Consider the following 55449-nt stretch of genomic DNA (forward strand, 5'->3'; position numbering starts at 1 on the left):
TGATGCCGGGGAGGCGCGGTGCGCCTGCCATGCCAGAGAAGATCAAAGCGGCTGCTGATTAATTCCGCAGTTCCGCGCAGGCCGTGCGAACGCACGCGACCGGCTGCCAATTCGATCGCCAGGGCAATACCATCCATCTTTCGGCAGATCTCGACGGCGAGCAGGGCCGTCTCATCCGTCAGCGTTTCTTGGGCGCCGCTTGCTGCCACTCGATTCATGAAAAGCTGGATTGCGGGAAACGTCATCGCATAGGCCGCTGTCATGCCATCGCTGACTGGCGGAACATCGAGCGGTGGAAGGATGTGGACGTGCTCGCCCTCGACACGCAATAACTCGCGGCTGGTCGCAAGCAGGTGAGCCTGAGGCGCCGATTTATAAAGCCACTCCGCAAGCGCCGCCGTCTCGTCAATGAGGTGCTCGCAATTGTCCAATACGAGCAACGTTCTTCGGACCCCCAAAGAAGTCAGGATGCTTAGTTTAGGATCTTGCAACTGCACCTTCAGGCCGAGCACGGAGGCGATCGTGGCCGGAACGAGTGAGGCGTCGGTGACCGAGGATAGGTCAACGTAGTACACGGCGCCGCTAAAGGCATCGAGCATCGTGTGCGCAACGGAGATCGCGACAGTCGTCTTGCCCATTCCACCCGGGCCGATGATGCTAACAAATCGATGCTCGGTGAGCATCTCGACCAATATACGGACCGAAGCATCGCGCCCAATGAGCCGTCCAAGTCGCTGGGGCAACGAGTGTTCCGAGGCCGATACGAGCGGCGGGCTGCTGGAGCGAGGATCGGGAGATCGGCTGGCCTCGAGGTTTCGGGACGTAGACTCGGAACGCACTCGAGTTACGGGCGCCACAAAGCTGTATCCGCGGCCCGGGAGGTTGACGATGTAGCGCGCGGCGTCCTTGCCTTCACCCAGGCACTTGCGAAGGTTCGAGATGTTGACGCGCAGGTTGGCCTCGTCGACCACCAGCCCTGCCCAGGCACGCGCGATCAATTCCCGCCGGGAAAGTACTTCCCCGGCCCGCTCAACCAACGCAATCAGTAGATCGAGCGAGCGGCTGCCCAGTTTGACAGTCATCCCATTTCGCTGCAGCAATCGCCCCGCCGCGTGAAGACGAAACGGGCCAAACTCGACGACCTCGTCACCCTCTGGTACGTAAGGTCTCGGGTGCAAATGATTATTTTCCACGCTATAGGCTCCGCCACAGATTATTCGAGGTCTTCTTTAATCTTGTACCACCTTATTAACCGCATGAATCTTCCATAACAGCAAGCCTGTTCAATCAGCGGATAGCGATGTGCGAGATAGTGATACCGCCGTTATGGCAATAGCGTGACTGAGGCCATTAACGGCCGAGAAGCGCTCGGGCGTCTGCCCTTAAGCACCGCCATGGTCGACCGGACGTCGATACATTGTCGGCGGTCACTATCTAGATAGCATGTTTTTAAAGGAAATTTACCATGATCAACCCAAAGCTCGAACTGCTGACGCCAGACAACTGTCAAGTCATCTTCATCGATCAGCAACCGCAGATGGCATTTGGAGTTCAAAGCATTGACCGACAGACGTTGAAGAACAACACCGTCGGGCTAGCTAAAGCCGCAAAGATTTTTTCGATTCCGACCATTATCACCACAGTCGAAACCGAAAGCTTCTCTGGCTATAGCTATCCTGAACTGCTGTCGGTTTTTCCAGAGGCGCCCATTCTCGAGCGCACATCGATGAACTCTTGGGATGACCAGAAAGTGCGCGATGCGCTCAAAAAGAACGGTCGTAAGAAAGTCGTCGTGTCCGGTCTTTGGACCGAGGTTTGCAACAACACCTTTGCGCTGTCGGCGATGCTCGAAGGCGGCTACGAGATTTACATGGTCGCCGATGCGTCGGGCGGCACAAGCCAGGCCGCCCACGACTACTCCATGCAGCGCATGATCCAGGCCGGTGTCGTGCCCGTTACCTGGCAACAAGTTCTGCTTGAGTGGCAACGTGACTGGAAGAACCGGGGGACTTACGACGGCGTCATGGAACTGGTTAAAGAGCACTCCGGCGCCTATGGCATGGGGGTTGACTATGCGTACACCATGGTGCACATGGCGCCGCAGCGGACGGTGCATGGGCCGATCCTTGCCCCGGTGGCTGCGTTGGTTTAACGAGCAGGGGCGCACATTTGGCCTTCGAGCTGGATCGAATCACGCCATATCTGAACTGATTCAATCGGTGCGCCCCGCACAAACGAGCACGTATGTGGGCAGGAGCAAATCATGAAACTCTATATCTTTTCTTTAACCGCCGGCGTGTTAGTGGGCGTTATCTATAGCTTGCTCACTGTGCGCTCGCCGGCTCCGCCTTTGGTTGCGCTGATCGGCTTACTCGGCATGCTGGTCGGTGAGCAGGTTATCCCCGTGGGTAAGCAGCTTTTGCAAGGCACCGCCTTCAATATAGCTTGCGTCAAAACGCAGGCGACTGAGCATCTCCTCGGGCAGCTTCCCGGAAGGAATCAATTAGTGCAAGTTCAAAAGAGCGATCACAAGGCATAGGCATGCCAGCGACAAGTTGCCTGTTGCGCACTTCAGGACTTTGCAAAGGTCATCTACAAAGGAGATTCGACCATGACTCATTCTACGCCTGACATTGTTTTCCATAATGGCAGGGTTACAACTCTTGACCCTAGCAACCCCGTGGCTACTGCAGTTGCCATCGCAGAGGGTAAGTTTTTAGCAGTCGGCTTGGATAATGAAATCCTGGCTTTGGCGGGCTCGGCTACACGGATCATTGATCTGAAGCGTAGAAGTGTCTTGCCTGGGCTATTTGATAACCATACTCACATGGTGCGAGGTGGGCTCAATTACAACCTGGAACTGCGCTGGGATGGCGTGCGTTCGCTGGCTGACGCGTTAGACATGCTGCGCCGGCAAGTCGCTATCACGCCTACGCCGCAGTGGGTGCGGGTAATAGGAGGGTTCACTGAACACCAGTTCGTCGAGAAACGCTTGCCGACAATCGACGAAATCAATGCCATTGCGCCTGACACGCCCGTTTTTCTTCTCCACCTTTACGACCAGGCTTTGCTGAACGCTGCAGCATTACGGGCAGTAGGCTACACCAAAGAGACGCCGGAGCCTCCGGGCGGGGAAATTACTCGCGATGCGAGTGGCAATCCAACAGGCTTGCTACTAGCCAAGCCCAACGCGATGGTCCTTTACTCCACTTTGGCTAAAGGCCCCAAGCTGCCTTTTGACTATCAGGTCAATTCGACGCGTCACTTCATGCGCGAGCTTAATCGCTTGGGTATAACAGGCGTTATTGATGCCGGGGGCGGTTTCCAGAACTACCCGGAAGATTACGCCGTTATTCAGAAACTGGCAGATGAAGGCCAGATGACGGTCCGCCTCGCCTATAACCTTTTCACGCAAAAGCCCACGGAAGAGAAGGAAGACTTCCTGAAATGGACCAAGAGCGTGAAATACAAACAAGGCACGGACTACTTTCGCCACAATGGTGCCGGCGAGATGCTGGTGTTCTCTGCTGCTGATTTCGAGGATTTCCGCCAGCCGCGTCCGGACTTGGCCCCGGAGATGGAAGGCGAGCTGGAAGAGGTCGTGCGTATTCTGGCGCAGAACAAATGGCCCTGGCGCCTGCACGCCACCTATGATGAAACCATATCGCGTGCTTTGGATGTGTTTGAGAAGGTTAATCGCGATATTCCTTTGCAAGGTATCAACTGGTTCTTCGACCATGCTGAAACCATTTCTGAGGAATCGATCGACCGCGTTGCGGCTCTGGGCGGTGGCATAGCAGTGCAGCACCGAATGGCTTACCAAGGCGAGCACTTTGTCGAGCGTTATGGAGCAAAAGCGGCGGAGGCAACACCACCTGTAGCACGCATGCTGGAAAAAGGTGTCAAGGTTTCTGCGGGAACGGACGCCACCCGTGTAGCGTCGTATAACCCTTGGGTGTCGCTTGCGTGGATGATCACGGGCAAAACGGTTGGTGGGCTACGTTTATATCCACAACGTAATCTGTTGGACCGTGAAACGGCCTTACGTATGTGGACAGAGAATGTTGCCTGGTTCACCAACGAAGAAAATAAGCGTGGTCGCATTCAGGCAGGGCAATTCGCCGACTTTATTGTTCCCAGCAAAGACTATTTTGGGGTGCCGGAAGCTGAAATCTCGTTTCTGACCTCGCACTTGACTGTGGTGGGTGGGCGCATTGTTTATGGTGACGAGCAATTCGTTTCGCTGGACGATAATCCACTGCCACCCGCCATGCCTGATTGGTCGCCAACGCGTCTGTTCAAAGGCTACGGCGCTTGGGGCGAACCGGAGGGAGCCGGCAAGAATTCGTTGCAACCGCTCCGATCTCAGGCTATTGCCTCGTGCGGCTGCGCGAGCGCATGCGGATTGCATGGGCACGATCATGCAACGGCCTGGGGGTCAAAGGCTCCTGCCTCCGACTTAAAGGGCTTCTTTGGCGCGTTGGGCTGCTCCTGCTGGGCGGTTTAGGGGCCGGCTATGTCTATGAACAGCACTAAGGGTAATAGGCTGGTCGCTGCTTCGCGGCCAGCATTGGGAAGCAGAGCCGTTCGCTTTATTGCTTATCTGGCACTATGCGCAGCGTATTTGCAAGGAGGCATTGTCAAACTCGCCGATTTTCCGGGGGCCATCGCTGAGATGAATCACTTTGGGCTGACACCGGCACCGCTGTTTGCTGTGCTGGTGATCGCACTGGAGCTGGGTGCGTCGTTGATGATATTGACCGGCTGTCTGCGTTGGCTGGGCGCCCTGGGGTTGGCAGGTTTCACGTCGCTTGCCACGGGTATTGCCTTGCGTTATTGGGAGCTACCGATAGGACAGGAGCGCTTCATGGCTGCGAACTCATTCTTTGAGCACCTTGGTTTGGTCGGTGGCTTCCTCCTCGTGGCGTGGTTGGACTTCCATGAGAAGCGAGTATGACGAGTGGCCGCTTCAGCTCGTGGGCGGAGGCGCGGGGTTTTATGGCATTTAGGTTGGAGCAGTCGGCTTGGGTGCGCTACCAAGGAAGGCATGTTGCACAAATTGCTGCAAGCTGACGGATGCCGACGATGCATAGCTTTACTGCGTTGTCCAACCAACCGACATCTCAAGTAGCTTCGCGACGTCATTCATTCACTAGCGGGGGTCTGGAGCTTTACAGCAGGACTTAAGCCTGGTCGCTGTCGAAGAAGGCGCGGATCAACGTAGCGATCTCTTCTGCATGCGTCTCTAGTGCGAAATGTCCCGTGTCCAGCAGATGAATCTGTGCATCGGGAAGATCCCGTTGATAAGCATAAGCTCCGGCAGGCACAAACGCAGGATCATGACGTCCCCACACAGCAAGAAACCGTGGTCGATGTTCGCGAAAATATGACTGGAACGAAGGGTAGAGTTCGACATTGCTGCGATAGTCCAGGATCAGATCGAGCTGGATGTCCGCCGCACCCGGGCGCGCCATGTAAGAGATGTCTAGTTCGTAACCATCGGGCGACAAGTGCTGCGGATCCGATCCGGTGCCATACTGCCAGTTGCGGATCGTGTCCGGCGCGAGCGACGGTCGGCAGGCTTCCCGGTTCGCTGCGCTTGGGTCGCGCCAATAGGCTTCCCATGGCCCCCATTCGTCACTGAAACCCTCGACGTAGGCGTTGCCGTTTTGCGAAATGACGGCCGACACCCGCTCGGGATGACGCATCGCCAGCCGCAGTCCCACCGGCGCACCATAGTCGAAGATGTAGAGTGCATATCGATCGAGCGACATAGCATCGGTGAAACCTTCGATCACATCGGACAAGCCGTCGAACGTGTAGTCAAACGTTCCGCGCGGCGGCGCCTTGGTTTGTCCGAAGCCAGGCAAGTCAGGTGCGATGAGCCGAAAACGGCCAGCCAGCAGAGGAAACAAGTCGCGGAACATATGGCTGGCACTCGGGAAGCCGTGCAACAGCAGGATCACCGGCGCATCGCTTGGCCCTGCGTCACGGTAGAAAACTTCGACGTCACCAACCTGTCGAAACCCGTAGCGTGTTTTCATCAATTTTGTATCAAGTTCTTGGTTCATCTGTTTATCCTCTGGTTCATGTGCCGACACCGCCGGCTACGTTGTCTGTCCGGGCCCTCGCAGGCCGGGCGCGATTACATGGTTTTTACTGTTGTCTGGCGTCAGCAATTCGGGTTGTGGATCGGTCATCTTATGCCTTCCATAGAGCAGGTTTATGTCGATAGTCACCGCCCCCATTGCATCGATATCTGATCGACCATGGTGGTATCACTATTTCGTAAACGGCCATCCGTTTATTGGACGGGCTTGCTTTTATGGAAGGTTCGTGCTGTTACCAGCGGCAGAGGTATACGCTATGTGCCACATCAGATGACACTTCGCGGTCGATACGAGACGCAGTCGGCATGGTCGCGGAATTATGGTTAATTAACGGCACCGAGAAGCGGGGCAGCATCTGGCCTCAGCATACCGCTAAGCGCGAGGATACATTGACCGTATGAATCTTCCAGAAAAGCAAGCACGTCCAAGAAACGGATGGCCGTTTACGAGATAGTGATACCGCCGTTAAGGCAGTAGCGTGCTTGAGGCCTTCAACGGCTGAGAAACGCTCGGGCGTCCGCTCTCAAGCAGCGCCATGACGCCGAAAAAACAGCCGAGGAAGTAGCCACGGTCTGAGGCCTGACGATGGCGGCAGCAATTTCTGTCGCCGCCATTTCCCGCAAGGAGAAGAAGTGAACGAATCGAAGATATCTCGAGCCACCGCAGACTACAAACACTTAGAAACCTGAATAGCAAAGATCAAATACATGACAATACTCAAATTTTTCAAGACAGTGCTCTTATCTGCACTTGTGATTAGCACGTCTGTCTTGCCGTCAGCGACTGCCGCAGCGCAGGCAACAAGTTCGCAGGATCAGTCCGCAGCGCCGCTGGCCGTTGTCATGGAATTCCTGTCCGACACAGCCCCGGAAAAGGTCGAAGCTGCGGCCACCCGCCTCGTAGCGCCCGACGCAGTTTATGTATCGCTGAGCTTCGACAACCCGGAACTGAAGGAGATCGAGCCGTGGGCGGGGACTGCCAAAGGCCCCGGCGCGTATAGCAGTACATTCCTTCGGGTCGCAAAATATTGGAAGATTGAGGACTTCACAATCACCGACAAGCTGGCTGCGGGCGAGGATGTCGCCATTTTCGGCAAGTTCACCTATCGTTCGGTTGAAGTGGGCCATGTCTTCACCTCGCCATTCTCGATTCACGCCAAGGTACGCGACGGCAAGATGGTCTACCTCCAGTTTCTGGAAGATACCTACGCATCGGCGAGCTCATTCCGTCAGAGCGGATCGTGGACCGTAAAGACGACCAAGGCGACCCCAGCATTCGAGGTCGGCGTAAAGTAACTTCATTTCATACCTCGTGACCCCTTGAGGCATATCTTGTTCCCCAAACATCAAGAGAGATTCCCTATGTCCAGCAAACTCGAATTGCTTACCCATTCACGTTTACGGAGGCTGAAATGACCGAGAAACCTGCGATTCAGATTTCATACGAGGATAAAGGCCATAAGGGCCGGTTTGTCGCTCGCATCAATGGTGTCGCCGACGAGGGCGAGCTGACTATCTCTAGGGTGTCCGATGTGCTGATCATCGCCGATGGCACGTTCGTTCCCGATACGTTTCGCGGAACCGGCACCGCATCGGCTCTCGTCCAAGCCCTGATTGCGGATGCTCGCGCCAAGGCGTACCGCATCGTGCCACTCTGTCCTTTCGTGCGGGCGCAGTCGCTCAAGCATCCAGAGTGGTCAGATGTCATTCAGAATTGATTCAGATGGGGCGCTCTGGATCGTGATGTTCTTCATCGCGCATTTGGGTCCCTGCCGCTATACAAGATTCCGACCGAATCCGTTTACCGTCCGACTGGGGCCGAAATGACCACCATTGATATACCCGCCCAGGCGAAGGGCCCGCTGAGCTTCCCGGTCTTTCGGGCGCTGTGGATTGCGACGATCATTTCCAACATCGGCACCTGGATGCATGATGTCGGTGCGGGATGGCTGATGACTGCGCTGTCGCCCAACCCACTGCTGGTGGCTCTGGTGCAGGCCGCCACGACCCTGCCGATGTTCTTGCTGGCTCTGCCGGCGGGCGCGCTGGCCGACATCGTCGATCGCCGAAAGATGCTGCTGGGCGCGCAGATCCTCGGCCTTGTCGCTGCAGCGGCTCTGGCCTTCCTGACCCTTCAAGGGCTGACCACCCCGTGGGTGTTGCTTGGCGCCACCTTTGTTCTCGGCGTGGCGGCCGCACTCAGCGCGCCAGTGTTTCAGGCCATCGTCCCCGAACTCATCGACAAGGCAGGCTTACCCGATGCGGTGGCGCTCAATAGTCTGGGCGTCAACATCTCGCGCGCCATCGGCCCGGCCCTTGGTGGGGTGATCGTGGCGATGGCTGGCATTCCGGCGGTCTTCGCGCTGAACGCAGTGTCGGTGTTGGCGGTACTGATCGTGCTTGTCAGATGGAAACGCGCCACGACCGTACACAGCTTGCCGCCCGAACATTTCTTCGGCGCGCTTCGGGCCGGTTATCGCTATGCGCGGCATTCTCCGGCGATGCGACTGGTGTTGATCCGTACCCTGGGCTTCTTCCTGTTCAGCAGCGCGCTTTGGGCGATGCTGCCGTTGGTGGGGCGCCGTGAACTGGGCCTGGATGCGGCGGGCTACGGCGCGCTTCTCGGCTGCATGGGCGCCGGTGCCATTGTCGGTGCATTGCTGTTGAAACAAATGCGTAAAAAGATAGCGTCCAACACGATCTCGATCTGGGCGACGTTGCTGTTCGCTGCCGCGACTCTCGCACTGGCGCTGGCGCCCAATGCTTGGCTGGCCGGGGCAGTGATGTTCGGTGCCGGCCTCGCCTGGATCGGCATGCTGACCTCGCTCAACGTCGCAGCGCAGATGGCCTCGCCTGGCTGGGTCAAGGCGCGGGCGCTCGCCGTCTATCTGCTTGTACTTCAAGGAGCCATGACCGGCGGCAGTATCCTGTGGGGAACTCTGGCCAGCAGCGCGGGGGTCTCCGGCGCCCTGATCATCGCGGCCATCGGCCTGACGCTGGCGATCCTGCTGGCGCTGCGCTGGCGGCTGCCGAACGATTCCACCACCGATCTGGCGCCCTCGAACCATTGGGCCGAGCCTGTCGTCGCCATCCCGCCTGCCAATGACCGCGGCCCCGTCCTGATCGAGATCGAATACCGGGTCGCCCCGGGACAACAGGCTGCGTTCACCACCGCGCTGCGCAAGTTTCGCGCGACGCGCTATCGCGACGGCGCGATCCGCTGGGATGTCTGGGAGGACGTCGCAGAGCCCGGTCGGGTGGTCGAGGAATTCATCGTCGAAAGCTGGGTCGAGCATCAGCGCCAGCATGCGAGGGTGACCCATAGCGACGCACTGGATCAGGAACTGTTGAATGCGTTTCACATCGGCGATCAACCGCCCGTCGTCCGCCACCTGCTGCGACCACTTTAATACTGTCTGAACGAAAGAGAGCAATATGAACTGGAACCCTACGCAAAACCCCGATTGCCCGGCAGCGGGCAGGCTTGAAGGCATCGAGACGCTGATTCTGGACACTGAGGTCGCGCCGATCGTCCGGTCGGCAAGCAAGGAGGAGACACGACATGATTGAAATGGTCATTGAGCAGCGGCGTCGCGACCTCGGCGGTAGCTTTGAAGTTGGTCGCGTGCTGCCGTTCGCAAAGCAGCGCATGGTCGGGCCCTTTATCTTCTTCGACCATATAGGACCGCTCGATCTTGCGCCAGGCCTTGATCGGAACGTTGACATCCGGCCCCATCCGCACATCGGTCTTGCAACGGTGACCTACTTGTTTGCTGGCGAGGTGATGCATCGCGACAGCCTCGGCTACGAGCAGGCGATCCGGCCACAGGAAGTGAACTGGATGACCGCGGGCCGCGGCATCACGCATAGCGAGCGGTTTGAGCGCGCACGGGTGCAGGGCGATCACCTGCACGGCATCCAGGCATGGATCGCGCTCCCGACCGAGTTGGAAGAAATTTCTCCATCCTTCTCCCATCATTCCGGGAGCGATCTGCCGAAATGGAGCGACGCCGGCTTGAACGGACAGCTCATCGCCGGTAGCGCCTATGGCCTGACCGCGGGCACCGAAACGCATTCGCCGCTGTTCTATGCCCATCTCGACATGGAGCCAGGCGCCATCGCCGAGATTCCCGGCGGACACAAGGAGCGCGCGATCTACATTGCGACCGGTGCGGTGGAATTGGATGGTACGCGCTACGAGAGCGGCAGGATGCTGGTGCTTGGCTCGGCCGCCTCACGCGTGCGGGCCTTGGAACACTCTGCCGTGATGGCTCTTGGCGGCGAGCCCGTCGGTGAGCGGTTTATTTACTGGAACTTCGTGTCCTCCTCAAAGGACCGGCTCGCGCAGGCGGCATCCGACTGGAGGGCGGGACGGATGAAGCTGCCGGATGCCGACAATGCAGAGTTCATACCGCTGCCGGACGAACTGCCGCCGACGGCATTCTCTGCGCGAACCACGTAGGTATCTGACTCTAACTAAAACACTGTAGAAAGGAAGAATATATGATCGATTTAAATGGGAAGCGCGCATTGGTAACCGGGGGATCGCGGGGCATTGGAGCCGCGATCGCGCTGGCACTGGCAGAGCACGGGGCCGACGTCGCATTCACTTATCAGCACTCAGCCGAGAAAGCTGAAGCGGTCCTGCGGTCAATCGAGAAAACAGGGCGTCGCGTGGTTGCCATCCAAGCTGACAGCGCCGATCCGGAGGCTATCTCGCGCTCCGTGAGCGAAGCCGTGTCGACGTTCGGCGGACTGGATATTCTCGTCAACAGCGCAGCGATTGGCCACACCGGAATGATCGCGGACATTGACGTGCACGACTATCAGGCCGTGATGGACGTCAATGTGCGAGCCCCAGTGCTGTTTGCGAAAGCAGTTATTCCCCATCTTGCGAGAGGGGGATGCATCATCACGATCGGTTCGGCCCTGGGGGAGCGGGTCCCGTTCCCGGGTATAACAACTTATGCGATGTCTAAGGCGGCACTTACCTCCTTCACCCGCGGCCTTTCGCGCGAACTCGGCCCGGTCGGCATCACCGTAAACCTTGTGCAACCCGGTGCGACCAATACCGATGCAAATCCAGCGGATGGCGAGGCTGCCGATTTCCAGCGAAGCCTGACGTCGTTGGGACGCTACGCCGAGCCACACGAAATCGCGAACGCCGTGGTCTTTCTTGCTAGTCCCGCCGCGAGCGTGATCACGGGCGCCACTCTGACCGTCGACGGGGGCGCACTCGCCTGAGCGAACGCGATGTTCGCCCGAAGGCCAATCGCCTTCTCCAGCCTGCATTGAGCACGGCTTGGTTTATATCTTGGAGAAACATAATGGAAAAACCCGAGTTCATCGTCACACCCGGGTTTGGTGAGACGTTCCGCCAAACCCTGCATTTCTCGACCGCTGTCAAGATCGGGAATCGGGTGGAGACATCCGGTCAGGGCGGTTGGAACGATGACCTGCACATCCCCGAGGCGATCGAGGAAGAGATTGCCGCCGCCTTCCGTAATATCGAACTCATTCTGGCGAAGGCCGGGGCGACCTGGGATCACGTTATTCACGTCAACACATACCATGTCGGCGGCTTTCCGCCAATCGTCAACGACACGATCGTCAAGCTGTACCGCCAGTACATGCCCAACCACGCACCGATCTGGACGCAGTTGGGGGTTGATGCATTGGGCCTGCCGACGATGCGCTTCGAGATTCGCGTCACCGCAATCATTCATTGAACACCTACACGACAGCGGCTGAATTGGATGCAGTCGTTCAGTCAGGCTTTTACAGGAAACTTGATATATGACTCAACTGATTTCAGATCCTATTCTACTGATGGGCGGCACGGGCGCTATCGGACGCTTAACCGCCCGCGCGCTGCGCACCGTTTACCCCGATGTGCCTTTGCTGATCGGCGGGCGCGAGCTGGTCAAAAGCCGCCAAGTGGCTAGCGAAATCGGGCAGGCAGAAGGTGTAGTCATCGACCCGCGTGACGATGATCTTGGTCTCGGTGATCGTCGGGTAGGGGCTGTGGCAGTCTTTTACGCTGACGAACGGTTGGCCGGCCTGCGTTTTGCGCAAGGTCGTCGGGTGCCGCATCTCAGCATTTCTTCGGGGGTTTATGAAATCGCCCCCGAAGTCGCGACCTATATGCATTCGCCCAGCGCTGCGGCAATCGTGCTGGGCTATGAGTGGCTGGTCGGTGCTACAACCGTCGCCTCGCTCGCGTGCGCCAAAGCTTTTGCACAGCTCCACGAAATAACGATCGGTGCTCTTGTTGATGAGCAGGATGGCGGCGGACCCGCTGTCGCCGAGGATTTTGAACGGCTGAGCCAGATGATGCCGGCGGCTCTTACTCGTCGTGATGGCAGCTATATCTGGCGCAGCAAGGATGATACCAAAGCTGAATTCCGTGCGATCAATGGCACTAAGGTAGAAGGAGCTGGCTTCTCGTCTATAGATGTTGTTGGTCTAGCGGTAGCGACCGGGTCGCCGAATGTGCAATTTAACATTGCGACGGGTGTCAGTTCGTCCCGTCGTCGTGGCGGATCCAAATCGACAGAAATTATCATCGAACTGGCGGGCGAGGACCATGACGGCCGTCCGCTTCGCACTCGCCATGCAGTCTTTCATCCTGACGGCGCGGCCCACTTGACCGCACTGGGCGTTAGCATGATCATCGAGCGACTGGTCGGGCTAGATGGCAGTGCGCCAACCCCGGCAGGGTTGTATTTTCCTTTCCAGGTTTTCGATCACGCCACTTATCTTTCCCGGTTGCAGGCGGAAGGCGGCAGTATCGTTCCGCTGGACGTCGAGTGACGCATGCGCCGCCAACAAATTGAACGAGAAAGCCCAACAATTTATCCACAAACAGCTCAGGTAGATGCTGCCGACGAACATTTCGGCCAGAAAGTCGCTGATCCCTTTCGCTGGTTAGAGAACGATATTCGCGGCGACCCGGCTATCTCCGCGTGGGTAGATGCGAAAAATAGCATATCCGCTCCCTATCCGGCCGGGCTCCAAGGGCGGGATGTCTTTCGAGAACGCCTTGCGGCCCTTTTCGATCACGAGCGTCTCACGGCGCCGGAAAAGGTCGCCGAGTACCTGGCGCCGGTTCTCGGGCACGCGATCTATTTCCACAGGCATGGAACGGAGCAGTCCGAAGACCGGCTCGTTCATGCACCTGAGGCGGATTTACCGATGATTCATACGGCGGACCTCACTGCAGACGGACGATACGCGGTGATCTATTCAACGGCTCTCACGGGGGGCAACGGGCTGGCGGTAGCCGATCTGAGCACTTCCAACTGGCCTATTTGGACCGAGATCGATACTTTCGACCATACTTGGCTCGTTGCCGGAAATATCGGCACAAAGTTTTTTCTGTCCACGCAGAAGGGCGCAGAGCGCGGCAGGATCGTGACGACAGACGTCGCCGATTGCGAAGCCATGTTCGTTGAACTCATCGCTGAGCGCTAGGACAAAGTGCTTAAGTTCGGTACGCTCGTGGGTAACTGCCTGATCGTTTCTTATATGCACGACGCGAAGACAGAGGTGGAGCGCTATAGGATAGACGGAACGCCCGATGGCATCGTCGAGTTGCCCGGCGTCGGTAGCGCCGGCGACTTCGATGGTCGTCCGGGCGATGATGAGGCCTTCTTCGTCTTCACCGGCCACGATGCGCCCACCCGCATCTACCGCTACGACGTCGCGACCAATTCAAAAACAGCCTGGGCGGAACCGAAGGTGGCGATCGACCTTAGCAATATCTTGGTAGAGCAGCACATCTACGCGTCAAAGGATGGCACACAGGTGCCGATTTTCGTCGTCCGTCGCGCCGATGTGACGGCGCCCGCACCGACTATGCTCACGGCCTATGGGGGATTCGGCATTGCCATGGTCCCCTTCTATTCGCCGGTTGCAATGGCGTGGGTCGAGCAAGGTGGAATCTACGCTATTGCGAACATCCGGGGTGCGGGCGAGTATGGAGAAGCCTGGCACGATGCTGGGCGAGGGCGAAAGAAGCAGAACTCGTTCGATGATTTCATCGCTGCTGGGGAGTTCTTGAAGCGAGAAGGCATTACATCGCAGGAGTGGCTAGCCATTCACGGCGAGTCGAACGGCGGCCTGCTGATCGGAGTCGTCGTTAATCAACGGCCCGACCTGTTTGCGGTAGCCATTCCAAGTGTCGGCGTCTTCGACATGCTTCGGTTCGAGCGCTTCACGGGAGGGCGGTTTTGGACACAAGAGTTTGGCCGTCCGGATGTCGAGGCGGATTTCCACAACCTTTTCGCCTACTCGCCGCTGCACAATATCCGGTCCGGAACGACCTATCCGGCCATCCTTGTAACCACGGCCGACACTGACGATCGCGTCGTCCCCGCCCATTCATTCAAGTACGTTGCGACGCTCCAGGCGTCCGACCTCGGCGTTCGTCCACAGCTATTGCGCGTCGAGATCCGTGCTGGTCACGGCGCCGGCAAGCCGACGGACAAAGCGATAGAGGAGGTCGCGGATATGTGGGCGTTTGCTGCGCATTGGACCGGCCTGAATGTTGGTAATGCCGAGTGATATCCGCAACTTCTTTCCCGTGAAAAACGGTCTCATGAACCCGAGCCTGTACCTAGCTGCAACCGGGTTTGCTCTGATCGCGGTCTGCTACGGTTTTGCCCGCTTCGCCTTCGGACTGTTTCTGCCGCAGATTGATGCTGAGCTGACCTTATCTTCAACCCTGAGCGGGTTCATCGCCGGAGGGGCCTTTCTGGGCTACTGCATCGCAATTGCCCTATCGGCCTATCTGACTGAACGGATCGGTGCCCGCTTTGTTGCCATCGGTGCCGCTATGGTCGCGGCGGTGGGCATGGCGGGTATCGCCATCGCACCCTCTGCACCCTGGCTTGCCGGCGCGGTAATGCTGGCCGGATCAAGCACGGGATTGGCCTCGCCACCCATGGCTGCTGCTGTGGCCGTCTCAGTCCAGCCGGACCGGCAGAGCGCCATCAACACGGTCATTAATGCCGGGACAGGTGCGGGCGTGGTGTTTTCGGGGCCGGTCGCACTGATGTTGGGAGATCAATGGCGCTTTGCTTTCGCCGGTTTCGCCGTGGCCGCTGTTGGTCTGGCAGTAGTCGCAGCGTTCAGCATACCGGCGAACACTACGAGCGCAACGAAAAGTGCCGAGGGTATGCCATCACTTAGCGGTGTGCTTTGGCGCCTGATTTCTGCGTCATTCCTGATGGGCTCTGCCAGTACTGCGATCTGGTCCTTTGGGGCGCAGCTTGTCACCCTTCGGCTCAACTGGAGCAGCGCCGGAGCGGGGCTTCTCTGGATCGCCATCGGAGCGGCCGGTATCGCGGGCGCTGCCGCGGGGGCTCTAATCGCGCGGTTCGGAATTGACCGGGTGCATCGGATCTTTTTGACGACAATGGCGGCAGGTATCCTTATGGTCGGCGTTGGTGGCACCACAGCCGCCCTGACACTCTCTGGCGGTATTTTTTTTGGTGCGGCCTACATCATGCTCACCGGTGTCTATTTGGTGTGGGGAGTCTCGGCACTGCCCGAGCGACCCGCCACGGGCCTGATGATCGGCTTTCTGACTATCGCGATCGGTCAGACTGCGGGCGCCCCGGTCTTCGGACTGCTGATGGACCGGTTGACGGCCAATTACGCCGTGGCCATTTTCGCGTGTCTTGCCATCACGGCCGGGTTCGCACGGGCTAAAAGTCCGAACTGAAAATTGCCTATGGCGTATCCATAAAGAACAGGAGAGTTTCATGCGCGCGATGCCCGCGCTAAGAGTCTGCACCGACGCGTAGAGGAGGTCGGGATACGACAGGCGCGTGCTGCGCCATCAACTCAACGAGCCAGTCGATGAACACACGCAGTTTCGCACTGACATGCCGGTTCTGAGGAAATGCGATGTACATCGGCATCGGATCAAGTCGCCAATCCGGAAACAACGGGATCAATTCACCGCGCGCCACGAGCCCCTGGGCCATGTAGGACGGCAGCCAGAGAGCGCCGATTCCTGCCATGCCTGCCGCTAGATAGGCATGGCCATCGGGTGACCTGGCATTTTGGGGCATGCTACGATGATCGCGGTTGGAGATACGGACTATTTTCATGCTCGAGCTCAAAGGCTTGCAACGCCTTCACGTAGGCCCTATGCACGCCACCATTCACGACGGAACGTGTGTGGCGGTTACGGGAAAATCCGGCTCGGGAAAAAGTATTTTCCTGCGCATGATCGCAGACCTGGACCCGCATGAAGGCGAGGCCTATCTCGATGGGCAGCCTTGTTCCGGAATGCCGGCATCTCTATGGCGGCGCCAAGTCACCTACGTGCCCGCTGAATCGGGCTGGTGGAGGGATACTGTCAAGCCGCACTTTCCGGGCGATACGGACTTTGCATCCTTGCTGCCCGCAGTGGGCATGCCGGCCGACGCGGCAAACAGGCTGGTTTCGCAACTTTCCACCGGTGAGCGTCAGCGCTTGGCGTTATTGCGTGCGCTCAGGCAGGACACCCGCGTGTTGTTGCTAGACGAACCGACCTCAGGTCTAGACGAAAGTACAACCCGACAAGTAGAAGCGCTGCTCAGAGACCGTGTCGATAAAGGCATGTCGATTCTTTGGGTCACCCACGATCCCAAGCAGGTCCAGCGCATGGCAACCCGCAGAATGCAAATGAGCCATGGACAACTGCAAGAGGCGAGCGGATGACGGCCGCTCCGCTTTCCTACCTCGACCTCTCCATAGGCGCGTTTCTTATCATTCTCAATGCCGGCTTGTCTTTGCTGCTGAATTTGGGGCTAGGGCGAGCGCTTTTTATTGCTGCTCTTCGAGCAACGGTTCAATTGCTGCTGGTTGGCCTGGTGCTAAAGACGGTATTTGCACTGGCATCTCCGATTTGGGTACTCGGCATCGCCGCATTGATGACGGCCACCGCAACGTATGAGGTCTGGTCGCGGCAGAAACGACGGTTCGCGGGTCCATGGGGAGTTGGCGTGGGCGCTGGCGCCACCGTGCTTGCTAGCGTCTTTGTGACCAGCTTTGCTCTGCTTACGCTAAGGCCAGAACCATGGTATAGGCCCGAGATAGCCATTCCGCTCGTTGGTATTGTTCTTGGCAGTGTGATGAACGGTGTCAGCATCAGTCTCAATGCTTTCAATACAGGTCTTGTTCAGGAACGCGCCGCCATTGAGGCGCAACTAGCCCTTGGCGCCGGTCGGTATACCGCTCTGAAACCTTTGCAGCGAAATGCGCTCCGTAGCGGCCTCATTCCCATCGTGAATCAAATGTCAGCGGCTGGCATCATTACCCTTCCCGGCATGATGACAGGCCAAATTCTAGCGGGCATGGCGCCGCTGGAAGCAGCAAAGTATCAAATACTTGTTTTGTTCCTGTTGTCGGGCGGGGCCGGTCTCGGTGCTCTCGTTGCCACCTACGTCGCCGTATGGCGGTGTAGCGACGAACGCGATAGATTGCGACTCGACCGATTATACAAGCCTTAAAAGACATGGCCGTTGGGCTGTGGATGTACCGGCGACTTCAGGTCGCTGCACCCGCCGTGCTGGTTCGAAGCGAATGCAACAAGAGCAAGGTCAAGCCATGCGCATGATTAGCGACTTCGCTGCGCAGGGATTGGACACTTTATGCCCGCCGATCACATAAATATAGACATCTAATTTGCTGCTGTCTGGCAAAGCTGGTGCAAGCCGAGTCAGATTGTCTGGCGTTCCTCCTTTGGACCAGGTTTTTGCACGCTGTGCCCAAAGGTCTAAGGTGGCCGCAGGATAACCGAGTGGTTCTTCCTCCTGTGTGCCCATTAGCCGGACGTAGACGAACGGTGCAGTGGTATCGGCGATAAACGGGTACTCTGAATCGGCGCCCATCACAACGGCGACGCCATACCGCCGGGCCAAGGCGATGAATTCAGGTGTCCGAAAGCTGTCATGACGCACTTCGACTGCGTGCTGCAGGGCGAGGCCTTTGATGTCTTGTGGAAGTAATCTAAGGAAACTTTCGAAGTCGGTGCTATCGAAAGCTTTACTTGGCATGAACTGCCAGTTGATCGGACCGAGCTTGTGTTTCAGCTGTATTAAGCCGCCACTGAGAAAACGTTCGATTGTTTTTCCCGCGTCGGCTAACACCTTCCGCTGGGTGGCATAGCGCGGCGCCTTTACAGAGAAAATGAAAGTGTCAGGCGTTTGTTCATACCATTTTGCGAAGCTTTCCGGCTTCTGAGCGCCGTAGTATGTGCTGTTGATTTCTATCGAAGTGAACTGCCGGCTAGCGTACTCCAGTTCTTGTTTCCGGGGATGCCCTTCGGGATAGAAGGTGCCTTGCCATGGTTCATAGGTCCATCCGCCAATGCCGACCCGAATAGTGCCGCCTTTCTTCTTCATAAGGGAAGGCTCCATAATAGAGATTCACTTTGGCGAGCGCGCCTAGTCACCCAAAGTCGACTCCGATGTCGAACAGGCTCGAACGCAAGGAGCCCTTGATGTTGCTTCGCTATCGACGCCTACGACGCTGGGTAATAAGGTAGAGTAGGGCGAGCAATACCAGGACGCCTGCGATCAACCCTCCGCGCGCCGCCCAGATCAGGGTCGTAGACCGTTCTCCGCCGTCTCGTAAACTCCGGACCTTGTTAACGCTTACTTCCGCCTCCGGATGGCCATATGTCCGCGTCAGATAGGTAGCCAGTGTCGCAAGCTGTTGATTAGACAGAACGTCTCGAAACCCCGGCATAAGCACTTCCGCCGAGTCCGGGCGAACGCGATGTATGCCGTCGAGTATCACCATCACTAGATTGTCAGTATTCGTCCGACCCAGAGCCGTGTTCTGATACAACGCCGGAAGTCCGCCATCAAAGCTGCCCTGGGCCTGTGCCTGGTGGCAGGTAGCGCAATGCACATTGTAGAGCTGCGGCCCAGTCATCTTGTCCGGATCGTCTGGCATGCGTACGCCGCGCACGCTGTTGAGATCGTCGGTTGCCTTGCCCCATGCGTATACAGGCTGTGTGTCGCTCGCATCCCTAACAGCCGGCACGGTTTTGAGATATACCGCGATGGCTTCCAGATCTGAATTGGTTAAGTATTGCAGGCTGTGATCGATCGCTTCAGCCATGGGTCCGGATGCTTGGCCCTTAGCGATATGACCCGTACGCATGTACTCCACAAGTTCAGGTGTACTCCACCCGCCAATCCCGCTATTCGGATCGGACGTGATGTTAGGCGCATACCACAACCCGACATTGCCGCCGCTTAATTCTTTAGACAGGTCTTCAGCCATAAGCGCGTTGCGCGGAGTGTGACACGTTGTGCAATGCGTCAATCCTCGCGCAAGATAGGCGCCGCGATTCCAAACCTCGTTCTGATCTGGGCTTGGCACGAAAGTGCCTTGGTTCAGGAATAATAGATTCCACCCCACCATCGATTCCCGGATATTGAACGGGAAGGGCAGTTTCGCTCCAGCCGGCCGTGTGTCCACCGGCTCGACACCCTTCATGAAATAGGCGTACATCGCGGCGACGTCCTCGTCACTCACTAGCGCATACGCCGTGTACGGCATGACCGGATATAGGTGTTGACCATCGGCACGCTTGCCCTTACGCAACGCATCGCTAAACTGCTCCAATGTGTAGTTGCCGATGCCCGCCGTCTTCGAAGGTGTGATGTTGGTCGAGACAATATTTCCAATGGGCGTGGCAAGGGGCAGCCCACCCGCCATCGGCTTGCCACTCGGAGCGGTATGACAGGCGATGCAATCCCCCGCGATCGCAAGATACTTACCACGCTCAATACGCTGCATTTCTTTTGTGGCTGGCGCAACGGGCTGGGCTGCCACAGTTTTAGGGGTGGCAAGCATCACAAGCACACTTGCCATGCATGCGAAGAGCGCAACAGTTAATTTCATGAGAGCTACCTCGGCCGTCATTTCGGCTGCTCGGCGACGATGTGCGCAACAGTACGCAGAGCGACTGCCAAAGCGGTTTCCGTCGAATTGCAAGTACCAGCGGTGGGAAGCACGCCAGTGCCGACAATGAAGAGATTTTCGTGCTCGTGGGCACGTCCGAACTGATCCACTACTGAGCTTTTAGGATCCGTTCCCATGCTAAGCGTGCCGCAAATATGCTGGTTATTGGCGAAGTAGCCTTCAGTGCTGTATTGCAGTTTGGTGCCGCCCATCAGTTCCGCCACTCTTGTGAAGTCGTTTTTTGACACTTCGGCGCCTTTGCGCGTGTACGCGTCAATGGCGTAATGGGCCTGAGGTTTCGGAATGCCCATCGCATCCTTCTGGTCGCTCAGTGTGATGCGGTTTTCAGGTCTGGGCAATACCTCTAACACGTTCTTCAGGCTCATCTGGTGTGCCGCCCGATGACGCAGCTGCCGTTCCAGTTCGACCCCGTAGACGCCTTCCTTGATTAGTGCCTGAGTGGCATTGTGCACTTGCGAGATATTGGTGAAGTCCAGCCGATACGCTGAGTGCTCCGACCGGAAAGCTCCGTCACGATAGGTGTTGATCGAACTTGGACTCTGCGGGCCGCGCCCCAGCCATAACTCTTCATCGGCTTCGAACTGCAGCGACGTGCTGGGGTGATCCATCAGATGGCGCCCGAGCATATCGTTACTGTTGGCAAGCCCATTCGGATACTTGTCAGTTGCCGACATGAACAACAACTTGGGCGTTTCAATGGCGTTCGCCGCGAGAATGAAAAGCCGCGCGGTGACACGGTACGAATTCTTGTCTGGATCGAAGTAATGCACCGCCTCGATCTGCCCGTGAGGATTATGTTCAATTCGGTAGACGACGGCATTCGGTATGAGCTTGGCGCCTGCCGCCTCAGCGGCCGCCGCCGCCAGTCCGCCATGGTATTGCGCGTCTATCGGACATATTGGCTGGCAGCTGTTGTTTCCGCAACAGGCGGGCCGCCCGTCATAGCTACGGCTGTTGCGTGCGGTCGTATTGCCCACCACTTCATAGCCACCGGACGCCAGACGCTCACGAATGCGACGCATGGCCCACACCTCGGCCACGGGCTCCATGGGAAACGGCTTACTGCGTGGCGAGCCAGTATTGGGTAAGCCGGAGACCCCCATAATTTCTTCAGATTCCTGATAAAAGGGGTCCAGCTCTTCGTAGCTGAATGGCCAATCGACGCCAACCCCATACAGGGTCTTCATGCGCATGTCGTTAGGTACAAGGCGCCAGGCCTGCGCTGCCCAGTGCCATGTGGTACCGCCCACAACCCGCATGTATTCCGCTGGATAGGGATAGGGTCCGGCCTGCACCAGGTAACCGTTGTCTTCGGGCTGATAGATGGGATGCGGGGCCCACGGCATCGAGGGATAGGGAGACATCCAATCGCTTTTTCGCGTTCCGTTGCGATAGGCTGCGACGATGTGGTCCCGCGTGACTCGCGGCCCTGCCTCGAGAATGAGAACCGTTGCGCCTGTGCCCAGAAGCTTGTGGGCCACCACAGAGCCGCAAATTCCAGATCCAACCACTACGATATCTGCCGAAAGTTGTTCTGCCATAAATTACTCCTACGTTGGCGATTTTTCCCAACTGCCGTAAGCGCCGTACGCATAGCTTGGGGGCTTCAAGCGGTCTGCTACAACCACACTCATGAGCGCTGTCTCGTAGGCCAGACAATGGGCCTGGTCGCCTTCACCGACGACACCGACGTACCAGGCAAGGACAATCTTTCGTGGCACCATGGCGACCGTAGGGTGTCCGTCATCCAGAATTTTTTGCAGCGCAAGCGGATCAATGTGTTGCTTGTTTATCAGGTCAAGGATTGCCTGCATCGCATGCACAAAGCCCGGATCGCTCTTCGATAGCGCGGCAAATAGGCGTTCGGCCTGTACCTGGTCCAGGGCCTGGCGGCCGGTGAGAATGGCAGACAGTGCAATGAACGCGCCATGTCCACTGTCTTTCACCGGTTGACTCCAGGCCCATGGAATCAGAGAAGCGCTATAGGCCGAGAGGCAGGAGATGAGCAGACGGCGCTTTGTTGGATCAATAGGACCGCGTTCCTGCACGCGCGTAGCATTCTTGGAGTTCATTGCAACGCTCCTTTTTCCGGCTGAGTGGGGCGCCGGTACGACACTTACTGAGAATTGGCGGCCTTGTTTGGCGATTCCGGCGGCGGCTCGTTCGTTGGCTGGCCTCCGCCTGTGCCGGTGTTGTCTTGCGCAGCGGGCGACGTAACGCGACTATCGTCAGCATTCTGCGGTGCAGCGGGAATGCGTTCGGACGCGTTATTACTCTCTTCCTGCAGTTGCTTGCCGCGAGCCAGATGACGCTGCAGCGTAGGCAGCGTTTTTGCAGCAAAGGCTTTTACATCGGGGTCGGCCGCATTCTTCGCCGCTTTCGTAAAACGATTGACTGCGTCTTCATGCATATCGATGGCAAGTTCCTCGATGTATCGAGTATCGAATTCGTGTGGTGGTAAATTTTGCCAACGACTGACGCTATCTTTGCGGTCTGGCGAGTCGGTCGACAGCGAGACCGCCTTGTTAGCGGCAAGGGCATTGAGTTCGTGCTCCGACTCGGTGTGTTCCGCCACCATCATCTGGGCGAACTCGCGTACCTGTGGCCGTTTGCTGTACTGATAAGCGAGCTTGCTAACCTCTATCTCGGTGCGACCGACTTCTGCGGCTTGTTGTAGAAATTCGGTGTCACGCTTATCAAGGCCCGCCGCAAAAGGCGCATTTGCGATGCTTAGCATGCTAGCGATAACAGCTGCGGCTTGCCATTTTTTTTTCACGGGCTACCTCTGACGTTTGGACTAAGGTATCGGTAGCATATCGTGTGCCCAAGGGCTTATCTTCCGTTTTCGGCAGCGCCGCCAGCATCGCGCGCTGGCCGAGAATACTGCCTTGCCAGTGGGCTGGCGCTACAGGAACTAGATTGCCGCCACGATAGCGACTTCCAGCAATGCGCCTTGCTGCAGGACAGCTTGCACGCAAGAGCGGGCAGGCACGCGGCCGGGAACCACCCATTGGTTCCATACTGTATTGAACGCGCCTACATCGCGATTCACATCCAGCATCCAGATTGTGGCAGACAGGATTTTGTCTTTGCCGCTGCCAGCCTCTGCCAGCCGCGCATCGAGTTCTGCCAGCACCTGTTGCGATTGAGTGATGATATCGACTGAGCTGTCGGACGGTATTGCGCCGGAGACGTAGGCAATGCCATTGTGGATCACGCTATCTGAGCGATGCTTCAGATTCGCGGAGTTCTTATAAACTATATTCATATTTTTTCTCTTTTATGGTTGGTGCTGCCCGAGCAACGCCAAACCCGAGTCGATTAAGGCGTTCGCGGGTTGTTGTTCGTTAAAGGGTAAGTGCCTGTGTATCCCAGAATTCTCGAGATTTCTTCGCCTCCCAGCAGGGCAAGCTTAGTAAGCTTGCCTTTTTGCCGTAGAGCGCGACTGCTCGGTGCGGAAATGGACAGCCCGGAGACAACCTTGCCGTTCATATCCATAACGGGCGCAGCGATCGAAAACACGCCTTCGACCAATCCTTCCAGACTTGAAGAAACGCCTGTGGCGCGAATTTCGGCCAGCTTTGCAACTAGCGCTTCGACGGTTTCGATGGTACCGGGGGCGTGCTTTACCAACTTGACTGAATCAAGGTAGCTGTTCAGTTCGCTCTCAGGCATATAGGCAAGAAGGATTTGTCCGCTTGCGGATCCATAAAGCGGATTGGTGCTACCGGCTTTACTGCTGAAGCGCAATGGATTGGTAGCGTCGACGACTTCTGCGTATACAACCTCTTGGCGGTTATCAGCCAATGTGCCCAGAATAATGGTTTCGCCGCAGTTTTCGGACACGTGTTGCATTACTGGTACCGCGCAGTTCGGGAACTCGCGGCTCTGGATAATGGCCGCGCCCAGTTTCAAGGCCGCGGGACCCATCTTATAACCACCCGCTACGGCGATTACGTAAGCACCCGACTCCAGGGTCTTCATGAGTCGGAAAAGGCTGGTTTTAGGCAGACTGAGCCGTACGCTCAAATCGGCCAGAGAAATCGCTGAGCGGTCGCAAGTCAGTTCATACAAGATTTGCATCGTTCGCAACGGCGAACGGGTCGTCTCGTCGGGCCGAGTAGCGTTTTCTGTGGTCGACATATCTTTCATTCCATCAACACCTTGCTTGCTGCCGGGCGAAATGGGTCAAGCCATGACAATGGCTTGATGCCTCGGCTATTCGGCCCTAATGTTAGCCGCTTTCACGGTATCGCCCCATAGTGTGTAATCTTCGATCAAGAATGATGCGAAGTCCTTGCTGTTTCGAACGTTTATCTCGAGGCCACCAACCGTCAATGCCTTTATGACCTTGTCTGTCTTTACTGCCTGGGCAACGGCATTGGACAATGTATCGAGTACCTTTTGCGGCGTGCCGGCGGGCGCCAGAATGCCGATCCATGGCGCGGCGATAACATTTACGCCTTGTTCAGTGAGGGTAGGGACGTCGGGTGCGCCGCCAAATCGCTTCGGCGCCGCTAAGCCCAGCAACTTCACCTTTCCGGCATCTGCGTTCGGCTTAGCGAGGCTTAGTGGTACGAACAATGCATCGACCTGTCCGCCCATGATCGCCGTCATGGCTGGCGCCGCTCCGGTGAACGGCACATGTAATACGTCCAAGGCCTGGCCGACATTCAACATTTCCATGGCCACATGGCTGGAGCTTCCTACGCCCCACGATGCATATGTCAGCTTGCCCGGGCTTTTCTTGGCCAACGCTATATATTCTTTGACCGTGCTTACACCGAGTTTAGGACTCACGATCAGCGCGTAAGGAAGATAGCCCACTTGGGCCACCGCCACGAAGTCTTTACGTGCGTCGTACGAAATTTTCGGATACACGTGCGGATTGATGGTATGAGTATCGGCCGCCGTCATCACCAACGTGTAGCCATCAGGTGCCGCACGAGCCACCAGATCGGAACCGATCATGCCGCTAGCCCCTGGTCGATTATCCACAATAACTGTGGTCTTTAAAACGTTGCCCAGGCCCGCGGCCACGGCGCGACTTAGAACGTCCGTGCCGCCACCTGCGTTGTAGGGAACCACAATTTTGATTGGGTGATCAGGGTATACCGCCTGTGCGGTATGGCTGCCCAGCAGCAGGGCAGTACCGGCCGCCGCCGCAATCGACGTCATGGCTTTTTGCAGAAAAGTGTATTTCACAGGATGTCTCCTAATTTGGTTTACTTATTTCTATGCCCTGGATTTTTGCGCATCTTCGTCTCGGGGGTGTTCCGATTTGCGAATACTATTCTTTTTTAGGAATAAGTCAAGAAGCCTTGCAGATATCAGAGGGGTAGCGGTACTCCTGCGTTAGCCCGGCGTAAGGAAAAAGGTTGGGCTACTTATCGAGCACATTCAGGAAGGCGTCAATCATCATTCCGTCCGCCATACGCGCTGACTTCCTCCCGATGACTCCTAAAAAGCGAATCCCGCAGTGCTGGCTCTTTACGCCCACATAGATAAAATAAAGCTGTGAACGAATCCCAATGTGGAGGCGATATGACGATCCTTGAAACGATCCAGGCTCACTCGACCGCGATGCGTTTGCCGTTGTACGCAGTGACGCTCAGTGCGGTTCCGAAAACCGATACACCGCTCATATTGATGCTGCATTGGCATGGCTTTGCACGGGAGTCCACGCTCAAGCTGCAAGATATTGACTTGCCGAAGCGGCCAGTTGCCGGCTCAGCTCTGCAAATCGACACTGACTGGAAATCCATCGAGAATCTGGATGAAGCGATGTTGGAAGCCGCATGGCGGCTGGGCGCCTGGGATCTGGAGCGCGTCAATTGCCGTCCGTGGTGGCGCTTGAGTGCGCCACTTCAGGAAACCGTGGATTGCCATTCCGCATTTGGTGATTACTTGGGCGCTGCGGCTCGTTACATACTGGTCCAGGCTCCCGACCAAGCCGTCTTGCTGGAGTTAGCCGCGTCGAGAGGCTACGTACGATGGATGTTTCGTCCCCGGTCGGCCGGCATCTGGCAGCAAGTGCCGGCGGACGATAAAACGTTGGGCCAAAACGGGGAGCGAGATTCATCATGCCCTGTGGCACCAATACCTTATGATCGGGACCGCGCAGGTCGGGACGTGTATCGCCTTGGCCGTAGCAGCGGGCTCTCGATATAGATACAATTTGTTCCAATTTTGCAGCTTGAAATTTTCACAGCGGCCAGCATTTTTTACGCGCGACATCAGTTGCCATGCCCGCCATACACCTCCGTCTGATGGTCGGGATTATTTTCTAATTTTTTTTTTTGATAATCTGCCTCAAGGAGATTGATCATGGAGCCTCGTCCGCTTCGCGACCGGATTATCGTCAAGCGAACCGAACAGCAGCGCAAGACGACATTCGGCATCGTAATTCCTGATTCCGTTATGGAGAAGCACGAACAAGGTGAAGTCCTGGCCGTAGGCGAGGGCAAGCGCTCGCAAGATGGCACCATTATTCCTCTTCAATTGAAAGTGGGCGACTACGTATTGTTCGGCAAGTATGCCGGCCAGAGCATCAACATCGATGGCGAGGAAGTTCTTGTACTGCGCGAAGGCGAGGTCTTAGCGGTAATCGAGGCCAGCGATCAGGCCTTCAAACGCGCCGCGTGAGCCATTTTCCCAACCGTTCAGTAGAACGAAGATGAGCGAAAAAGAAGTGCTATTTAATGACAGAGCCCGCAATCGCATCATCAAGGACGTAAATGTATTGGCCGATGCCGTGAAGGTGACGATCGGGCCCAAAGGCCGTACTAGTGTGGTGGTGGCGGTCTAATTCACCAAAGCCTCTTGAAATTCGGCGCGTTGTACTTATATAGGTGGTAAGTAGACGGTAGAGCAAAAGGCTATCGATCATATATTGATTGGACTCCGGTTGTGGCCAAGGATCCGGCTTTTCAGTCTCGCGTCAAACGCATTGCGGTGAATAAATGAGACCCCACCAGGGCAACCAGCAGGAGGCGCACATTGCGCCTCTTTTTTTTGTCTTCAGGCGAGCACCAGCCAAAAGACGGCGATAATATAGGTCCACCTTTTACATACCGGATTCATGCCATGACCGCTCGAATCAAAATCGATTTTGTCTCTGATGTGTCCTGTCCCTGGTGCGCCGTCGGCCTTTATTCGCTGGAGCGTGCCCTGGCCCGCCTTGATGGCGAGGTCCAGGCCGAGATTCATTTTCAGCCTTTCGAGCTGAATCCGGATATGGCGCCCGAAGGACAGGATACGGTCGAACGCCTTTCGCGCAAATACGGAATGACGCCGGAACAAGTGCGGCGCAATGGCGAGGCCATCACAGCGCGCGGCCACGAGGTCGGCTTCACGTTCAATATGGACAAGCGTACGCGCACGTACAACACCTTTGACGCACATCGACTCTTGCATTGGGCGGGCCTGGAAGGGCATCAGCTTGAACTTAAACGCGCGCTGCTGAAGGCCTATTTCACCGACGGAGAGAATGTCGGCGCACACGATGTGCTCGTCCGGCTGTGCGGCGAGTCGGGTTTAGACGCTCGACGCGCCCAGGAAATCCTGGATGCCGACGACTATGCCGCTGATGTTCGAGAGCGCGAGCGTTTTTATACAGAACATGGAATCGATTCTGTACCGTCCATTATTTTGAACGATCGACACCTTATCCAGGGCGGACAAGGACCCGACACGTTCGAGCAAGCGTTGCGTCAGGTCGCCACTAGTATGGTTTAAGCTCACGTCCGCTTTACGAGTTCGCTGCGACCGTTAAGCCTGCATCGCGGACGGCCGCCTTATTGCTGGTGGCCATATCAACACAGTTTGATATTGACGGCCAGTCCGCCCCTTGCCGTTTCCTTGTACTTTGTTTTCATATCGGCACCGGTTTCCCACATGGTCTTGATCACGGCATCCAGCGATATATGATGCTCGCCTACGGTGTGCAACGCAAGACGTGCCGCATTAACAGCCTTGGAGCTTGCCATCGCATTACGCTCGATACATGGAATCTGAACCAGGCCGCCCACCGGGTCGCAGGTCAAGCCCAAATGGTGCTCCATCCCGATTTCGGCGGCATTCTCTATTTGATCGGGGGTCCCGCCGATTATGGCGCACAGGCCACCGGCCGCCATCGAGCATGCAACGCCGACTTCTCCTTGGCAGCCGACCTCGGCCCCGGATATCGACGCATTTGTCTTGTACAGCGTGCCTATCGCCGCGGCAGTCAGAAGGAACTCTCGAACGCCCTGTATAGACGCGCCTTTGATAAAGTGCATGTAGTAGTGGAGCACAGATGGGATGATTCCCGCCGCCCCATTGGTGGGCGCGGTAACGACTTGCCCGCCAGCGGCATTTTCTTCACTGACAGCCAGGGCATAAACGTTCAACCAGTCCATGGCGGATAGAAGATCCGTTTCGCCATTCATGTTTTTAAGCAGCGTTTCACGCATGCCTTTGGCTCGCCGCCGTACCTTGAAGGGCCCAGGAAGCATATCGGTCGCCTCAAACCCGCGGCGCACGCAATCCTGCATGACCTCCCAAAGGCGATCCAGGCGGGCATGGATTTCAGCTTCAGGGTATCTCGCTTTTTCATTCTCCATCATGAGTTGGGCGATGGTGATGCGATTATTCTTGCAGAGTGTCAGCAATTCGGCTGCGGTATTGAACGGGAAAGGAACACTAAGCGGAACCTCGGGTACCAGCGGCTGTTCGCCGCGGATGACGGCTCCGCCTCCGATCGAAAAAAAACGGCGCTCCAGCAGCATATCCCCCGACGCTGCGAAGGCTTGAAAAGTGAGCCCGTTGGGATGCTGTGGCAGAGACTTTACCTTGTAGACAATATCCGTCTTGATGTCGAACGGGATGGTGATGGCGCCCATAATCGAAAGCCGGCCATTCTCTTGCGCATCGGCCACGATGGATATGATCTGAGACGGGAGCACCGACTCAGGCGATTGGCCGCTTAATCCTAGTATGACTCCTTTGCCAGTTCCATGACCTTTTCCCGTGGCTCCCAAAGAGCCATGCAGCGTAACGCAGATGCGGGAAATGGGATCCCTAAAGTCGGACTCCATGAGCTCTTGGGCGAACCACATCGCGGCGCGCATGGGGCCAACCGTATGGGAACTCGACGGCCCGATACCAATGTGGAAAAGCTCAAAAACACTGACCATGGGCGTTCTCAGTTAACGGGCAAAAGGCAAATCTCTAAAAAGGCCGATAGGCGGCCAAGTGGAATATTGTACGCAATCAATCTCGAAGGCTATCGTTAAAATGGGTGATGGGCCGTACTGCAGTGACTGGATTAACGAGTGGGAAGTATCGTGCCGAACTCCTACTATACAGATGTCAATCTGAACGCATCTGCCCGATGGTGTTTAGCCATGCCAGACCTTCGACGGTTCCTTTGGCGGGCCGATATTCGCAGCCTACCCATCCCTGATACCCAAGCTCATCCAGCAGTCCAAACAAGTATGCGTAATTTACTTCGCCTGTGTCGGGCTCATGGCGCTCCGGCACTCCGGCGATCTGGACGTGGCCGATGTGGTCTCGATATTCCTTGAAGGTCGTCGCGAGGTCGCCTTCCATGATCTGAGCATGGTAGAAGTCCATTTGCACCTTCAAATTCGGCGCGCCGACAAGCTTTCTAATGTCATGCGCGTCGGATTGTCTGCTCAGTAGGTAGCCGGGCATGTCGCGGGAGTTGATTGGCTCAATTAATACCGTTATGCCGTAAGGCGCACAACGAGCGGCCGCATAGTTCAGATTTGCTATATACCGGGAGCGATATTCGCCGCTACTTGCATCCGGTGGAACCAAACCGGCCATGACATGAAGGTGGCGTGTGCCAAGCGTTTGTGCATAAGCGATAGCGGTGTCCACGCCGCGCCGAAACTCGTCGTCGCGGTCAGGCAAAGAGGCGATACCGCGCTCGCCCTTGGCCCAGTCACCGGGCGGCATATTGAACAGCACGTTAGTGACGTTGCTGGCTTTCAATCGTGCAGCGATGTCCTCGGCCTTGTAGTCGAATGGAAACAAGAACTCTACCGCTGGAAAGCCAGCGGCAGCCGCCGCATCGATTCGATCCAGAAACGGTAGCTCATTGAACATCATGCTAATGTTGGCGGCGTATTTTGGCATGGTTTTACGGAAAATTATTTAAGTCGCCCCAATCGACGACCTGTTTCTCGGAAAGAACACGGAAGTGGGCATTACCATTCCCGTGCGCAAGTGGGCTACCGACAGTGCGATTCGCTCAAGGCGCTGAATCCCAGGCTTTAGTAAAAAAATCCACACTACCGAAGTTGCCCGATTTAAGCGCAAGGGCAACCGACGGCTTATTGAGGCTAACCGTCCAGGGAACCCCCGGATCAATTTGCCGATGAATCTGTAAACGGTCGATATTGAGTGCCGTCACCACCGCCCCTGAAGTTTCTCCGCCGGCAACGATTAATTGACGCACACCTAGCTCTATCAAGCGTCCAGCGATAGCAGCCAGCGCTGTTTCGACAACGGCGCCGGCGCGTTCGGCCCCTAATACAGACTGAATCTGCTTGACTTTATCGACCGCTGCCGTTGCATAGATGACGACTGGACCACTTTCAAGACGCGGCGCTACCCAAGCCATCACCTCATTAACCACGCTTTCCAGGGCAGTATCGCTCGACGCAAGAACGAGAGGATCCAGGGCGAATCCCGGGATGCCCCTGGAAAGAAGGTCGTTGAGCTGTGCTTGCGATGCCTGCGAGCAACTGCCTGACAGAATAGCGCGTAAACCCGAAGTAGCCGGCGTCGGATCCACAGCCGGATTCATCGGGGAAAGGCTGCCTTGGCCGATAAAATTTTGCGGGATACCGATGGCGAGTCCGGAGCCCGCCGTAACCATCGGTAAATCAGAACAGGCCGCCCCTATTTGGATCAGATCAGCGTTGCAGATGGCGTCGACAATGGCCGTCTTCACCCCTTGGCCTCGCAGCCGCCGGATTTCGCGGCGAATAGCCTCGGTACCGGCGGCGACTATTGAGTGTTCTATCAAGCCGACAAGGCCTCGAGTCTGCGCTTGCAAAACGCGGACAAGATTGGAATCCGTCATGGGGGTCAACGGATGATCCCTCATGCCGCTCTCAGCCAGTAACGCGTTTCCGACGAACAAATGCCCTTTATATACCGTGCGCTGATTTTCCGGAAACGCAGGGCACGCGATGGTGAAGTCGGTGCCGATGGTCTCCATCAGGGCATCGGTAACCGGGCCGATGTTGCCTTCGGCTGTGGAGTCGAAAGTGGAACAGTACTTGAAATACATCTGCCGGCAGCCGGCAGCTTGCAGCCACTTCAGCGAGGCTTTCGAATCATCGATCGCCTGCTGCACCGGGGCCGTGCGCGTTTTAAGGGCGATGACAATCGCGTCGGCGTCCAGGCCGGCTGAGAGCGGAGATGTTGGCACGCCGATGATCTGGATCGTGCGCATTCCCGCTTGCTGAAGCATCCCTGCCAAGTCTGTTGCACCCGTGAAATCGTCGGCGATGCATCCAAGTAAAGCAGCCATGATTTAACCTCGCGATGCGCGCGCGGACGCGCCCATTTTTGCGGCCATAAGCAAGGCGTTTTTCATTGCGCCCGACATGGCGATGCCTTTCTCGACAATATCGTAAGCCGTTCCGTGTGCCGGTGTCGTGATGGGCATGGGCAGCCCGTAATGCACCGTAATGCCCTCGCCAAAGCTCATCAGCTTCATCGCTATCTGGCCTTGATCGTGGTACATGGTCAACACGCCGTCATAGCCGCCGCCATTGGCTTTGTTAATGGCTCGGACAAAGGTGGTATCGGCAGGGAAGGGCCCATCAGCCGGGAAGCCACGCGATACAGCCAATTTGACACCGGGTTCAATAACTTCAATCTCGTCGCGACCGAATGCACCACCATCACCGTTGTGCGGATTCAAGCCGCACACGGCGACGCGCGGTTGGTCAACGCCAGACGCTTTAAGCCCTTGCCACAACATTTCTACGCCGCTTGCGATAAGCTCGGGCGTCAGGAGACTGCTGACGTCTTTATGAGGAACATGCGAGGTCACACGGGAGGTCCAGAGCTTATCGTTCACGTTGAACTCGACACACTTTCCGGTGTAGTTAAGCACTTCACGGAAGTAGTGCATTTCGTCTGGGTGGTTCATGCCACCGGCGCGCAGCCCCGCTTTATTAAGAGGTGCGACACACATCGCATCGGCGATATTGTTGCCGCACATTTTCAGGCCAAAGGCCAGGCCATCGAGCATGAAGCGACCGCTTTTTTGCGTCACTTCGCCGAGTTCGAACTGGTCGGCCGCCACGTGCTGCCAATTCATCAGAAACGGGGCATGGTCGCCAGCTGGAATATCGGCCGGAGCATCCAGCACCTCGGTGTGGATGCCCGCTGTGCGCATGCCGGCTTCGAGTACAGGCCGGCTTCCGATAATCAGTAAATTTGCCGCGTTACGCACGTCTGCATCGTTCAGAACTTTAGCGACGATTTCGGGGCCGATTCCGGCAGGGTCGCCGGTGAAAAGTGCAATGGTAGGTTTGTTCATTTGTCTACTCCGTGATAATTCGGGGTTTCAATCCCGCTAGAAGAATGTTAAGTTTATAGGTATTGTCGACAATCGGCAATACAGCTTAATAATAAGTTTTATTCGCTTAAAGGGAAGGGAGGCAAAATGAAAAGAATGCGTCGAACGCTTATCGCGGCAGGGGTCGCGGGAATTATGGGACTATTGACGGCAGCACCTGTCTTGGCTGCTTCGTATCCTGACCGCCCCGTAAAAATTATCGTCGGCCTCGCGCCCGGGGGCGGCACCGATAACCTTGCCAGATTGGTGGCCAAGGAACTCTCTACGTTATGGAAGCAGTCCGTCGTCGTAGAAAACCGTACCGGCGCGAGCGGCACCATAGGTGCAGAGACCGTCACGAAGGCCTTACCAGACGGCTACACCTTATTAATTTCACCGCAAACTTCTATTGCTGTCGCTCCTCAACTCTTTGCTAAGGCGCCTTACGATGCGCGGAAAGATCTCACGCCCATCACGGTGATTGCATCTTCGCCGCTTGTACTGGTTACGCATCCCTCGTTTCCGGCAAGCAATTTCAAGGAATTTATTGCCTATGCGCGCAGCAATCCGGATAAGGTAACTTTCGCGTCAGGTGGGGTTGGTTCGTCGCCACATATGACTTCCGAATTGCTGAAGGCCCAGTTCGGTATCGCCGGTGTTCACGTGCCTTACCGGGGCGAACAACCCGCCCTTACGGATGTGGCCGGTGGGCAGGTCAGTGTGCTGTTCGCTAACATCCCATCGGGCATGCCGCATGTTGAGACGGGGCGCCTGAAGGCATTGGTGACAACAGGAGCCAAGCGATCCGAGCTGGCTCCCAACGTTCCCACTATTTCGGAATCAGGACAAGGCGAGATTGTTACGGCGACATGGAACGCCATTTACGGCCCCGCTGGAATGGCACCGGAGCTGGTCCAAAAGATCTACAACGATGTGTCAACCGTTATGAAGAAGAAAGAAATCGCCGAGCGTTTGATCGCGTCCGGAAACGAGCCAGTACTGAATAGCCCCGAACAGTTCGCCGAATTTCTGCGATCGGAATACGATCGTTGGGGAAGCGTGATCAAGGCGAACAATCTGCAGGCCCAGTAATTCTGCGGAAACGTTGATTACAGGCGCCGCCATGCTGGCGGCGTCGATAAAAAGGACAGCAAAATGATGAGTCTAAAGACAGTTCTGGTGACCGGCGCCGCAGGGCAGTTGGGGAAGCTTCTACGTGAATCTTTACGGGGTAAGGTGCGCGCACTGCGGCTCTCGGATATTGCGGTAATGGACCCCGCCAACGAAGGCGAAGAACTGTGGCCCTGTGATCTAACGGATGTCGACGGCGTAAGGCAAATGATGGTGGGCGTCGATTGTGTGGTTCATCTTGGCGCAAGCCTTAACGTAGATGACTGGAACGAGACCTTACAGGTAAATATTGCTGGAACCTACAACATATTCGAAGCCGCAAAGCGCGCAGGGGTTGGTCGTATTGTCTACGCAAGCTCACACCACGCAGTCGGGATGTATCCTGTCGATGAACCTCTGGACCAAAATGTGCCACTACGTCCGGATAGCCTCTACGGCCTCAGTAAGTGCTTCGGCGAGAATACCGCGCGTTATTTTTGGGATAAATTTGGATTGGAAGCCGTGTGTCTGCGGATTGGTTCGACAAGATCCAAGCCAACCGAACCGCGCGAGCTTTCCACATGGCTTAGCGAGCCAGATTTTCAGGCTCTTGTATACGCCTGTCTTAGTGCTAAAGCCGTGGAATTCAGTGTGGTGTATGGGGTCTCAAATAATTCCGATTCATGGTGGAATAACACGCATGCCACGCACCTGAATTACGTTCCCCGAGATAACGCGGCGCATTACCAGGCTGAGATCGAGTCTCTGGTCGCGAGCGGGAAATCCGTGGGCCACTATGCTTTGCAAGGCGGTAAGCGAGCTGACTATGGGATGGTGGTCCTGCAGAATGAACCAAGCAATTCTTGAATCTGGGCCATCCATGATCACCTCAGACTCGCTTCGTTTGCCACCCTTGTCGTGCGACACACACTCGCATATTTATGGCGATTCGCGTGCATATCCTGTTCTGTCCGGACAACAGGTGCACCCGAATACCAGTCTGGATGACTACTTGGCGGTTGCAACGCGACTGGGCGTCGAGCGCTTCGTATTGGTGCAGCCAAAGGCATATGGCTGCGATACGCGCTGTATGCTGGATGCCTTGAACCGGTTGGGGATATATCGCGCGCGAGGAATCATCATGCCCGATGAAAGTCTCAGTCAACAAGAGCTGAAACAGCTAGATGAGGCCGGCATTCGTGGGGTTCGGTTTCTGTTTCCCGACAATTCCCCGCTGGATCTTGCCGCCATTGGCAGAACGGCAAGGCAAATCGCATCGCTAGGTTGGAGCCTGATTGTACAGGGCGACGGCCCGGTGCTGGCGCAAAGCACCGATGCGCTCCTGAATTTGCCGTGCCCCGTAGTAATAGATCACTTGGGACGTCTACCGCCAGAATTTGCCGTCGATTCAGCTGAATTTACGTCGTTATTGACCTTCGTAAGTAAAGGGGGCTGGTTCAAGTTCGCCGCCCCTTATTACAGCACGCCTGCGAGGGAAGCCGACTTCACAATGCTAGAATCGCGTTTGCATGCGCTATTGGATGCAGGGATGGAACGCATCGTATGGGGCATGAATTGGCCACACCCTAACTTCCCGCCCGACGGCAAACCGAATGATCTCAACTGTTTGCAGTCTCTGTTGAGCGTGCTGCGTTCCGACACAGAACGGTCTGCAGTCTTTGTCCACAATCCGGCAAGCATTTACGGCTTTGCGAACACATAGGCGCACTGCATTGACCCGTCAACTTTGCTCGTGCGTCCAGCCCGACGTCAATAACGACATTGACGTTGTCCTTTTGAGCAGCTGATATGACAACAACGGCCGATAATTCGACTTCGCTTTCATTCCTCCAGTCGGCGTCGCTCCCTTCGCTTCTGCGAGAGCGTATCGAGTATATGATTCTGAATGGGGAACTCGTCGCTGGCCAACGAATCAATGAGCTTGCCTTGGCACAACGGTTTGGCACCAGCAGAAGCCCGATTCGCGAGGCCTGCCGACAGCTTGAACAAGCAGGCCTGGTCGAAGTTATCAAGAACCGAGGCGTTTTCGTTCGTAGCGTCGACCTCGAGCAGGCATTAGACATCTACGAGATCCGCGGCGCCTTGGCTCAATTGGCTGGCGGTCTTATCGCGAAGCGCGCTACCGTGGAGGACGTCGCAGAATTGCGGACAATGGTGGCGCACATGGAGCAGCTTGTCGAGAACGGCGACGTCGAAGAGTATTACCGCCAGAACATCGCATTTCATGTCCGTTTGGTTAACTGCGCGCGCAATAAGCGTTTGTCGGAAATGCTACAGGGCACCGACAAGGAGCTTCACTTATACCGTCACCGCAGTCTGGTACAGCCCGAGGGCGTTAACCTTTCGAACAAAGAGCATAGCGAAATCGTCGAGGCCGTGGCGGCGCGCGATGTAGAACGCACTGAAAGAGCGTTTAAACGCCATGTATTAAACGGAATGGATCGTGCGGTGGCCGCGATTTCTACCGATAAAGGTAAGACTGCCGCGCGATGACCTGAAAAGTAGTGATTGGCTCTCTTATTTCAGTGCTTTCTAATATGTTCCCAAGCGGAAGCAAAATGAAGGAGAACAAGGTGTCCAAAGCGACCTTTCAATCGGTCTATCCAACCCCCTCTTCCGTTTATATTGGGTGCGCCGGCTGGAGTCTCACTTCTCGGATCGCAGCACGCTTTCCTGCTGAAGGCACTCATCTGGAGCGCTACGCTCAAGTATTTCCATCGGTGGAGATAAACTCCACGTTTTACCGTCCACATCTTCCAAAAACGTATGCGCGGTGGGCCGCTAGCGTACCCGATGCATTTCGCTTCAGTGTCAAAATCCCGCGTACCATTTCGCACGATCGTAAACTTCGCGCCACCGATGACCTTATACGTGCGTTCATGGATCAGCTTGTACCGCTGGGATACAAAATGGGCTGTTTGTTGTTGCAGCTTCCACCTAGTCTGGCAATGAACGGCGTCGAGGCCCGGGATTTTTTCACCACGCTGCGTGGCCATACGAACGCGGCGGTAGTCTGTGAACCACGACATGCGACTTGGTTTAGTTCGGAGGCTGCAGACCTGATGAAGGACGCGGGAGTCGCATGTGTCCATGCGCACCCATCACCCGTCGCAGGCATTGAGTCCATTGCCGAAAGTCATATGCTATACCTGCGCCTGCACGGTGCGCCCCGCATCTACTATTCCGCCTATGACGACGAGTTTATCGATGCACTGGCCGCGCAGATTCTTGCCGCGCGCCGTCGTGGGCGTCAGGTATGGTGCATCTTCGACAATACGGCGAGCGGCCAGGCTGCGCCCAATGCGCTGACATTAATGGAGCGGCTTGAAAAGATGGAGCCGGCTTTATAAGCGGCACCTTGGGATGCCGCGTGTTGGAACACTAGGCAGCAACGTCGTCGTGACACGGGGGGTCATCGGTCGGCTCCAGATCGTCGTCGTTATCATCTTCGCGCGGTGCCAATAGCGGTAAGCCTATCGCCTTGCGAAGCCGCTGGCAGTCCGGGTTGGGCACCGGCGGCACAGAGCCCCCGGCTTCACCTGCGATTTCGCGGCAATAAAGCGAAACCCGAAAATGGGCGCAACATGCGCCGCAGCTTAGACAGGGATTCGAAGCGGAATCATCGTTGGCTGCGCCTCGTCGTCGTACGGCTTTGGTGGCCCTTAGGGGTTGCGCTTTGATGCCGGAGACTATCGTACCGGAATCAAAGGGCATCGCAGACTGGGCATCCGCGATGACGGTTGGGCGAGCGGGTACAGATCGCGCGCAAGTGTCGGTCACGATAGGGGAGTGGTTAAGAGGGTAGACGACGGATGGCGCTTAGTGGCGCCGATATTTATTCCTGACCGAGCATGGCCTGGCGCTTGCGCTGGACATGATAGGGGGTCATTACGGCATGACACACTAAATCTATGGTGGGTCGAGTGTCTCCCGTTTTGTCTTGATAAACTTTTGGAGTAAGACTACCTGACATGGCCACCGAGTCGCCATCATCGAGCGCGAGCAATTGCTCTTGTACCTTTTCGTCAAAAGCGATGACGTTGCACAACAAGGTATCGCCGTTTCCCGCCGCCACTTTCACTTTCGCTGTAGTGTAGGTTTCACCGGTTTTTCCTGTACCTTGTTTTGCCGCGCCATATAGTCTGCCTGCGGTAAGTGCATCAATCATTTCTGTGTTCCCGTTGGGTACTTGAATACCCAGGCTTTTGCCCGTAGGCATATCGTAATCTGTTATGAACGAATTACTCTTCTTTCGGAGATATGAGCGCCACGTTAATAGGCGCCACACTGCCGATTTTTGACCAAGAGTCGATTTCGAAGCTGAATTCCGCCACTGCACACGTTGGCAAATGCGTAATAGGCGGCCAAATATCATGGACCAGATCGGTCAACCCAGGGTTATGGCCGAACATCATGACGACATTCGCCTGATCGTCCAGATTGCGGACGACCATCAAGATATCGCTTGTCTCGGCGTCATACAGCGTGTCGTTTACCGCGATGTCAGTTAATTGATAACCCATTTCCTGGGCTATTATCCGCGCGGTTGTCATTGCCCGGACAGCGGGGCTCGATACCAAGAGATCCGGACGTGGATTTTTTTTTGCCAGTCGACGACCCATCTTAGTGGCCTCGCGTATTCCACGATCGTTCAACGGCCGTTCTTCGTCGGACGGTGCCGTATGGTGATCTGACTTGGCGTGACGAATTAAGAAAAGCTTTTTCAGAGTTCACCTCACATAGAATCGATTTTTTTGGCTTTTCGTAGCGCGGGTGAGTATTGCGGGCACTTATTTAGTAATCCACATTTCCAGTTACAGCCCGACATATTGCGCGCCTAACGAAGCACATATTCATGTTACTACTAACTGGATGCGACGGTTTTCAATGCCTCGTCTTTTTTTAGTTTCAACAGGATGGGTGATGTCAAAAGGTAGTTTCAGTGCAGGGATGGATACTGCGAGAATAGGGGCATGCTTCATGGTAATTGTGCTGCATGTTGCAGCCACCCAATTTCATGTTTTCGATGGTCAGTGGTGGGCGTCGAATTTTTATGACTCGCTGACGCGTAGTTGCGTGCCTATATTCCTAATGGTCTCCGGCGTGTTGTTGTTGAACAAACAAGAGGGCCTTCCTGCATTCTTTACCAAGCGCTTTGCACGTATTCTGCCGCCGCTATTATTCTGGTCGCTATTCTATATGATGTGGAATACATCGCAGGGTACTGACTATGGCGGATGGATCGAATGGCTGAAAACGCTGGCAAGTGGCCCCGTCGTCTACCACCTGTGGTATCTGTACGCCATTCTAGGCATATACCTGTTTGTGCCATTCCTGCGCAATATCTGGCTTACGTCAACGCGATCCGAGAAAAGGCTTTTTCTTGCATTCTGGATGCTCGTATCGGGCCTGCCCATTGTGCAAACCGTAATGGACATCGATCTCGACTTAATGGAAACCTATGGGCTCGGTTCATTTTTCGGTTTAATAGGCTACTTGTTTCTGGGCGCGTATGTATTGGAGGTATACCAGGAACGGTCGCTGAAGAATCGGTACTGGTGGGGTAGCGCGGGTCTTTTTATCGTTTTCAGTGCTATGACGATGATGGCCACCTTTGTCTATTCCCGCCATATGGAAGCTCCCGACGCCTTGTTCTACGATTATTTGTCACCGCTGGTAATGGCGGCATCGGTATGCATCTTTAATGTGCTCTACGGCTTAGGGGTCAAGTTACGTCCTTATTCGGGAATTTTAAGCAGGCTATCTGCGTGCACTTTTGGCGTGTACTGCATCCACATATTTATTCTCGATCGAACGACTGCAGTTGTGGGCATGCCGGGGTCTAGCGGCTCTGCGTGGTTGTCTATCCCGGCGATGGCTGCCTTCGTGTTTGGCGTTTCGCTGCTGCTTATTATGCTGCTCCGACGGTTCCGTCCGTTTCTCCACGTGACTTAGCTTGTAGTTGGCGAGCAAAGGTCATAACATGGAACGCGTATTTCACGTGAGTCTTCAAGGAGCAATACCATGAGCAGTCATGTCTATAAACAAATCGAATTAACAGGCTCTTCCAGCACAAGCATTGAAGATGCTGTCAGCACCGCGATTGCCAAAGCGCATGAAACGGTGCGTAACATTCAATGGTTCAAGGTTATCGAGACTCGTGGCCATGTCTCTGAGGGAAAAGTACAGCATTGGCAAGTTTCGATTCAGATTGGTTTTACCCTGGAATAAGCCAGCCACCCGTACTCAAGACCGGGTCATGGTTTGATCGAGCAGAGCACGCATACGTTGCCAGTGGGACCCCTGCCAGAATATGCCTTCGCAAATATCGCAGGTGCTGAAATGCTCGTAGAGCGCTCGGGCGGTGGGGGGAATACGGTCCAGCACAGATGCCTTCTCTATAGAACGCAACGGTGTATTGCATTGTAGGCACAAGCTAAATGGCCGGGCGCTGCTCGTCAAGTCCAGACGGTCGAATATTTCACGTAATTGCTGCGCTGGTTTCAGCGTATGCACATAGCACCCGTGCGTAATGGTTCGCCGCTTAAGCAGCTCACGATCGCGCGTCAGAACGATTCGGCTTTCTTGCGCCGCGATGGTTTCAATTTCATCGTCCTGGAAGTTGTTGTTATAAAGGGTGTCAAATCCGGCCAGCCGCAATAGGCGCGCAAGTCCGCCCAAGTGCGCATCAGCAATGAAGCGCAAAGTCCGTAACGGCCGGGCACGCACTCTCAGTAAATGGCTCACGTCGAACGTTTCAAACTTCGGATACACCGCTATTCGGTCGCCGTCTTTCACTAAGGCGTTGAAATCGACCGACTCTCCATTGACCAGGACTATCTCGACTTCGGTATGGGGAACACCCAAGGCTTCGATCATGTGCTTGACCGTTGCGGCGCGCGCACATGGACTGGAAAATGATCGCTGGCGCCGCTCAGGTGCCAGAAAATCGTTCAGCTCTTCGTAGAATCGAAACGTGGCCGTTACCATGATGGTTAGATGCTATTCGGCGAACCAGCAGTGCCTACTTTTCTGTGATCATCCTTGCCGTGCCGGAAACACGGACCGAGCTTCCGGGTACGAAGGAGAATTCCGCACGCAAATGAGATGGACGCCCCATATCCTGCCCTTGAAGGATATCAATCCCGCCATTATGTGCCCAGCCTATGTCGCGCAAATACCCCGCCAGGGCCGCGGCCGCGGCGCCGGTAGCCGGGTCTTCGTAAATGCCTCCCGATGCGAAAGCGTTACGGGAATGAAATCGGGTGGAGGTTTCGGCATGCATCCATGCTACGGTGGTGACGCCGAATCGCTTCATGAACTCACGACCTGCCGCCAAGTCATATTCCATGGCGCTAAGCTGTTCGCGTGTCTTTAATGCCAGAATCAAATGGTCCGCACCGGCATTGGCGCGCGCGGGCGGGATCCTCATATCGAGATCATTGGCCGAGTACCCAAATAGCGCTAAAACCTCAGCTTGAAGGTCGGTTTCCATGCCGCTGCTACGGGTTGCAGGCGACTGCAGTGCGGCGCGAATCAAATCACCAGCCTGCTGGGCCTCCACGGTAATATCGGCATTATTGGTGGTCAGGGCGAAGATGCCATCGCCTTTTTCGCGGGCCAGCGCCGCCCCTAGCGCAATGGTGGCGTGGCCACAAAAAGGAACTTCTGATTCAGGGGAAAAATAGCGGACCCTCCACCCGTTGCCGGATTCAACGGCAAAGGCCGTTTCCGAATACCCCACCTGAGCTGCAATGCGCTGCATGACAACGTCGTCTGGAAAGACGTCGTAGATGACAACCCCCGCGGGATTACCGCCTTGATTTCCTACGGAGAATGCGGCAATTCGTTGAACCCGGTCTGCGAGTCGGACATCGGTGTGCATGACTGCTCCTGCTGGAAAATCGGCGAAAGGGTTGTCGATATCGCAATATAGCAAATAGGCGCCACTACAACTTAGCGCACCGGCAGAAAGTTGAAGAGAAGCAGGCCTTGCATGTAATTGATGCCTACCCTGCGAAGGTTTTCGTCCAGCAAGTTGGCGACCAAGTCTAGCCTGCCCACCAATTGGCCAAACTCCCGCTCGAAACTCAAATTCGCGATTTCACTAGATGCTTCATTGGCAAGTAGCAAAGGGTGTCCGGCCGCATTTCTTCGGGTCGCCAATAACCATGATGCCACTTCTACGTTCCGGGCAGAATTATAGACGTGCTGAGCGTTCACGACATCGGTGGCATAGAAGCGTATTTTGCCATTATGGGCACGGATGATCATGTCAGCCATGCCAAAGACAAAAGCGCCCACCCGGTCTCCCTGATACGCGGGGTCCATCGCCACAGACATAATCTCGACGTCGCGCAAAGAACCTAAACCAGAGGGTGCTTGCCCGGTCAAAATGGCTTTGCGCCCCTCGCGTACCGCTGAAGCAAGATCGGGGGCTCCCGTCTTGTGCCATTCAGTGGGATTTCGGCGATAGAGTTTTTCTAGCAGCCGAGTCAAGCTGTCTAGATTGTCGCGCATGGCAATAGTGAGGGTACGGTTAAAGTCGGTTTGCCCCAGCTGATCCGCAGACATTTCTTCAGTGTGAGGACTGCGGGAGCCTTGTACCCATGCGGGGCTGGCACAAGCGCTCAGCCCGATTACCATTACCGATAACACGCCAGCAATTACGCCACTTCTCATGCGATGTTCAAACCCTTGTTGCTTGATTACAAGACGCCGGGTCGCTTTTCCGGGTTCGCCACTGACTTTATCAGAAACAGTCACTTGAGCGACAAAGGAAACGTGAGCAAATGTGGATTCGTCCAACCCCGTTCCGGCCATCGCGCCAAAAGATGGATTGTCGATTAGCGGTTCATGATTTTTCTATCAGCGCCGTGATATGGTTCGCAGAGCGGCGGAAGGCGTCTTTTCACCGGTGTGGTCTTGACGATAGCCGTATTGGTTTCCGCTTGATTCGATAGGGTGTCAAGGATGGCATCAAGTTGCTCCATTGAGCGAACGTTCAGCCTCGCAATGAAGCAGTCTTCGCCGGTGACCTTGTCGCACTCGGTAAACTCGGGTATGGCTTGAATCTGGCGCTCTACGATATGAAGCTGTCCGGGTAACGGCCTGATTCGGACAATGGCTTGCAAGAAGTACCCGAACGCCCTCGGGTCGACGTTTACCGTGTAGCCGGTGAGGACGCCTTTTTCTTCCAGACGCCGCAAACGCTCCGCAACGCTTGGCGAAGAAAGCCCGCTGATTCGCGCAAGGGCTTTGAGCGACAGGCGCGAGTCTTCCATTAGCGCTGCAATGATATTTCGGTCAATTTCGTCAGGCATAACTATTGTGGAAGATAATTCAGACCGCAGCCTTTATAAAAAAGGAATTCCGTCAGCTTTGCTTTATTTTAGATATGGATCCTGAAAAGGGAAAGTATCACACTTTAGCTGTCTGAAAACTAAGGAGTGCCGTGATGGAAAATCAAGTCAAACGGGGCACGATGGAAATGGCGGGCGCCATGTTGATATCAGGAACCATTGGTTGGTTCGTATTGATTTCGGGCCAACCTATTATCGATGTCGTGTTCTGGCGTTGCGCCTTTGGTGCCGCAACCTTGTTGTTAATCTGCGGATTATTAGGTGTTTTGCGGCCAAGTCTTTTAAGTTGGCCGGTGTTCAGTGTGGCGGTGCTTAGCGGGATTGCGATCGTGGCGAACTGGGCGCTGTTATTTTCGGCGTACTCAAGAGCTTCGATTGGTATCGCGACTGCGGTTTATAACACCCAGCCTTTCATGTTGGTGGCATTGGGTGCATTGTTCCTAGGCGAGCGAATTACTTTCGACAAGCTGATGTGGCTTACAGTGGCCTTCATTGGCATGCTGGCGATTACTCAATCGCACGGCGATTCGGGTTACGGGGGCCAGAGTTACTTGTTCGGTATCGCGCTATCACTTGCCGCGGCTTTCTTGTATGCGATAGCCGCGCTATTGGTAAAAAGGCTTACGGGGACGCCACCGCACTTGATCGCGCTGATACAAGTCTGTACCGGTATTCTGCTGTTGGCTCCATTCGCACAAATTAGCGCTTTACCCGTCTATCAGCCAGCCGCTTTATTAACGCTAGTAGCTTTGGGTATTGTGCATACGGGGGTAATGTACGTGTTGCTGTATGGGGCAATACAAAAGCTTCCCACAGCACTGACCGGGGCGCTGTCGTTCATTTATCCAGTAGTCGCAATAATTGTGGACTGGCTGGCATTCGGGCACCGACTGCAATGGATGCAGTGGTTTGGTGTCGCAGCGATCCTTTTCGCTGCGGCGGCCATGCGACAAGGGTGGTCCTTACGTTGGCGCAAGGCTCCTACCTGAGCACCGGTATTTCAGCGAACGAAGCAAGATTCATCAGGCGTCACGGCTTAGCTGGCAGCCGCTCAAGTAGCCGCCGGGCATCGAACGGCGCCTGAACTTTTTGGTCGTTATCGAAGTAACAAAAGACGTCACGAGTGGCTCGGCGTGTTGCTGGCTTCACGGAGATGCGTCGAGGGTCGTCAGGTTCGTGCCCTCTAGCCCATACTTGGATACGGGACGCCCACCGGTCCAGGGCCGCATCGCTGTACTTGCCGCCATACAAGGTTTCGGTGCCGTGCAGTCGCATGTAGACGAAGTCAGACGTCAGGTCTTCGGCATAGGGCCAATCCCTTTTCACTGAGTCAGAGACCACCATGGCCGCGTGATATTTTCGCAGTAGAGTAATAAATGAATCGTCGCAAAAGCTGGGGTGGCGGACCTCTATCGCATGGCGCAATCGATGCCGTTTGGTGGTCGTGATTAAGGGGTGTTTAACGCGCTCATCATGCTGGGCAGCAAGGCGTGAAGCCTCATCTGTATTCCTGGGAAGTAGCTGCAAGATGAACTCCATTTTTCCTTCATCATATTGATAACTGGGTGGGAACTGCCACAGAACCGGTCCAAGTTTTTCGCGCAATTTAAAGACTCCAGAAGCAAAGAAATTGGCGATTGCAGGAAGCGTCCTGATGCCATCTGTGAAACGCAGCACATGGGTCAGGTAGCGGGGCCCCTTGACGCTGAATATGAACGAGGGCGGCGTCGCCTGGTACCAGTTGTCATAGCGCTCAGGGGTCTGCAACGAGTAAAACGATCCATTGATTTCGATTGTCTGCACTTGGCGCGACGCGAATTCCAGCTCTCGTGTCTGTGCAAGATCGGAGGGATAAAACGACTTTCGCCAACCGGCGTAGCGCCAACCCGAAATGCCGATGTGGGTATGGCGCATAGAGAAATTCCTTGACCCCTGAATATGCCGACGGGCTAGAGCGCCGCCGCTCGTTCAGCCAGGCGCTGGATGCCTTGGCTTCTGGGCTTCAGGGCAAGTCGCTCGGCCGTAAGCGCCAAGGCCAATGTGCGGGAACGATTGCGCAAGGCAGCCTCGATCAGCGTTAGCGAAATAAGGTCTCGTTGTGCATGACTTCCACCAAAGCGATGAGCAGTCGGGCGTAGACCTTCCAACTGCGATATGACTTCCTCGTAATCGCCATGCTCGAATGAAATAAGAGACCTTGCCAGCGGCAAACCGGCCTCTCTGGTCATCATGGCGTTGGTGCCGCTGCCATTTGCTGCGGTTTCCATGGTCGAGATCAAGGCCTGGGCGGCGTCGATCTCGCCGGCTCCCAGATAGGACATCAGGGCGTGAACATCGTTGAAAGCATAGTAACCATCGGCTTGGCGTGTCTGCCATATTGCCGCAATATCGCGCCACCTTTGTTTCGTATCAAGGTCTCGAAGGCGCAGTCGCCACAGAAGCGCCGATGCGTCGACCATGTCAAGAGCCATGTTGGAAGTACTGGAGCGCAGCAAGTTCGGCTTGCTCATAAAGAATGGTTTCCTCAAGTCCGAAAGCATACATTCCCAGGATGTATCCGAATCCCGGCTCTTGCTCACTCCACTGAGGAAGGGCGCGCGCAATACGATCGCGCAGCATCGTCGATTGCCCCAGCAGAAAGTTGCCGATGTGCGCGACTTGCATTGCAAGGATATCGCGGGGGTAGTCAATGGCGATGGGGTCGCCGGAGTAACTGTTGAACAGTGCGAGGGCTTCTTCGTAACGGTCGAGCGAAAGTGGGTTGGCAGTGGATAGGGCGACTCCGCGTGCATCGGTCAAAGACATGATGTCCTCCTGTTAAGCGTAACAGTTCCTTGTGGCTTGCCGTTGGATGGAGTGGGTCTTGCCGCCGCCTAAATTATAGTGAATGCCGTGGTTTTAATGGATTTTTAGGAGCACAGCGTGCGACTAAGTGCAACTGGTTGAATTTTCCAGGGTCGCAATGTAGGCTGCTCAACACTTATTCTTACAGAAGATGGCCTGCCAGTTGCAGGAAGGGAAGTGAGGCGCTAAAAAATTGGCCTCGAGCAGGAAACCGGCTAGCGACGATACGCCCGGCGTGCCGTGTATTATTGCTAGATTTCCGGCCGAATTCCTGCGGTTTCCTGCTGCAAAGGCAGCATTCGAATTTGGGCCGCAGTTTAACGATAAGAAGGGGAATGTAGTGGAAAAGACGGCAGGTGTGGCGTTAGTAACCGGGGCGGGAAGCGGTATTGGGCGAGCAGTGGCGTTAGAGCTTTTAGCCAATGGATACCGTGTTGTCCTATGTGGTCGACGGGCCGAAGCGCTTCAGCAGACGCGCGATATGGCTGCAGGCGACGGGGCGCGGGCTCTCGTTATACCCACCGATGTCACGGACGAAAATTCTGTGCAACGGCTTTTCGACCAAATAGAAAAAGAATATGGCCGGCTTGATTTGCTGTTCAATAACGCAGGCCGTGGCGCTCCAGCCGTGCCTATCGAAGATTTACCAGTATCGGTCTGGCGAGCCGTCGTTGATGTAAATCTGACCGGTATGTTCCTATGTGCGCAGGCGGCCATACGCCTGATGAAAAAACAGCAGCCTCAAGGCGGACGCATTATCAATAATGGCTCGATTTCAGCCTCAGCGCCCAGACCATACTCCATCGCCTACACGGCAACCAAGCATGGCGTCAGCGGCCTCACAAAATCGATTTCTCTGGATTGCCGTCCGTACAATATTGCTTGTGGCCAAATCGACATCGGTAACGCCGCCACCGAAATGACAGATCGTATGGCCGCCGGTGTGTTGCAAGCCGATGGGGTAATCAAACCCGAGCCTCGCATGGACGTCGCTCACGTTGCCCGCGCGATTAGGCACATGGCAGCACTGCCACTGGACGCCAATGTCCAATTTATGACGATTATGGCAACCAATATGCCTTTTGTCGGGCGCGGCTGATCTCGTTGGGCCGGCCCCGATTTAACCTTTCTCACAGAGTCGCAAGGAGCCACCCACACCATGACAGCACGCGTTCCGGACCTCAGGCACATCGGAGAAATCGTCCGTTTCTGGCGAGACGCGGGGCCGGCTCGCTGGTTTCAGAAAGATGGTGCTTTCGATTTTCGCTTTCGGGAACGCTTCATGCGATGGCACATGGCTGCGGCCCGCCGCGAGCTGGATCATTGGGCTACCGATGCCGAAGGCGCGTTTGCCCTATTGATTCTGCTTGATCAGTTTCCCCGCAACGCCTTCCGGGGCACTGCCCACATGTTTGCGACAGACCCGTTGGCACGGCACTTCGCATCTGGAATGATCGGGGCTGGCCTCGATCGCCAAATAGAGCCATCGTTGCGCTTATTCTGCTATTTGCCATTCGAGCATTCCGAGTTGCTTATCGACCAGGAGCGGTCTCTGTTTCTTCACGCCGGGTTGGATCCCTCACTGGGAAAATGGGCCCAGGAACACCATCGCATTATCGTCCGCTTCGGCCGGTTTCCGCACCGAAATATGTTGTTGGGCCGCGAGACGACAGCCGAGGAGCAAGATTTTCTCGATAAGGGCGGCTTTGCAGGCTAAATCATCATGGGACGGTGAAGCTTGGTTTTTTGATCAGGCAGCAGGGTCCTGCGATTTCATGTCCCGCGTCAACCATAGTACGCAAGCAAATGCCATCAAGCCAAGAAGGCTGGAGATCCACAATGACGATGCACCCCATTTTTGGATCAAGAATCCAAAAAGGAATGGGGATGTCGCTTGAGCTACACGTGCCGGAACCATTAGAAGCCCCTGACGCAGACCGTAGCCGTGGGGGCCGAAAATAACCAGTGGCAACGTTCCCTTCGCAATGGTAAGAATGCCATTTCCTGCGCCATGCAGCAGGGTGAACAGCACAGCGGCCGGAGCGCCAAAAAACATCAGGCAAGCGGCGCCTACAGGATGCAAAAGCGTCGCGATTTTTGCCGACAGCAAAGGATGGACACGACGAAGCAGCCCGAACTCCATGAGGCGGGCTACAACCTGAGCAGGCCCTACGAGCGCCGCGACCGCTACGGCAGATGCCAGTGTAAGACCTGAGTCCTGTAGCAAGCGAGGCAGGTGAGCGGCCATTGCTGTGCTGACGAACCACGTAACGGCGAATACCGTTGCCAGCAACACGCTCGCGCGCCTCGCAGGACCGGTGTTCTGGCAATAATTGGATCGAGTCTTGTGTTCGGCTAAGCCCATTGGGACATCCGATGGTGGCGCGGGAAGTGTAGAATCCGCATGCTCGCTTGGCACTGTAACCTTCGGTATGGAGGCGTTGAGGGGCAAACCTATAAACAAATGAAGTGCAGCCCATGACATACATGCGCTTCGCCAACCGTATTCGAGCTCAAGCCATGCTGAAAGCGGCCAGCCCAGCGTGCTGGCGAAACCCGCAAAGAGAGTAATGCCGGTGATGGCACTCCTCGCGTTGTGCCCATATAAGCGAACCGCAGTGGAAAAGGCAGCTTCGTAAAGGCCGGCGCCCATTGCGGCGCCGATAATCAGCCACGAAGCGAAGAAAACAATAGCGTCCTGAGCCAAGGCAAGCCCTGTAAGCCCCAAGGCGAAAATGATGTTGGTCGCAATCAGGATAGGGCGGCCGCCATATCGATCAATGCTACGCCCGGCCAGCGGACCTAGGAAGGCAGCAAGTACCAGGGCCGCCGAGAACGCGGCAAAAACGAGCTGGACCGATATGCCAATGTCGCGCGCCATCGATGTCGCCAACATTGCCGGGAGATAGTAAGACGATGCCCATGCCAATGTCTGGGTAATCCCTAACGTACTTACAGTGACGGCACGGGCGCGGGAAATAGGAGCCTCCTTCGTTTTTGGCCATGATAATTCATAAACACTTGGTAAGACAGAGTTACTTCCCGCCATCATTAAGACGTTCACATGTTCTCCATGGCGCCTCAAAGTGAACCGGACAGGCTTCAGTGTCTGGATATTGGCCCACAGGCATGCTAGTGTCCTGGCTTTGTTACGTTTCTATTCTTTTCTTCTGGTGCCGTATGCCTGTGCTGACTGCTATCACCATACTTTTCTTTATGCAGATTGTGGGCGAGTTGATCGCCCGCGTGACCGGGTTGCCGCTGCCTGGTCCTTTGATCGGAATGTTGCTGTTGCTACTTGCCTTGATCGTGCACGGTCGCGTTCCCATCGGCATGCGTGATACCTGCCACCACTCATTGAAACACCTTATGCTGCTTTTCATTCCGCTGGTGGCGGGCATCATGATGTACTTTGATCGGCTTGCGCACGAGTGGATCCCGTTTTTGGTGGCGTGCATGGGCGGCGTCGCGCTAACTATGGTGATAACTGCAGTCACGTTTCGCTGGGTGTTGAATCGGTCGCGAGCGCATTGACGATGGCTACTATATGGCTCCAAATCTGGGCGCACCTGAGCGCGTCTTCCTTGTTCTGGTTAAGTTTCACGCTGGTCGTTTACTTGATCGCCGCATCGTTGTACCAGCGAAACAACGGTAATCCCTTGTTATTGCCGGTCATCACGGCAGTGATGTGCATTATCGGTTTCCTCTACGCCACCGAGACCCCGTATGACCTCTATGCTGAAAGGACCTGGTTCCTCCAGTTCCTTATTGGTCCGGCGACAGTGGCTCTGGCCGTGCCATTGTATGGACAGCTATCTCGTTTGAAACGTTTGTTCTGGCCCATTCTCGTCGCATTGGTGGCCGGTTCAGCGACCGCTATCTTATCGGCCGTTGCGATATCTCGATTATTGGGCGCTTCACTCCAGACACAATTATCTCTGGCACCCAAATCAGCGACGATGCCGATTGCTATGGAAATCGCCGGATTAACGGGGGGGCTGCCTTCGTTGACCACTGTTGCTGTAGCCATTACCGGCATCGCCGCGGCGCTGATAGCTGGGCCGCTGTTTAAGATGCTCGACGTTGAGAACCCCGAGGTCGAAGGTTTCGCCCTAGGTCTGGCCGGGCACGCCATAGGAACGGCGCGCGCATTTCAGGCAAACGATACGGCAGGGGCATTTGCCGCCTTAGGCATGGGCCTGAATGGTATTGCAACCGCAGTATTGATTCCGCTTCTTCTAGCGGTTCTGGCCCTGGTATAGCTGGGCTGATGTTAATAAAACTTAACCGACTTCGGGCATGACCATGGCGGCTCGAGGCCTTTTCGGCATTTAATTTGAAACCATGGCCGCTTGCATCGGTTGTATTATCTAGCTTATCCAGTCTATCGTCAGCCATACTTATAAGAAATTCCAGGAGACGCACGATGTCTAGTATTTTTGAACAGGATCTGCCCCAGACTGCTGCGAATTACGCCGCTATGTCGCCATTGGTATTCATTGAGCGTTCGGCAAGCGTTTACCCAGACCGCCTGGCTGTTGTGCACGGCAATGGCCCAAGCGCCCTCCGTCGCAGTTGGGCCGAGGTTTATGCGCGTTGCCGGCAATTGGCCAGTGCGCTGCAAAACAGCGGGATAGGCAAGGGCGACACCGTGGCGGTCATGCTTCCCAATACGCCCGTCATGGTCGAAGCGCATTTCGGCGTTCCCATGGTAGGCGCTGTATTGAATGCCATCAATACGCGTCTAGACCCTGAAACCGTCGCGTTCATGCTTGATCACGGCGAAGCCAAGACGGTCATCGTCGACACCGAGTTTGCGCCGGTCATGAGCAAAGCACTCGCTTTGCGCTCATCCTCAACGCCTATACATGTCATCGATGTTGCCGATGTGCTTTACACCGGTTCGGCGCAGCCGATAGGCGAAATAGAGTATGAAGCGTTCATTGCCGGCGGCGACCCAGAATTTTCGTGGCAACTCCCTGCAAGTGAATGGGACGCCATCGCGTTGAACTACACAAGTGGTACGACTGGCAATCCGAAAGGAGTGGTCTATCACCACCGGGGTGCCGCTACCGCAGCTATTTCGAACATTCTTGAATGGGACATGCCCAAGCACGCTGTCTATTTATGGACGCTGCCCATGTTTCACTGTAACGGCTGGTGTTTTCCTTGGGCTGTCGCAGCGCGCGCGGGTGTCAATGTGTGCCTGCGCAAGATTGAAGCCAAAGCCATATTCGATGCCATACGCGAACATGGTGTCACTCATTATTGCGGGGCGCCGATCGTCCATGGCATGCTTGTCAACGCGCCTGCCAGCATGAAGCAAGGAATCCCAGAAGGGGTCAAGGCGATGGTGGCGGGCGCTGCGCCACCGGCCTCAATGATCGAAGGCATGGAGCGCCTGGGTTTCGATCTGCTGCACGTATACGGCTTGACCGAAACCTATGGCCCCGCGACAGTTTGCCCCAAACATGAGTCCTGGAATACGTTGGACATCGGCGAGCGTGCTCGCCTGAATGCGCGTCAGGGTGTGGCTTACCACCTCGAGCGTGCCATTGCTGTTATGGATCCATCCACCATGCAGCCAGTCCCAGCCGACGGCGTAACCATGGGGGAAATCATGTTTCAGGGCAATATTGTCATGAAGGGGTATCTGAAAAATGCCAAGGCCACGCAAGAAGCCCTGTCGGGGGGATGGTTCCACAGCGGAGACTTGGCGGTAATGGACCCCGACGGATATGTGAAGATCAAGGATCGCAGCAAAGATATTATTATTTCCGGTGGTGAAAATATTTCGTCCATCGAAGTGGAAGATATACTTTATCGGCATCCCGATGTCCTGGCCGCCGCAGTGGTGGCACGATCTGATAGCCGTTGGGGTGAAACCCCGTGTGCCTTCGTGGAATTGAAAGAAGGGTCCGAAGCAACCGCCGAGGCCATCATCGCGCATTGCAAAAAACATCTGGCCGGCTTCAAGGTGCCGCGCGCCGTCGTATTTTGCGAGTTGCCCAAGACGTCGACTGGCAAGATTCAAAAATTTGAACTCCGCAAGAAGGCGGAACAGCTCGATGTAGTGGCTAGCTAGTCCATCGGATCTCTGTACCCGGGACGTGACCGGGTCGTTCGGTAGTTTTTCGCCGTTTGTCATGCCCGGCCGCTTCGTTTACCATTTAATTTGTCGTTCGTCGCCTACTTCGATCCGCGTTGCCGGTCAGGAAGGTGCCCAACTTTATTCCGGAATTTTCAGCATGCCCACATTTGATGTCGTCTCCGAAGTCGACAAGCACGAACTCAGTAACGCTGTTGATCAAGCGAGTCGCGAGCTCGCTACGCGCTTTGATTTCAAAGGCAGTGATGCAAAATTCGAGCTCGATGGCTACGTGGTCACACAATCTGCCTCCAGCGTGTTTCAGTTAAATCAAATGCTCGACATCTTGCGTGGCAGATTGTCGGCCCGGGGCATCGACGTACGCTGCCTTGATGTCGCCACACCCCTGGAGAACCTGGGTGGTGCACGCCAGAAGATCACAATCAAGCAAGGCATAGAGCAGGCCATATCAAAAAAGCTTATCGCGGCGCTTAAAGCCGGCAAACTTAAAGTGGAAGCTCAGATCAACGGCGAGAAGCTGCGCATCAGCGGCAAGAAGCGCGACGATCTTCAGGCGGCCATTGCCTTGCTTAAAAAGACAGAAGTCGAACTGCCATTGCAGTTCGAAAATTTCCGCGATTAGTCTGAAGGTGGAAACCCCTGGGGCAGTAACGCCTTGAAGGTTCCAGAGCCGGCGAAAATGGCCGCAGCGCCTTTTACGGCCCGACGCCAATTTTCCCCTGGCGCAGTCTACGCCATTACCTGCGCGATTATTGTTGGCATTGTGATTGCGATCATTGTTGCGTGGGGAGCTTGGTCTTCTCGCAAGCATCAGCTGAGCGACAAAGCTGCCGCCACGTTGGATCTGTCGCAAGCCTTGGCACTGCACGCGCATGCCATGATCAAGCAGGCCGATATCGTATTGTTTGGTCTAGTGGAAAGGCTGGAAGCCGACGGTCTGGGGGTGTCCCAGCTCGCGCGTCTGGAAAAGCTTTTACGGGGTCAGAAAGCACAGCTATCCCAGTTGCACGGCTTGTTTGTCTACGATAGTCAAGGGCGCTGGCTAGTAAATTCAAATGGCGCCGCGCCTCCAGGCGCTAATAATTCGGATCGCGGCTATTTCACGTTTCATCGCGACCATGCCGATGCCAAGCCTTACATTGGGCCACCGGTCCGCAGCCGCTCTTCCGGCGAATGGATTCTTACCGTCAGCCGGCGCTTGAATCATCGTGACGGCACCTTTGCCGGAGTGGCACTGGCAACCATAAATCTGACTCATTTTGGCGCGTTGTACGAAACGCTCGACATCGGCAATAACGGGGCAGTTAGCTTGCTTCTGGATGACGGCACCATATTGCTTAGAAGGCCTTTCCGCGATGAAGATGTAGGAACGAGTATTGCCAACGGCAGCCTGTTTTCACGCTATTTAAAGGACACTAATCACGGCACCGCAACGGTAGATTCCGTGCTGGACGGCGTGCAAAGGCTACTTGGCTTTACCCGGATCAAAGAATACGGGCTGGTAGCGTATGTTGCCCGCGATAAGCAAGAAATCTTGGCGGAATGGCGCAAAGAGTCCTTGTTTGCGATCGGTTTCGTTACGCTATTCATGATGGTGCTGGCGCTTCTCGGCTCTCGCTTGCTTGATCTGATGAAAGTGCAAATTCGAGTCGAACAAGACCTGCGAGATGCCCAGGATGGTCTTATCCAGGCAAATCGCTCACTAAAGGTATTGGCGCGCGAAGACGGTTTGACAGGGCTCGCCAACAGGCGTGAATTCGACTCCGTGATTCAGGCAGAATTCAAACGAGCGAAGCGTAGCGGGAGTTTGATGGCCGTATTGATGCTGGATGTCGATTTTTTCAAAAAGTACAACGACCACTACGGTCATCCTGCTGGCGACGATTGCCTTAAGAAAGTAGGGCGCATACTCAGAGAAAACACAAATCGCCAGTCAGACCTGGCCGCGCGATATGGGGGCGAGGAATTCATCGTTGTGCTGACCGACACCACTATTGACGGGGCCCGAATCGTGGCTGAGAAAATCCGCTCAGCAGTACAGCGCGAAGCGGTACCGCATGTGGAGTCTCCGCTGGGCGTGCTGACCGCCAGTATCGGAGTGGCTGTCCTTCACCCTACTGCGGACGATGAGCCGGCAGTATTGATCACCATGGCCGACAAAGCCTTGTATCAAGCAAAAAATTCGGGCCGCAATTGCAGCTTCAGTTTTTCAGGCGATAGCCAGTTTTAAAGATCCAGAAGATGATCAACAGGCATAAACCGAGAAACAATAACGTCATCGCGAGGCTTACATAAACATTGACATCCGCAATGCCATAGAAGCTCCAGCGAAATCCACTGACTAAATACACCACTGGGTTAAATAGGGTAATGGTCTGCCACACCGGCGGCAACATATTGATGGAATAGAAGCTGCCACCCAGAAAAGTCAGCGGCGTGACAATCAACAAGGGCACCAGCTGCAGTTTTTCGAAGCCATCGGCCCAGATGCCGATGATGAAGCCGAACAAACTGAATGTGATAGCCGTCAGCACAAGAAAAAGCAGCATCCAGACCGGATGGTCAATTCGCAGGGGTACAAAAAAACCTGCCGTTGCAAGAATAATAGCGGCAAGAATAATCGATTTTGTTGCCGCGGCACCGACGTAGCTTAGCGTGATCTCCATATACGAGACGGGGGCTGACAACAATTCATAGATGGTGCCTGAGAACTTCGGAAAATAAATGCCAAACGACGCATTGGAAATACTCTGTGTCAACAGCGACAGCATCACGAGCCCTGGCACAATGAATGCACCATAGCTGACTCCGTCGATTTCGGTGATCCGGTGGCCTATGGCGGCGCCAAACACGACGAAATACAGCGAGGTTGAAATGACGGGGGCAACGATGCTCTGCAGCAAGGTACGCCCGGTGCGGGCCATTTCAAAGGCATAGATTGCACGTATGGCATGAATATTCATGATGGTTTCCGTACCAGCTTTACAAATATTTCCTCCAGCGATGTCTGCTTGGTCTGGAGGTCGTTGAACCGGATTCCCGCTTCGGCCAGATCATGGAACAGCGCGGTGATATCATTGTTCTGCCGTTGGGTGTCGTAGGTGTAAATGAGCTCTTTCCCTTCCGCAGACAGCTCAAGCTGATAACGATCAAGCAAAGATGGAACCGCATGTAAGGTTTCGGCCAGGTGCAGCATTAGCTGCTTTTTGCCCAGTTTACGCATCAGTTCTTTCTTGTCTTCGACCAATATGATTTCGCCATTGTTGATGACGCCGATGCGGTCGGCCATTTCTTCGGCCTCTTCGATATAGTGAGT

The 55449-nt window shown here is 55.6% G+C and carries 62 protein-coding genes and 1 pseudogene (2 of these 63 only partly in view); 35 read left to right on the forward strand and 28 right to left on the reverse strand.

The window, feature by feature from the left end:
- Window positions 1-1082, reverse strand: partial view of a winged helix-turn-helix domain-containing protein gene (locus EKL30_RS02175; protein WP_126705539.1) — the beginning only. It extends 1807 nt beyond the left edge of the window; only the first 1082 of its 2889 coding nucleotides appear in the window; it begins with the start codon at window positions 1080-1082; the stop codon falls past the left edge of the window.
- A gap of 383 nt (window positions 1083-1465) precedes the next feature.
- On the opposite strand from EKL30_RS02175, the gene EKL30_RS02180 reads away from it, so the two are divergent.
- The 4 genes from EKL30_RS02180 (at window position 1466) to EKL30_RS02195 (ending at window position 4957) form a co-directional block, all read left to right on the forward strand.
- Window positions 1466-2152 (forward strand): hydrolase, encoded by a 687-nt coding sequence (locus EKL30_RS02180; protein WP_126705540.1) that lies wholly within the window; start codon window positions 1466-1468, stop codon window positions 2150-2152.
- 111 nt (window positions 2153-2263) lie between these two features.
- On the forward strand, window positions 2264-2539 hold the full coding sequence (locus EKL30_RS02185; RefSeq protein ID WP_126705541.1) for a XapX domain-containing protein: 276 nt from the start codon (window positions 2264-2266) through the stop codon (window positions 2537-2539).
- A gap of 72 nt (window positions 2540-2611) precedes the next feature.
- Entirely contained in the window at window positions 2612-4507 is a 1896-nt protein-coding gene (locus tag EKL30_RS02190) for an amidohydrolase (protein WP_126705542.1), read from the forward strand.
- 15 nt (window positions 4508-4522) lie between these two features.
- On the forward strand, window positions 4523-4957 hold the full coding sequence (locus EKL30_RS02195) for a DoxX family protein (RefSeq protein ID WP_126705543.1): 435 nt from the start codon (window positions 4523-4525) through the stop codon (window positions 4955-4957).
- A 226-nt stretch (window positions 4958-5183) separates the two neighbouring features.
- Here EKL30_RS02195 and EKL30_RS02200 read toward each other — a convergent pair whose 3' ends face one another.
- On the reverse strand, window positions 5184-6071 hold the full coding sequence (locus EKL30_RS02200; RefSeq protein ID WP_233582672.1) for an alpha/beta fold hydrolase: 888 nt from the start codon (window positions 6069-6071) through the stop codon (window positions 5184-5186).
- 746 nt (window positions 6072-6817) lie between these two features.
- Here EKL30_RS02200 and EKL30_RS02205 point away from each other — a divergent pair.
- From EKL30_RS02205 to EKL30_RS02245, 10 genes and pseudogenes are all read left to right on the forward strand, one after another.
- Window positions 6818-7405, forward strand: a complete 588-nt coding sequence (locus EKL30_RS02205; RefSeq protein WP_199748454.1) for a nuclear transport factor 2 family protein — start codon at window positions 6818-6820, stop codon at window positions 7403-7405.
- Between the two features lie 116 nt (window positions 7406-7521).
- The gene (locus tag EKL30_RS02210; protein WP_126705544.1) at window positions 7522-7827 is read left to right on the forward strand and encodes a GNAT family N-acetyltransferase; all 306 of its coding nucleotides are present in this window, start codon (window positions 7522-7524) and stop codon (window positions 7825-7827) included.
- A gap of 105 nt (window positions 7828-7932) precedes the next feature.
- Complete coding sequence (locus tag EKL30_RS02215) at window positions 7933-9519, forward strand: MFS transporter (protein WP_126705545.1); 1587 nt, start codon at window positions 7933-7935, stop codon at window positions 9517-9519.
- Between the two features lie 25 nt (window positions 9520-9544).
- Window positions 9545-9679 carry a hypothetical protein gene (locus EKL30_RS19290; RefSeq protein ID WP_255414652.1) on the forward strand — a complete coding sequence of 45 codons (135 nt, stop codon included), beginning with the start codon at window positions 9545-9547 and terminating at the stop codon, window positions 9677-9679.
- Window positions 9672-10571 (forward strand): pirin family protein, encoded by a 900-nt coding sequence (locus EKL30_RS02220; RefSeq protein ID WP_126705546.1) that lies wholly within the window; start codon window positions 9672-9674, stop codon window positions 10569-10571. Before EKL30_RS19290 ends, EKL30_RS02220 begins: the two co-directional genes overlap by 8 nt.
- Window positions 10572-10612: 41 nt before the next feature.
- The gene (locus EKL30_RS02225) at window positions 10613-11353 is read left to right on the forward strand and encodes an SDR family NAD(P)-dependent oxidoreductase (RefSeq protein ID WP_126705547.1); all 741 of its coding nucleotides are present in this window, start codon (window positions 10613-10615) and stop codon (window positions 11351-11353) included.
- A gap of 83 nt (window positions 11354-11436) precedes the next feature.
- Complete coding sequence (locus tag EKL30_RS02230; RefSeq protein ID WP_126705548.1) at window positions 11437-11838, forward strand: Rid family hydrolase; 402 nt, start codon at window positions 11437-11439, stop codon at window positions 11836-11838.
- A gap of 67 nt (window positions 11839-11905) precedes the next feature.
- Window positions 11906-12922, forward strand: a complete 1017-nt coding sequence (locus EKL30_RS02235; RefSeq protein WP_233582674.1) for an NAD(P)-dependent oxidoreductase — start codon at window positions 11906-11908, stop codon at window positions 12920-12922.
- 3 nt (window positions 12923-12925) lie between these two features.
- A pseudogene (locus tag EKL30_RS19410) lies at window positions 12926-14674 on the forward strand (prolyl oligopeptidase family protein).
- Complete coding sequence (locus EKL30_RS02245) at window positions 14664-15836, forward strand: MFS transporter (protein WP_233582676.1); 1173 nt, start codon at window positions 14664-14666, stop codon at window positions 15834-15836. Before EKL30_RS19410 ends, EKL30_RS02245 begins: the two are co-directional and overlap by 11 nt.
- 58 nt (window positions 15837-15894) lie before the next feature.
- Here the strand turns inward: EKL30_RS02245 and EKL30_RS02250 are convergent, their stop codons facing one another.
- Window positions 15895-16227 carry a LysR substrate-binding domain-containing protein gene (locus tag EKL30_RS02250; protein ID WP_255414653.1) on the reverse strand — a complete coding sequence of 111 codons (333 nt, stop codon included), beginning with the start codon at window positions 16225-16227 and terminating at the stop codon, window positions 15895-15897.
- Between EKL30_RS02250 and EKL30_RS02255 the strand changes: the two genes are divergently transcribed.
- Together EKL30_RS02255 and fetB are read left to right on the forward strand one after the other, a co-directional pair.
- The gene (locus EKL30_RS02255; RefSeq protein WP_126705549.1) at window positions 16226-16822 is read left to right on the forward strand and encodes an ATP-binding cassette domain-containing protein; all 597 of its coding nucleotides are present in this window, start codon (window positions 16226-16228) and stop codon (window positions 16820-16822) included. The two genes, EKL30_RS02250 and EKL30_RS02255, sit on opposite strands and share 2 nt — an antisense overlap.
- A complete protein-coding gene (fetB, locus tag EKL30_RS02260) occupies window positions 16819-17613 on the forward strand; it encodes an iron export ABC transporter permease subunit FetB (protein WP_126705550.1) in 795 nt (264 codons plus the stop codon). The genes EKL30_RS02255 and fetB overlap by 4 nt, the downstream gene beginning before the upstream one ends.
- 90 nt (window positions 17614-17703) lie before the next feature.
- On the opposite strand, the gene EKL30_RS02265 is transcribed toward fetB, so the two are convergent.
- From EKL30_RS02265 to EKL30_RS02300, 8 genes are all read right to left on the reverse strand, one after another.
- Entirely contained in the window at window positions 17704-18507 is an 804-nt protein-coding gene (locus EKL30_RS02265) for a DUF72 domain-containing protein (RefSeq protein WP_126705551.1), read from the reverse strand.
- A gap of 109 nt (window positions 18508-18616) precedes the next feature.
- Window positions 18617-20020 (reverse strand): cytochrome c, encoded by a 1404-nt coding sequence (locus tag EKL30_RS02270; RefSeq protein ID WP_233582678.1) that lies wholly within the window; start codon window positions 20018-20020, stop codon window positions 18617-18619.
- Between the two features lie 17 nt (window positions 20021-20037).
- Window positions 20038-21642 carry a GMC family oxidoreductase gene (locus tag EKL30_RS02275; RefSeq protein WP_126705552.1) on the reverse strand — a complete coding sequence of 535 codons (1605 nt, stop codon included), beginning with the start codon at window positions 21640-21642 and terminating at the stop codon, window positions 20038-20040.
- Between the two features lie 9 nt (window positions 21643-21651).
- Window positions 21652-22173 carry a sugar dehydrogenase complex small subunit gene (locus tag EKL30_RS02280; RefSeq protein ID WP_126705553.1) on the reverse strand — a complete coding sequence of 174 codons (522 nt, stop codon included), beginning with the start codon at window positions 22171-22173 and terminating at the stop codon, window positions 21652-21654.
- Window positions 22174-22217: 44 nt separating this feature from the next.
- Window positions 22218-22877: a DUF4142 domain-containing protein gene (locus EKL30_RS02285; protein WP_126705554.1), complete on the reverse strand. Its 660-nt coding sequence runs from the start codon at window positions 22875-22877 to the stop codon at window positions 22218-22220.
- A gap of 138 nt (window positions 22878-23015) precedes the next feature.
- Complete coding sequence (locus EKL30_RS02290) at window positions 23016-23369, reverse strand: RidA family protein (protein ID WP_126705555.1); 354 nt, start codon at window positions 23367-23369, stop codon at window positions 23016-23018.
- 53 nt (window positions 23370-23422) lie between these two features.
- Window positions 23423-24244 (reverse strand): IclR family transcriptional regulator, encoded by an 822-nt coding sequence (locus EKL30_RS02295; protein ID WP_158618373.1) that lies wholly within the window; start codon window positions 24242-24244, stop codon window positions 23423-23425.
- A gap of 75 nt (window positions 24245-24319) precedes the next feature.
- Window positions 24320-25306: a tripartite tricarboxylate transporter substrate binding protein gene (locus EKL30_RS02300; RefSeq protein ID WP_126705557.1), complete on the reverse strand. Its 987-nt coding sequence runs from the start codon at window positions 25304-25306 to the stop codon at window positions 24320-24322.
- Window positions 25307-25645: 339 nt separating this feature from the next.
- On the opposite strand from EKL30_RS02300, the gene EKL30_RS02305 reads away from it, so the two are divergent.
- From EKL30_RS02305 to EKL30_RS02315, 4 genes are all read left to right on the forward strand, one after another.
- Window positions 25646-26272 (forward strand): diguanylate cyclase, encoded by a 627-nt coding sequence (locus EKL30_RS02305; protein ID WP_126705558.1) that lies wholly within the window; start codon window positions 25646-25648, stop codon window positions 26270-26272.
- Between the two features lie 156 nt (window positions 26273-26428).
- Entirely contained in the window at window positions 26429-26746 is a 318-nt protein-coding gene (gene groES, locus EKL30_RS02310; protein ID WP_126705559.1) for a co-chaperone GroES, read from the forward strand.
- Between the two features lie 31 nt (window positions 26747-26777).
- Complete coding sequence (locus EKL30_RS19295) at window positions 26778-26909, forward strand: hypothetical protein (RefSeq protein ID WP_255414663.1); 132 nt, start codon at window positions 26778-26780, stop codon at window positions 26907-26909.
- 278 nt (window positions 26910-27187) lie between these two features.
- Window positions 27188-27838, forward strand: coding sequence for a DsbA family oxidoreductase (locus tag EKL30_RS02315; protein ID WP_126705560.1), 651 nt, complete (start codon window positions 27188-27190; stop codon window positions 27836-27838).
- A 77-nt stretch (window positions 27839-27915) separates the two neighbouring features.
- Here EKL30_RS02315 and EKL30_RS02320 read toward each other — a convergent pair whose 3' ends face one another.
- The 4 genes from EKL30_RS02320 to EKL30_RS02335 all read right to left on the reverse strand — a co-directional run bounded on the left by EKL30_RS02320 (window position 27916) and on the right by EKL30_RS02335 (window position 32669).
- On the reverse strand, window positions 27916-29277 hold the full coding sequence (locus EKL30_RS02320) for an L-serine ammonia-lyase (protein ID WP_126705561.1): 1362 nt from the start codon (window positions 29275-29277) through the stop codon (window positions 27916-27918).
- Between the two features lie 175 nt (window positions 29278-29452).
- Window positions 29453-30244 (reverse strand): 2-oxo-tetronate isomerase, encoded by a 792-nt coding sequence (otnI, locus tag EKL30_RS02325; protein WP_126705562.1) that lies wholly within the window; start codon window positions 30242-30244, stop codon window positions 29453-29455.
- Window positions 30245-30359: 115 nt separating this feature from the next.
- Window positions 30360-31649, reverse strand: a complete 1290-nt coding sequence (gene otnK, locus EKL30_RS02330; protein WP_126705563.1) for a 3-oxo-tetronate kinase — start codon at window positions 31647-31649, stop codon at window positions 30360-30362.
- A 3-nt stretch (window positions 31650-31652) separates the two neighbouring features.
- Window positions 31653-32669 (reverse strand): 4-hydroxythreonine-4-phosphate dehydrogenase PdxA, encoded by a 1017-nt coding sequence (locus tag EKL30_RS02335; RefSeq protein ID WP_126705564.1) that lies wholly within the window; start codon window positions 32667-32669, stop codon window positions 31653-31655.
- Between the two features lie 126 nt (window positions 32670-32795).
- Between EKL30_RS02335 and EKL30_RS02340 the strand changes: the two genes are divergently transcribed.
- From EKL30_RS02340 to EKL30_RS02360, 5 genes are all read left to right on the forward strand, one after another.
- Window positions 32796-33779 (forward strand): tripartite tricarboxylate transporter substrate binding protein, encoded by a 984-nt coding sequence (locus tag EKL30_RS02340; protein WP_126705565.1) that lies wholly within the window; start codon window positions 32796-32798, stop codon window positions 33777-33779.
- Window positions 33780-33842: 63 nt separating this feature from the next.
- A complete protein-coding gene (locus EKL30_RS02345) occupies window positions 33843-34664 on the forward strand; it encodes an NAD(P)-dependent oxidoreductase (protein WP_126705566.1) in 822 nt (273 codons plus the stop codon).
- A gap of 13 nt (window positions 34665-34677) precedes the next feature.
- Window positions 34678-35520: an amidohydrolase family protein gene (locus tag EKL30_RS02350; RefSeq protein WP_158618374.1), complete on the forward strand. Its 843-nt coding sequence runs from the start codon at window positions 34678-34680 to the stop codon at window positions 35518-35520.
- Window positions 35521-35606: 86 nt separating this feature from the next.
- Entirely contained in the window at window positions 35607-36311 is a 705-nt protein-coding gene (locus EKL30_RS02355) for a GntR family transcriptional regulator (RefSeq protein WP_126705568.1), read from the forward strand.
- 65 nt (window positions 36312-36376) lie between these two features.
- A complete protein-coding gene (locus EKL30_RS02360) occupies window positions 36377-37168 on the forward strand; it encodes a DUF72 domain-containing protein (RefSeq protein ID WP_126705569.1) in 792 nt (263 codons plus the stop codon).
- A 31-nt stretch (window positions 37169-37199) separates the two neighbouring features.
- On the opposite strand, the gene EKL30_RS02365 is transcribed toward EKL30_RS02360, so the two are convergent.
- The 3 genes from EKL30_RS02365 to EKL30_RS19300 all read right to left on the reverse strand — a co-directional run bounded on the left by EKL30_RS02365 (window position 37200) and on the right by EKL30_RS19300 (window position 38545).
- Entirely contained in the window at window positions 37200-37532 is a 333-nt protein-coding gene (locus tag EKL30_RS02365; protein ID WP_233582679.1) for a YkgJ family cysteine cluster protein, read from the reverse strand.
- Window positions 37533-37653: 121 nt separating this feature from the next.
- On the reverse strand, window positions 37654-37986 hold the full coding sequence (locus tag EKL30_RS02370) for a single-stranded DNA-binding protein (RefSeq protein ID WP_126705570.1): 333 nt from the start codon (window positions 37984-37986) through the stop codon (window positions 37654-37656).
- 73 nt (window positions 37987-38059) lie between these two features.
- A complete protein-coding gene (locus EKL30_RS19300) occupies window positions 38060-38545 on the reverse strand; it encodes a histidine phosphatase family protein (RefSeq protein ID WP_126705571.1) in 486 nt (161 codons plus the stop codon).
- Between the two features lie 196 nt (window positions 38546-38741).
- On the opposite strand from EKL30_RS19300, the gene EKL30_RS02380 reads away from it, so the two are divergent.
- Together EKL30_RS02380 and EKL30_RS02385 are read left to right on the forward strand one after the other, a co-directional pair.
- Window positions 38742-39773: an acyltransferase gene (locus tag EKL30_RS02380; protein ID WP_158618375.1), complete on the forward strand. Its 1032-nt coding sequence runs from the start codon at window positions 38742-38744 to the stop codon at window positions 39771-39773.
- Window positions 39774-39842: 69 nt separating this feature from the next.
- On the forward strand, window positions 39843-40049 hold the full coding sequence (locus tag EKL30_RS02385) for a dodecin (protein ID WP_126705573.1): 207 nt from the start codon (window positions 39843-39845) through the stop codon (window positions 40047-40049).
- Between the two features lie 15 nt (window positions 40050-40064).
- Here EKL30_RS02385 and EKL30_RS02390 read toward each other — a convergent pair whose 3' ends face one another.
- The 4 genes from EKL30_RS02390 to EKL30_RS02405 form a co-directional block, all read right to left on the reverse strand.
- The gene (locus EKL30_RS02390; RefSeq protein ID WP_126705574.1) at window positions 40065-40808 is read right to left on the reverse strand and encodes a Mut7-C RNAse domain-containing protein; all 744 of its coding nucleotides are present in this window, start codon (window positions 40806-40808) and stop codon (window positions 40065-40067) included.
- A 34-nt stretch (window positions 40809-40842) separates the two neighbouring features.
- Window positions 40843-41703 (reverse strand): PhzF family phenazine biosynthesis protein, encoded by an 861-nt coding sequence (locus EKL30_RS02395; RefSeq protein WP_126705575.1) that lies wholly within the window; start codon window positions 41701-41703, stop codon window positions 40843-40845.
- Window positions 41704-41774: 71 nt separating this feature from the next.
- A complete protein-coding gene (locus EKL30_RS02400; RefSeq protein ID WP_126706000.1) occupies window positions 41775-42464 on the reverse strand; it encodes a hypothetical protein in 690 nt (229 codons plus the stop codon).
- Between the two features lie 200 nt (window positions 42465-42664).
- Complete coding sequence (locus EKL30_RS02405; protein WP_126705576.1) at window positions 42665-43141, reverse strand: Lrp/AsnC family transcriptional regulator; 477 nt, start codon at window positions 43139-43141, stop codon at window positions 42665-42667.
- A 134-nt stretch (window positions 43142-43275) separates the two neighbouring features.
- On the opposite strand from EKL30_RS02405, the gene EKL30_RS02410 reads away from it, so the two are divergent.
- Complete coding sequence (locus EKL30_RS02410) at window positions 43276-44169, forward strand: DMT family transporter (RefSeq protein ID WP_126705577.1); 894 nt, start codon at window positions 43276-43278, stop codon at window positions 44167-44169.
- Between the two features lie 40 nt (window positions 44170-44209).
- Here the strand turns inward: EKL30_RS02410 and EKL30_RS02415 are convergent, their stop codons facing one another.
- Genes EKL30_RS02415 through EKL30_RS19075 form a run of 3 tightly spaced genes read right to left on the reverse strand, consistent with a single transcriptional unit; the run spans window position 44210 to window position 45985 of the window.
- A complete protein-coding gene (locus EKL30_RS02415) occupies window positions 44210-45094 on the reverse strand; it encodes a DUF72 domain-containing protein (protein ID WP_126705578.1) in 885 nt (294 codons plus the stop codon).
- 35 nt (window positions 45095-45129) lie between these two features.
- Window positions 45130-45690: a hypothetical protein gene (locus EKL30_RS02420; RefSeq protein WP_233582683.1), complete on the reverse strand. Its 561-nt coding sequence runs from the start codon at window positions 45688-45690 to the stop codon at window positions 45130-45132.
- Entirely contained in the window at window positions 45641-45985 is a 345-nt protein-coding gene (locus tag EKL30_RS19075; protein WP_233582684.1) for a hypothetical protein, read from the reverse strand. Before EKL30_RS19075 ends, EKL30_RS02420 begins: the two co-directional genes overlap by 50 nt.
- A 379-nt stretch (window positions 45986-46364) precedes the next feature.
- Between EKL30_RS19075 and EKL30_RS02425 the strand changes: the two genes are divergently transcribed.
- Both EKL30_RS02425 and EKL30_RS02430 read left to right on the forward strand, forming a co-directional pair.
- The gene (locus EKL30_RS02425) at window positions 46365-47123 is read left to right on the forward strand and encodes an SDR family oxidoreductase (protein WP_126705579.1); all 759 of its coding nucleotides are present in this window, start codon (window positions 46365-46367) and stop codon (window positions 47121-47123) included.
- Window positions 47124-47183: 60 nt separating this feature from the next.
- The gene (locus tag EKL30_RS02430) at window positions 47184-47741 is read left to right on the forward strand and encodes a DUF924 family protein (protein WP_126705580.1); all 558 of its coding nucleotides are present in this window, start codon (window positions 47184-47186) and stop codon (window positions 47739-47741) included.
- A gap of 33 nt (window positions 47742-47774) precedes the next feature.
- Here EKL30_RS02430 and EKL30_RS02435 read toward each other — a convergent pair whose 3' ends face one another.
- Complete coding sequence (locus EKL30_RS02435) at window positions 47775-49004, reverse strand: MFS transporter (protein ID WP_255414660.1); 1230 nt, start codon at window positions 49002-49004, stop codon at window positions 47775-47777.
- Between the two features lie 206 nt (window positions 49005-49210).
- Between EKL30_RS02435 and EKL30_RS02440 the strand changes: the two genes are divergently transcribed.
- The 5 genes from EKL30_RS02440 to EKL30_RS02460 all read left to right on the forward strand — a co-directional run bounded on the left by EKL30_RS02440 (window position 49211) and on the right by EKL30_RS02460 (window position 54363).
- Complete coding sequence (locus EKL30_RS02440) at window positions 49211-49558, forward strand: CidA/LrgA family protein (protein WP_126706002.1); 348 nt, start codon at window positions 49211-49213, stop codon at window positions 49556-49558.
- 2 nt (window positions 49559-49560) lie between these two features.
- Window positions 49561-50286, forward strand: coding sequence for an LrgB family protein (locus EKL30_RS02445; protein WP_126705581.1), 726 nt, complete (start codon window positions 49561-49563; stop codon window positions 50284-50286).
- Between the two features lie 164 nt (window positions 50287-50450).
- Window positions 50451-52109 carry an acyl-CoA synthetase gene (locus EKL30_RS02450; protein ID WP_126705582.1) on the forward strand — a complete coding sequence of 553 codons (1659 nt, stop codon included), beginning with the start codon at window positions 50451-50453 and terminating at the stop codon, window positions 52107-52109.
- A 163-nt stretch (window positions 52110-52272) separates the two neighbouring features.
- Window positions 52273-52755 carry a YajQ family cyclic di-GMP-binding protein gene (locus EKL30_RS02455; protein WP_126705583.1) on the forward strand — a complete coding sequence of 161 codons (483 nt, stop codon included), beginning with the start codon at window positions 52273-52275 and terminating at the stop codon, window positions 52753-52755.
- Between the two features lie 57 nt (window positions 52756-52812).
- Entirely contained in the window at window positions 52813-54363 is a 1551-nt protein-coding gene (locus EKL30_RS02460; protein WP_126705584.1) for a GGDEF domain-containing protein, read from the forward strand.
- On the opposite strand, the gene EKL30_RS02465 is transcribed toward EKL30_RS02460, so the two are convergent.
- Both EKL30_RS02465 and EKL30_RS02470 read right to left on the reverse strand, forming a co-directional pair.
- A complete protein-coding gene (locus tag EKL30_RS02465; RefSeq protein WP_126705585.1) occupies window positions 54335-55096 on the reverse strand; it encodes an ABC transporter permease in 762 nt (253 codons plus the stop codon). The genes EKL30_RS02460 and EKL30_RS02465 overlap by 29 nt on opposite strands.
- Window positions 55093-55449: the 3' end of an ABC transporter ATP-binding protein gene (locus EKL30_RS02470; RefSeq protein ID WP_126705586.1), read on the reverse strand. 570 nt of this gene lie beyond the right edge of the window; 357 of the gene's 927 nt are visible here — the last part of the coding sequence; its start codon lies off the right edge, out of view; the stop codon is at window positions 55093-55095. Before EKL30_RS02470 ends, EKL30_RS02465 begins: the two co-directional genes overlap by 4 nt.

Origin of the sequence: Candidimonas sp. SYP-B2681 (genome assembly GCF_003971065.1) — a bacterium.
Lineage (GTDB): Bacteria > Pseudomonadota > Gammaproteobacteria > Burkholderiales > Burkholderiaceae_B > Pollutimonas.

Excerpts from the sequence above, each read along its gene's own strand:
- EKL30_RS02355 (WP_126705568.1), top strand. The coding sequence starts at position 35,607 with ATGACAACAACGGCCGATAATTCGACTTCGCTTTCATTCCTCCAGTCG.
- EKL30_RS02395 (WP_126705575.1), bottom strand. The coding sequence starts at position 41,703 with ATGCACACCGATGTCCGACTCGCAGACCGGGTTCAACGAATTGCCGCA.
- EKL30_RS02445 (WP_126705581.1), top strand. The coding sequence starts at position 49,561 with ATGGCTACTATATGGCTCCAAATCTGGGCGCACCTGAGCGCGTCTTCC.
- EKL30_RS02215 (WP_126705545.1), top strand. The coding sequence starts at position 7,933 with ATGACCACCATTGATATACCCGCCCAGGCGAAGGGCCCGCTGAGCTTC.
- EKL30_RS02345 (WP_126705566.1), top strand. The coding sequence starts at position 33,843 with ATGATGAGTCTAAAGACAGTTCTGGTGACCGGCGCCGCAGGGCAGTTG.
- otnI (WP_126705562.1), bottom strand. The coding sequence starts at position 30,244 with ATGCCAAAATACGCCGCCAACATTAGCATGATGTTCAATGAGCTACCG.
- EKL30_RS02365 (WP_233582679.1), bottom strand. The coding sequence starts at position 37,532 with ATGCCCTTTGATTCCGGTACGATAGTCTCCGGCATCAAAGCGCAACCC.
- EKL30_RS02235 (WP_233582674.1), top strand. The coding sequence starts at position 11,906 with ATGACTCAACTGATTTCAGATCCTATTCTACTGATGGGCGGCACGGGC.
- EKL30_RS02305 (WP_126705558.1), top strand. The coding sequence starts at position 25,646 with ATGACGATCCTTGAAACGATCCAGGCTCACTCGACCGCGATGCGTTTG.
- EKL30_RS19295 (WP_255414663.1), top strand. The coding sequence starts at position 26,778 with ATGAGCGAAAAAGAAGTGCTATTTAATGACAGAGCCCGCAATCGCATC.
- EKL30_RS02465 (WP_126705585.1), bottom strand. The coding sequence starts at position 55,096 with ATGAATATTCATGCCATACGTGCAATCTATGCCTTTGAAATGGCCCGC.
- EKL30_RS02390 (WP_126705574.1), bottom strand. The coding sequence starts at position 40,808 with ATGGTAACGGCCACGTTTCGATTCTACGAAGAGCTGAACGATTTTCTG.
- EKL30_RS02455 (WP_126705583.1), top strand. The coding sequence starts at position 52,273 with ATGCCCACATTTGATGTCGTCTCCGAAGTCGACAAGCACGAACTCAGT.
- EKL30_RS19290 (WP_255414652.1), top strand. The coding sequence starts at position 9,545 with ATGAACTGGAACCCTACGCAAAACCCCGATTGCCCGGCAGCGGGCAGG.
- EKL30_RS02460 (WP_126705584.1), top strand. The coding sequence starts at position 52,813 with ATGGCCGCAGCGCCTTTTACGGCCCGACGCCAATTTTCCCCTGGCGCA.
- EKL30_RS02340 (WP_126705565.1), top strand. The coding sequence starts at position 32,796 with ATGAAAAGAATGCGTCGAACGCTTATCGCGGCAGGGGTCGCGGGAATT.
- EKL30_RS02420 (WP_233582683.1), bottom strand. The coding sequence starts at position 45,690 with ATGAGCAAGCCGAACTTGCTGCGCTCCAGTACTTCCAACATGGCTCTT.
- EKL30_RS02385 (WP_126705573.1), top strand. The coding sequence starts at position 39,843 with ATGAGCAGTCATGTCTATAAACAAATCGAATTAACAGGCTCTTCCAGC.
- EKL30_RS02180 (WP_126705540.1), top strand. The coding sequence starts at position 1,466 with ATGATCAACCCAAAGCTCGAACTGCTGACGCCAGACAACTGTCAAGTC.
- EKL30_RS02190 (WP_126705542.1), top strand. The coding sequence starts at position 2,612 with ATGACTCATTCTACGCCTGACATTGTTTTCCATAATGGCAGGGTTACA.
- EKL30_RS02265 (WP_126705551.1), bottom strand. The coding sequence starts at position 18,507 with ATGAAGAAGAAAGGCGGCACTATTCGGGTCGGCATTGGCGGATGGACC.
- EKL30_RS02185 (WP_126705541.1), top strand. The coding sequence starts at position 2,264 with ATGAAACTCTATATCTTTTCTTTAACCGCCGGCGTGTTAGTGGGCGTT.
- EKL30_RS02220 (WP_126705546.1), top strand. The coding sequence starts at position 9,672 with ATGATTGAAATGGTCATTGAGCAGCGGCGTCGCGACCTCGGCGGTAGC.
- EKL30_RS02225 (WP_126705547.1), top strand. The coding sequence starts at position 10,613 with ATGATCGATTTAAATGGGAAGCGCGCATTGGTAACCGGGGGATCGCGG.
- EKL30_RS02230 (WP_126705548.1), top strand. The coding sequence starts at position 11,437 with ATGGAAAAACCCGAGTTCATCGTCACACCCGGGTTTGGTGAGACGTTC.
- EKL30_RS02210 (WP_126705544.1), top strand. The coding sequence starts at position 7,522 with ATGACCGAGAAACCTGCGATTCAGATTTCATACGAGGATAAAGGCCAT.
- otnK (WP_126705563.1), bottom strand. The coding sequence starts at position 31,649 with ATGGCTGCTTTACTTGGATGCATCGCCGACGATTTCACGGGTGCAACA.
- EKL30_RS19075 (WP_233582684.1), bottom strand. The coding sequence starts at position 45,985 with ATGTCTTTGACCGATGCACGCGGAGTCGCCCTATCCACTGCCAACCCA.
- EKL30_RS02195 (WP_126705543.1), top strand. The coding sequence starts at position 4,523 with ATGAACAGCACTAAGGGTAATAGGCTGGTCGCTGCTTCGCGGCCAGCA.
- EKL30_RS02255 (WP_126705549.1), top strand. The coding sequence starts at position 16,226 with ATGCTCGAGCTCAAAGGCTTGCAACGCCTTCACGTAGGCCCTATGCAC.
- EKL30_RS02360 (WP_126705569.1), top strand. The coding sequence starts at position 36,377 with ATGAAGGAGAACAAGGTGTCCAAAGCGACCTTTCAATCGGTCTATCCA.
- EKL30_RS02250 (WP_255414653.1), bottom strand. The coding sequence starts at position 16,227 with ATGAAAATAGTCCGTATCTCCAACCGCGATCATCGTAGCATGCCCCAA.
- EKL30_RS02295 (WP_158618373.1), bottom strand. The coding sequence starts at position 24,244 with ATGTCGACCACAGAAAACGCTACTCGGCCCGACGAGACGACCCGTTCG.
- EKL30_RS02200 (WP_233582672.1), bottom strand. The coding sequence starts at position 6,071 with ATGAACCAAGAACTTGATACAAAATTGATGAAAACACGCTACGGGTTT.
- EKL30_RS02290 (WP_126705555.1), bottom strand. The coding sequence starts at position 23,369 with ATGAATATAGTTTATAAGAACTCCGCGAATCTGAAGCATCGCTCAGAT.
- EKL30_RS02335 (WP_126705564.1), bottom strand. The coding sequence starts at position 32,669 with ATGAACAAACCTACCATTGCACTTTTCACCGGCGACCCTGCCGGAATC.
- EKL30_RS02370 (WP_126705570.1), bottom strand. The coding sequence starts at position 37,986 with ATGATTGATGCACTTACCGCAGGCAGACTATATGGCGCGGCAAAACAA.
- groES (WP_126705559.1), top strand. The coding sequence starts at position 26,429 with ATGGAGCCTCGTCCGCTTCGCGACCGGATTATCGTCAAGCGAACCGAA.
- EKL30_RS02380 (WP_158618375.1), top strand. The coding sequence starts at position 38,742 with ATGTCAAAAGGTAGTTTCAGTGCAGGGATGGATACTGCGAGAATAGGG.
- EKL30_RS02430 (WP_126705580.1), top strand. The coding sequence starts at position 47,184 with ATGACAGCACGCGTTCCGGACCTCAGGCACATCGGAGAAATCGTCCGT.
- EKL30_RS02405 (WP_126705576.1), bottom strand. The coding sequence starts at position 43,141 with ATGCCTGACGAAATTGACCGAAATATCATTGCAGCGCTAATGGAAGAC.
- EKL30_RS02400 (WP_126706000.1), bottom strand. The coding sequence starts at position 42,464 with ATGGTAATCGGGCTGAGCGCTTGTGCCAGCCCCGCATGGGTACAAGGC.
- EKL30_RS02275 (WP_126705552.1), bottom strand. The coding sequence starts at position 21,642 with ATGGCAGAACAACTTTCGGCAGATATCGTAGTGGTTGGATCTGGAATT.
- EKL30_RS02315 (WP_126705560.1), top strand. The coding sequence starts at position 27,188 with ATGACCGCTCGAATCAAAATCGATTTTGTCTCTGATGTGTCCTGTCCC.
- fetB (WP_126705550.1), top strand. The coding sequence starts at position 16,819 with ATGACGGCCGCTCCGCTTTCCTACCTCGACCTCTCCATAGGCGCGTTT.
- EKL30_RS02410 (WP_126705577.1), top strand. The coding sequence starts at position 43,276 with ATGGAAAATCAAGTCAAACGGGGCACGATGGAAATGGCGGGCGCCATG.
- EKL30_RS02415 (WP_126705578.1), bottom strand. The coding sequence starts at position 45,094 with ATGCGCCATACCCACATCGGCATTTCGGGTTGGCGCTACGCCGGTTGG.
- EKL30_RS02450 (WP_126705582.1), top strand. The coding sequence starts at position 50,451 with ATGTCTAGTATTTTTGAACAGGATCTGCCCCAGACTGCTGCGAATTAC.
- EKL30_RS02280 (WP_126705553.1), bottom strand. The coding sequence starts at position 22,173 with ATGAACTCCAAGAATGCTACGCGCGTGCAGGAACGCGGTCCTATTGAT.
- EKL30_RS02350 (WP_158618374.1), top strand. The coding sequence starts at position 34,678 with ATGATCACCTCAGACTCGCTTCGTTTGCCACCCTTGTCGTGCGACACA.
- EKL30_RS02205 (WP_199748454.1), top strand. The coding sequence starts at position 6,818 with ATGACAATACTCAAATTTTTCAAGACAGTGCTCTTATCTGCACTTGTG.
- EKL30_RS02245 (WP_233582676.1), top strand. The coding sequence starts at position 14,664 with ATGCCGAGTGATATCCGCAACTTCTTTCCCGTGAAAAACGGTCTCATG.
- EKL30_RS02320 (WP_126705561.1), bottom strand. The coding sequence starts at position 29,277 with ATGGTCAGTGTTTTTGAGCTTTTCCACATTGGTATCGGGCCGTCGAGT.
- EKL30_RS02270 (WP_233582678.1), bottom strand. The coding sequence starts at position 20,020 with ATGAAATTAACTGTTGCGCTCTTCGCATGCATGGCAAGTGTGCTTGTG.